59 protein-coding genes and 1 pseudogene (1 of these 60 running past the window's edge) are annotated in these 56,087 nt (G+C 62.8%); 19 read left to right on the forward strand and 41 right to left on the reverse strand.

Going from position 1 to position 56,087, the window contains the following annotated elements; all coding sequences use genetic code 11:
* From H7C86_RS13565 to mftA, 8 genes and pseudogenes are all read right to left on the reverse strand, one after another.
* A pseudogene (locus H7C86_RS13565) lies at positions 1-325 on the reverse strand (DUF222 domain-containing protein); the annotation flags it as partial.
* A gap of 52 nt (positions 326-377) precedes the next feature.
* Positions 378-2,327 (reverse strand): mycofactocin system FadH/OYE family oxidoreductase 2, encoded by a 1,950-nt coding sequence (locus tag H7C86_RS13570; protein ID WP_029254886.1) that lies wholly within the window; start codon positions 2,325-2,327, stop codon positions 378-380.
* Positions 2,327-3,154, reverse strand: coding sequence for a mycofactocin-coupled SDR family oxidoreductase (locus tag H7C86_RS13575; RefSeq protein WP_003941966.1), 828 nt, complete (start codon positions 3,152-3,154; stop codon positions 2,327-2,329). Before H7C86_RS13575 ends, H7C86_RS13570 begins: the two co-directional genes overlap by 1 nt.
* Entirely contained in the window at positions 3,151-5,082 is a 1,932-nt protein-coding gene (locus tag H7C86_RS13580; protein ID WP_182261683.1) for a mycofactocin system FadH/OYE family oxidoreductase 1, read from the reverse strand. Before H7C86_RS13580 ends, H7C86_RS13575 begins: the two co-directional genes overlap by 4 nt.
* Before the next feature lie 26 nt (positions 5,083-5,108).
* The gene (gene mftD, locus H7C86_RS13585) at positions 5,109-6,287 is read right to left on the reverse strand and encodes a pre-mycofactocin synthase MftD (RefSeq protein ID WP_020906858.1); all 1,179 of its coding nucleotides are present in this window, start codon (positions 6,285-6,287) and stop codon (positions 5,109-5,111) included.
* A gap of 55 nt (positions 6,288-6,342) precedes the next feature.
* On the reverse strand, positions 6,343-7,560 hold the full coding sequence (gene mftC / locus H7C86_RS13590) for a mycofactocin radical SAM maturase (RefSeq protein ID WP_003942089.1): 1,218 nt from the start codon (positions 7,558-7,560) through the stop codon (positions 6,343-6,345).
* A 76-nt stretch (positions 7,561-7,636) separates the two neighbouring features.
* Positions 7,637-7,924, reverse strand: a complete 288-nt coding sequence (mftB, locus tag H7C86_RS13595; protein ID WP_007728309.1) for a mycofactocin biosynthesis chaperone MftB — start codon at positions 7,922-7,924, stop codon at positions 7,637-7,639.
* Entirely contained in the window at positions 7,909-8,004 is a 96-nt protein-coding gene (gene mftA / locus H7C86_RS13600; protein ID WP_063836238.1) for a mycofactocin precursor MftA, read from the reverse strand. The genes mftB and mftA overlap by 16 nt, the downstream gene beginning before the upstream one ends.
* Before the next feature lie 150 nt (positions 8,005-8,154).
* On the opposite strand from mftA, the gene mftR reads away from it, so the two are divergent.
* A complete protein-coding gene (gene mftR, locus H7C86_RS13605; protein WP_019744253.1) occupies positions 8,155-8,754 on the forward strand; it encodes a mycofactocin system transcriptional regulator in 600 nt (199 codons plus the stop codon).
* A 28-nt stretch (positions 8,755-8,782) separates the two neighbouring features.
* Positions 8,783-9,616, forward strand: a complete 834-nt coding sequence (mftM, locus tag H7C86_RS13610; RefSeq protein WP_141487538.1) for a mycofactocin oligosaccharide methyltransferase MftM — start codon at positions 8,783-8,785, stop codon at positions 9,614-9,616.
* A 6-nt stretch (positions 9,617-9,622) separates the two neighbouring features.
* Here mftM and H7C86_RS13615 read toward each other — a convergent pair whose 3' ends face one another.
* Entirely contained in the window at positions 9,623-9,826 is a 204-nt protein-coding gene (locus H7C86_RS13615; RefSeq protein ID WP_019744255.1) for a DUF4287 domain-containing protein, read from the reverse strand.
* Between the two features lie 142 nt (positions 9,827-9,968).
* Between H7C86_RS13615 and H7C86_RS13620 the strand changes: the two genes are divergently transcribed.
* Entirely contained in the window at positions 9,969-10,181 is a 213-nt protein-coding gene (locus tag H7C86_RS13620) for a molybdopterin-binding protein (protein ID WP_003942061.1), read from the forward strand.
* Between the two features lie 16 nt (positions 10,182-10,197).
* Here H7C86_RS13620 and H7C86_RS13625 read toward each other — a convergent pair whose 3' ends face one another.
* Positions 10,198-10,623, reverse strand: coding sequence for a DUF6314 family protein (locus H7C86_RS13625; RefSeq protein ID WP_019744256.1), 426 nt, complete (start codon positions 10,621-10,623; stop codon positions 10,198-10,200).
* A 104-nt stretch (positions 10,624-10,727) separates the two neighbouring features.
* Between H7C86_RS13625 and H7C86_RS13630 the strand changes: the two genes are divergently transcribed.
* Together H7C86_RS13630 and H7C86_RS13635 are read left to right on the forward strand one after the other, a co-directional pair.
* Positions 10,728-11,204 carry a MaoC/PaaZ C-terminal domain-containing protein gene (locus H7C86_RS13630; protein WP_182261684.1) on the forward strand — a complete coding sequence of 159 codons (477 nt, stop codon included), beginning with the start codon at positions 10,728-10,730 and terminating at the stop codon, positions 11,202-11,204.
* 233 nt (positions 11,205-11,437) lie between these two features.
* The gene (locus tag H7C86_RS13635) at positions 11,438-12,226 is read left to right on the forward strand and encodes a thioesterase family protein (RefSeq protein WP_019744259.1); all 789 of its coding nucleotides are present in this window, start codon (positions 11,438-11,440) and stop codon (positions 12,224-12,226) included.
* A 23-nt stretch (positions 12,227-12,249) separates the two neighbouring features.
* Here H7C86_RS13635 and H7C86_RS13640 read toward each other — a convergent pair whose 3' ends face one another.
* On the reverse strand, positions 12,250-13,920 hold the full coding sequence (locus H7C86_RS13640) for an ABC transporter permease (protein ID WP_182261685.1): 1,671 nt from the start codon (positions 13,918-13,920) through the stop codon (positions 12,250-12,252).
* Complete coding sequence (locus H7C86_RS13645; protein WP_021343499.1) at positions 13,917-14,852, reverse strand: ABC transporter ATP-binding protein; 936 nt, start codon at positions 14,850-14,852, stop codon at positions 13,917-13,919. Before H7C86_RS13645 ends, H7C86_RS13640 begins: the two co-directional genes overlap by 4 nt.
* Before the next feature lie 67 nt (positions 14,853-14,919).
* On the opposite strand from H7C86_RS13645, the gene H7C86_RS13650 reads away from it, so the two are divergent.
* Positions 14,920-15,414: a GbsR/MarR family transcriptional regulator gene (locus H7C86_RS13650; RefSeq protein WP_021343498.1), complete on the forward strand. Its 495-nt coding sequence runs from the start codon at positions 14,920-14,922 to the stop codon at positions 15,412-15,414.
* 83 nt (positions 15,415-15,497) lie between these two features.
* A complete protein-coding gene (locus H7C86_RS13655) occupies positions 15,498-16,037 on the forward strand; it encodes an RNA polymerase subunit sigma (RefSeq protein WP_031333086.1) in 540 nt (179 codons plus the stop codon).
* Here H7C86_RS13655 and H7C86_RS13660 read toward each other — a convergent pair.
* From H7C86_RS13660 to H7C86_RS13670, 3 genes are read right to left on the reverse strand one after another with little or no spacing between them, the layout of a single operon-like run.
* Complete coding sequence (locus tag H7C86_RS13660; RefSeq protein WP_019744264.1) at positions 16,034-16,717, reverse strand: MadR family response regulator transcription factor; 684 nt, start codon at positions 16,715-16,717, stop codon at positions 16,034-16,036. The two genes, H7C86_RS13655 and H7C86_RS13660, sit on opposite strands and share 4 nt — an antisense overlap.
* Positions 16,714-18,105 carry a MadS family sensor histidine kinase gene (locus H7C86_RS13665; protein WP_037249337.1) on the reverse strand — a complete coding sequence of 464 codons (1,392 nt, stop codon included), beginning with the start codon at positions 18,103-18,105 and terminating at the stop codon, positions 16,714-16,716. Before H7C86_RS13665 ends, H7C86_RS13660 begins: the two co-directional genes overlap by 4 nt.
* Positions 18,106-18,148: 43 nt before the next feature.
* Positions 18,149-19,354, reverse strand: coding sequence for an iron-containing alcohol dehydrogenase (locus H7C86_RS13670; RefSeq protein WP_020968994.1), 1,206 nt, complete (start codon positions 19,352-19,354; stop codon positions 18,149-18,151).
* Between the two features lie 420 nt (positions 19,355-19,774).
* Between H7C86_RS13670 and H7C86_RS13675 the strand changes: the two genes are divergently transcribed.
* Both H7C86_RS13675 and H7C86_RS13680 read left to right on the forward strand, forming a co-directional pair.
* Complete coding sequence (locus H7C86_RS13675; RefSeq protein ID WP_003941922.1) at positions 19,775-20,137, forward strand: RNHCP domain-containing protein; 363 nt, start codon at positions 19,775-19,777, stop codon at positions 20,135-20,137.
* Between the two features lie 15 nt (positions 20,138-20,152).
* Complete coding sequence (locus H7C86_RS13680) at positions 20,153-20,572, forward strand: RNHCP domain-containing protein (protein WP_031333082.1); 420 nt, start codon at positions 20,153-20,155, stop codon at positions 20,570-20,572.
* On the opposite strand, the gene H7C86_RS13685 is transcribed toward H7C86_RS13680, so the two are convergent.
* The 4 genes from H7C86_RS13685 to mdo form a co-directional block, all read right to left on the reverse strand.
* Positions 20,561-20,908 (reverse strand): hypothetical protein, encoded by a 348-nt coding sequence (locus tag H7C86_RS13685; protein ID WP_020968992.1) that lies wholly within the window; start codon positions 20,906-20,908, stop codon positions 20,561-20,563. The genes H7C86_RS13680 and H7C86_RS13685 overlap by 12 nt on opposite strands.
* Positions 20,909-20,964: 56 nt before the next feature.
* Complete coding sequence (locus H7C86_RS13690) at positions 20,965-22,488, reverse strand: MadC family VWA domain-containing protein (RefSeq protein ID WP_182261686.1); 1,524 nt, start codon at positions 22,486-22,488, stop codon at positions 20,965-20,967.
* Positions 22,485-23,567 carry a MadB family AAA-type ATPase gene (locus H7C86_RS13695; protein WP_021343491.1) on the reverse strand — a complete coding sequence of 361 codons (1,083 nt, stop codon included), beginning with the start codon at positions 23,565-23,567 and terminating at the stop codon, positions 22,485-22,487. Before H7C86_RS13695 ends, H7C86_RS13690 begins: the two co-directional genes overlap by 4 nt.
* 86 nt (positions 23,568-23,653) lie before the next feature.
* Positions 23,654-24,928 (reverse strand): NDMA-dependent methanol dehydrogenase, encoded by a 1,275-nt coding sequence (mdo, locus tag H7C86_RS13700; RefSeq protein ID WP_003942095.1) that lies wholly within the window; start codon positions 24,926-24,928, stop codon positions 23,654-23,656.
* A gap of 361 nt (positions 24,929-25,289) precedes the next feature.
* Here mdo and H7C86_RS13705 point away from each other — a divergent pair, with 361 nt between their 5' ends.
* Positions 25,290-26,345 (forward strand): ferredoxin--NADP reductase, encoded by a 1,056-nt coding sequence (locus H7C86_RS13705; RefSeq protein ID WP_020906844.1) that lies wholly within the window; start codon positions 25,290-25,292, stop codon positions 26,343-26,345.
* Here the strand turns inward: H7C86_RS13705 and H7C86_RS13710 are convergent.
* Together H7C86_RS13710 and H7C86_RS13715 are read right to left on the reverse strand one after the other, a co-directional pair.
* The gene (locus H7C86_RS13710) at positions 26,317-27,636 is read right to left on the reverse strand and encodes a glycosyltransferase 87 family protein (protein WP_021343490.1); all 1,320 of its coding nucleotides are present in this window, start codon (positions 27,634-27,636) and stop codon (positions 26,317-26,319) included. The genes H7C86_RS13705 and H7C86_RS13710 overlap by 29 nt on opposite strands.
* A 38-nt stretch (positions 27,637-27,674) precedes the next feature.
* Positions 27,675-28,412, reverse strand: coding sequence for a DNA alkylation repair protein (locus tag H7C86_RS13715; RefSeq protein ID WP_031333080.1), 738 nt, complete (start codon positions 28,410-28,412; stop codon positions 27,675-27,677).
* A gap of 361 nt (positions 28,413-28,773) precedes the next feature.
* Between H7C86_RS13715 and H7C86_RS13720 the strand changes: the two genes are divergently transcribed.
* The gene (locus tag H7C86_RS13720) at positions 28,774-29,142 is read left to right on the forward strand and encodes an SPW repeat protein (protein ID WP_182261687.1); all 369 of its coding nucleotides are present in this window, start codon (positions 28,774-28,776) and stop codon (positions 29,140-29,142) included.
* A gap of 37 nt (positions 29,143-29,179) precedes the next feature.
* Here the strand turns inward: H7C86_RS13720 and H7C86_RS13725 are convergent, their stop codons facing one another.
* Complete coding sequence (locus H7C86_RS13725; RefSeq protein ID WP_029254872.1) at positions 29,180-29,944, reverse strand: glutamate racemase; 765 nt, start codon at positions 29,942-29,944, stop codon at positions 29,180-29,182.
* A gap of 42 nt (positions 29,945-29,986) precedes the next feature.
* Entirely contained in the window at positions 29,987-31,153 is a 1,167-nt protein-coding gene (locus H7C86_RS13730; protein WP_021343486.1) for an NAD(P)/FAD-dependent oxidoreductase, read from the reverse strand.
* 196 nt (positions 31,154-31,349) lie between these two features.
* On the opposite strand from H7C86_RS13730, the gene H7C86_RS13735 reads away from it, so the two are divergent.
* The 5 genes from H7C86_RS13735 to H7C86_RS13755 are packed head-to-tail and all read left to right on the forward strand — an operon-like array spanning position 31,350 to position 33,893.
* A complete protein-coding gene (locus tag H7C86_RS13735; RefSeq protein ID WP_003941912.1) occupies positions 31,350-31,817 on the forward strand; it encodes an Asp23/Gls24 family envelope stress response protein in 468 nt (155 codons plus the stop codon).
* Positions 31,814-32,191, forward strand: a complete 378-nt coding sequence (locus tag H7C86_RS13740; RefSeq protein ID WP_182261688.1) for a hypothetical protein — start codon at positions 31,814-31,816, stop codon at positions 32,189-32,191. Before H7C86_RS13735 ends, H7C86_RS13740 begins: the two co-directional genes overlap by 4 nt.
* Position 32,192: 1 nt before the next feature.
* On the forward strand, positions 32,193-32,372 hold the full coding sequence (locus tag H7C86_RS13745) for a hypothetical protein (protein ID WP_003942043.1): 180 nt from the start codon (positions 32,193-32,195) through the stop codon (positions 32,370-32,372).
* Positions 32,359-33,333 (forward strand): DUF6286 domain-containing Asp23/Gls24 family envelope stress response protein, encoded by a 975-nt coding sequence (locus H7C86_RS13750; RefSeq protein WP_020906839.1) that lies wholly within the window; start codon positions 32,359-32,361, stop codon positions 33,331-33,333. Before H7C86_RS13745 ends, H7C86_RS13750 begins: the two co-directional genes overlap by 14 nt.
* Positions 33,330-33,893 (forward strand): hypothetical protein, encoded by a 564-nt coding sequence (locus H7C86_RS13755; RefSeq protein ID WP_182261689.1) that lies wholly within the window; start codon positions 33,330-33,332, stop codon positions 33,891-33,893. The genes H7C86_RS13750 and H7C86_RS13755 overlap by 4 nt, the downstream gene beginning before the upstream one ends.
* Before the next feature lie 118 nt (positions 33,894-34,011).
* Here H7C86_RS13755 and tuf read toward each other — a convergent pair whose 3' ends face one another.
* From tuf to H7C86_RS13825, 14 genes are all read right to left on the reverse strand, one after another.
* Positions 34,012-35,202, reverse strand: a complete 1,191-nt coding sequence (gene tuf, locus H7C86_RS13760) for an elongation factor Tu (RefSeq protein ID WP_019744283.1) — start codon at positions 35,200-35,202, stop codon at positions 34,012-34,014.
* 125 nt (positions 35,203-35,327) lie between these two features.
* The gene (gene fusA / locus H7C86_RS13765) at positions 35,328-37,430 is read right to left on the reverse strand and encodes an elongation factor G (RefSeq protein WP_003942073.1); all 2,103 of its coding nucleotides are present in this window, start codon (positions 37,428-37,430) and stop codon (positions 35,328-35,330) included.
* Positions 37,431-37,631: 201 nt separating this feature from the next.
* Complete coding sequence (gene rpsG, locus H7C86_RS13770) at positions 37,632-38,102, reverse strand: 30S ribosomal protein S7 (RefSeq protein ID WP_003941856.1); 471 nt, start codon at positions 38,100-38,102, stop codon at positions 37,632-37,634.
* On the reverse strand, positions 38,102-38,476 hold the full coding sequence (rpsL, locus tag H7C86_RS13775; protein WP_003941908.1) for a 30S ribosomal protein S12: 375 nt from the start codon (positions 38,474-38,476) through the stop codon (positions 38,102-38,104). Before rpsL ends, rpsG begins: the two co-directional genes overlap by 1 nt.
* A 409-nt stretch (positions 38,477-38,885) precedes the next feature.
* A complete protein-coding gene (locus H7C86_RS13780) occupies positions 38,886-39,431 on the reverse strand; it encodes a DUF3558 domain-containing protein (protein WP_060939051.1) in 546 nt (181 codons plus the stop codon).
* Entirely contained in the window at positions 39,428-39,976 is a 549-nt protein-coding gene (locus tag H7C86_RS13785) for a DUF3558 domain-containing protein (protein WP_029254868.1), read from the reverse strand. Before H7C86_RS13785 ends, H7C86_RS13780 begins: the two co-directional genes overlap by 4 nt.
* A gap of 83 nt (positions 39,977-40,059) precedes the next feature.
* Entirely contained in the window at positions 40,060-40,671 is a 612-nt protein-coding gene (locus tag H7C86_RS13790; RefSeq protein ID WP_019744287.1) for a TetR/AcrR family transcriptional regulator, read from the reverse strand.
* 42 nt (positions 40,672-40,713) lie between these two features.
* The gene (locus H7C86_RS13795; protein ID WP_084326723.1) at positions 40,714-41,499 is read right to left on the reverse strand and encodes an enoyl-CoA hydratase family protein; all 786 of its coding nucleotides are present in this window, start codon (positions 41,497-41,499) and stop codon (positions 40,714-40,716) included.
* A 24-nt stretch (positions 41,500-41,523) separates the two neighbouring features.
* Positions 41,524-42,684 (reverse strand): acyl-CoA dehydrogenase family protein, encoded by a 1,161-nt coding sequence (locus H7C86_RS13800; RefSeq protein ID WP_029536739.1) that lies wholly within the window; start codon positions 42,682-42,684, stop codon positions 41,524-41,526.
* Positions 42,684-44,669 (reverse strand): biotin carboxylase N-terminal domain-containing protein, encoded by a 1,986-nt coding sequence (locus H7C86_RS13805; RefSeq protein WP_182261690.1) that lies wholly within the window; start codon positions 44,667-44,669, stop codon positions 42,684-42,686. Before H7C86_RS13805 ends, H7C86_RS13800 begins: the two co-directional genes overlap by 1 nt.
* An 8-nt stretch (positions 44,670-44,677) precedes the next feature.
* Complete coding sequence (locus H7C86_RS13810) at positions 44,678-46,276, reverse strand: acyl-CoA carboxylase subunit beta (RefSeq protein WP_019744291.1); 1,599 nt, start codon at positions 46,274-46,276, stop codon at positions 44,678-44,680.
* On the reverse strand, positions 46,273-47,421 hold the full coding sequence (locus tag H7C86_RS13815; protein WP_007728404.1) for an acyl-CoA dehydrogenase family protein: 1,149 nt from the start codon (positions 47,419-47,421) through the stop codon (positions 46,273-46,275). Before H7C86_RS13815 ends, H7C86_RS13810 begins: the two co-directional genes overlap by 4 nt.
* Positions 47,418-49,139, reverse strand: a complete 1,722-nt coding sequence (locus tag H7C86_RS13820) for an acyclic terpene utilization AtuA family protein (protein ID WP_019744292.1) — start codon at positions 49,137-49,139, stop codon at positions 47,418-47,420. Before H7C86_RS13820 ends, H7C86_RS13815 begins: the two co-directional genes overlap by 4 nt.
* The gene (locus H7C86_RS13825) at positions 49,136-49,936 is read right to left on the reverse strand and encodes a TIGR03084 family metal-binding protein (RefSeq protein ID WP_029536742.1); all 801 of its coding nucleotides are present in this window, start codon (positions 49,934-49,936) and stop codon (positions 49,136-49,138) included. Before H7C86_RS13825 ends, H7C86_RS13820 begins: the two co-directional genes overlap by 4 nt.
* Before the next feature lie 109 nt (positions 49,937-50,045).
* On the opposite strand from H7C86_RS13825, the gene H7C86_RS13830 reads away from it, so the two are divergent.
* Genes H7C86_RS13830 through H7C86_RS13840 form a run of 3 tightly spaced genes read left to right on the forward strand, consistent with a single transcriptional unit; the run spans position 50,046 to position 52,275 of the window.
* Positions 50,046-50,846: a crotonase/enoyl-CoA hydratase family protein gene (locus H7C86_RS13830; protein ID WP_019744294.1), complete on the forward strand. Its 801-nt coding sequence runs from the start codon at positions 50,046-50,048 to the stop codon at positions 50,844-50,846.
* Positions 50,843-51,703 carry a DMT family transporter gene (locus H7C86_RS13835; RefSeq protein WP_019744295.1) on the forward strand — a complete coding sequence of 287 codons (861 nt, stop codon included), beginning with the start codon at positions 50,843-50,845 and terminating at the stop codon, positions 51,701-51,703. Before H7C86_RS13830 ends, H7C86_RS13835 begins: the two co-directional genes overlap by 4 nt.
* 44 nt (positions 51,704-51,747) lie before the next feature.
* Positions 51,748-52,275, forward strand: a complete 528-nt coding sequence (locus tag H7C86_RS13840; RefSeq protein WP_003941993.1) for a gamma carbonic anhydrase family protein — start codon at positions 51,748-51,750, stop codon at positions 52,273-52,275.
* A gap of 40 nt (positions 52,276-52,315) precedes the next feature.
* Here H7C86_RS13840 and H7C86_RS13845 read toward each other — a convergent pair whose 3' ends face one another.
* The 4 genes from H7C86_RS13845 to H7C86_RS13860 all read right to left on the reverse strand — a co-directional run.
* A complete protein-coding gene (locus tag H7C86_RS13845) occupies positions 52,316-53,302 on the reverse strand; it encodes a pirin family protein (protein ID WP_182261691.1) in 987 nt (328 codons plus the stop codon).
* A gap of 20 nt (positions 53,303-53,322) precedes the next feature.
* Entirely contained in the window at positions 53,323-53,796 is a 474-nt protein-coding gene (locus tag H7C86_RS13850; RefSeq protein ID WP_020906828.1) for a MarR family winged helix-turn-helix transcriptional regulator, read from the reverse strand.
* A complete protein-coding gene (locus H7C86_RS13855) occupies positions 53,783-54,877 on the reverse strand; it encodes an LLM class flavin-dependent oxidoreductase (protein WP_020906827.1) in 1,095 nt (364 codons plus the stop codon). The genes H7C86_RS13850 and H7C86_RS13855 overlap by 14 nt, the downstream gene beginning before the upstream one ends.
* 147 nt (positions 54,878-55,024) lie before the next feature.
* Positions 55,025-56,087, reverse strand: partial view of a DHA2 family efflux MFS transporter permease subunit gene (locus tag H7C86_RS13860; RefSeq protein WP_182261692.1) — the 3' portion only. Its footprint extends 470 nt past the window's final position; 1,063 of the gene's 1,533 nt are visible here — the last part of the coding sequence; its start codon lies beyond the right edge, outside the window; its stop codon occupies positions 55,025-55,027.

Here is a 56,087-nt window from a genome sequence, read left to right on the forward strand (position 1 = left end):
GTGGATGCTGACAAAACGACGCCACCTGCCGGGCTTTCAACGCATCCACATCACCCCGATGAAACGCATCCGCCACAACAGGTTCGAGCATCAACAACCGCGCCAACCCCACCAGCAGACTGCACTCACCGATCTCCAAATTCGTCGAACCATGCAACCACTGTGCGATCGCCCGGAAACCCTTCCCGCCGAGAACCTCACGGGAAAACATCTCCACGATCAGCAACACCATCCGCGACTGCAACTCGTGCCGGGCGTGCACCAGATCGAGAACCTCACCCTTGAGGTCCTCACCATCCAGCTGCCACGCTTCCCGACTGTTCATACCGAAAGTTTAATCGAACATACTTTCGAGAGCCAGAGACAAAACGGACGACTTAAATCGCCAACGCAGCCCGATGCCCCTCGATGACCGCTGCGTGCGAACGTCTCGGGGACAGGGCGTCACCGATGCGAAATATCTCGAAAGAACTTCCCTGCAAGGTGTTCCACAACTCGTCGACAGGTTCCTGCTGTGTCGCGAAGACCACCCAGTCGACCGCAACTTCCTCGACCACACCCGTCGGAAGGTGAACCAAGCTCACGAGCGGCGAGGCTCCAGCGCTCACCGAAGTCGCCATCAGATCCGTCCGTTGCACGATCGACTTCTCGAACGCCCGGCGGTTCCACCCCTCGAAATCCAGGGTGACGCTCAGATCTTGGGCAACCACCATGCCGTTGGTCGCGATCGTGACAGCGCAACCTCGATCAGCCAGGAATTCCGCCACCGACGTACCTTGATGGAATCCCAACTCGTCGTATACGAGCACCATTCCGCTCGGCAGAACCCTGCCGTCGAGAACGTCTCGAACACTTACGACACGCTCTGATCCACCCGCCCACGTTGGGCGCACGGGCCGCGCGCCGGTTGCGATCACGACCACGTCGGGCGCCCGTTCCTCCACAATCGCAAGGTCAGCTCCAACACCCAGCTCGATCGTCACACCGCTTCGGCGACACTCCGATTCGAGATTTCGCACGAGGTCGGCGAGCTCACGGCGAACCGATACCACCGAGGCGGTAAGAATCTGTCCGCCAAGTCTTCGTTCACGCTCGAACAGCGTCACCGCATGACCTCGCTGGGCCGCGGTGGCCGCAGCTTGCAGGCCGGCCGGGCCGCCGCCAACTACCACCACCGTGCGGCCCCGTCGCCGCGGCATCGGCAGTGGGACCGATTCCCGACCGGCGCGCGGATTTTCGGTGCACCCCAACCAACGCCCCAGACCCATCCGCCCGACGCATTCCTGGTTGCAGGACAGGCAGGTTCGCACCTGTGACGATTGACCGGCACGCGCCTTGTTCACAAAATCCGGATCGGCGATCTGCCCGCGAACTACGCCCACCAGATCGCATACACCGTCCTCGAGTGCAGCTTCGGCTTGCTCCGGCGTCTTGAAACGGCCGACTCCGACGACTGGAAGATCGATGACCTCCCTGATCGCAGACGGGACGAAGTTGGCGTAGCCCGTGGGTACAGCCATCGATGCTTCGACCAGATGCAGTGTTTCCGTGGCCATTCCGACGGTGGTGTTGATGTAGTCGACGTGACCGTCAGCTTCGATCAGTTGGGCGGTGGTTACCGCGTCGGACAGTTCGATGCCACCCCGCGTTCCTTCGTATCCACTCAGGCGCACACCGAGCACACGATCCGGGCCGATGGCCTTACGCAGGACCCCGAGCACTTCGAGAAGGAAACGAGCACGATTCGCCACGCCCCCGCCGTAGCGATCGGTGCGCAGGTTGGTCGAGGGTGCCAGAAACGCGCGCACGATGGACGACTGCGACGCCTGCAATTCCACCCCGTCGAAGCCACCGGCAACGCAGTTGCGCGCAACAAGGGCGAACCCTGCGAGAATCTCGGCAATGTCCGCGTCGTCGACAGCTTTGGGCACCTCGCGGAACAACGGATCCGCAACGGCGCTCGGCGCCAACAGCGGCGATCGCGAATAGGTTCCAGCGCCCTGACCCCCATTGTGGTTGATCTGCGCGAGAATCGACGAACCATGCGCATGAACGGCGTCGGTGATCCGCCGGTATCCCTCGATCGCTTCCGGCCGATAGCCCGCAATCATCTTCTCGTACGGTCGATCCGAAGGATGCGTCGAGTGTTCCTCGGTGATGATCAGACCCGCACCGCCCCGTGCCCGCGCCTCGTAGTAGCTCGCGTGCTGCTCCGTCGGCAACCCGTTCTCCGCGTAATTGGTCAGGTGTGCGGAGAACACGACCCGATTGCGGAGTGTCAGGTTGCCCAGGCGCAGTGGCGCGAAGAGGCGCGGGTATGGCGTCATCAGACCTTGGAGTTTCCCTGATCGAGAGCGATATGACTTGCCGTGACGGTGCGTGAACCGTCACCCGCGAGCCACAGAACGGTATCGGCGATCTCGTCGGGTTCGGCGAACGCGATGTCCGAGAGGATCGGAGTGAAGTTGGGAAGGTACTGCGGAAACTTTGCAAATACCTCGAGCGCGCCCTGGTCGACCCCCATCGGCGTATTTACTCCGTAAGGGTGGATCGAGTTGACCCTGATCTTGTACTCCCCCAGTTCCTTTGCCGCGGCCTGCGTCAGACCGACGAGACCGAACTTGGCGCTCGCGTAGTGCGCCTGTCCGGGCAGCGCCTTGAGTCCGGCCACCGAACTGACCACGATGATCGATCCACCGCGCCCACCTTCGATGATCGCCGGCACCGATGCCTTGAGGGTTTTCCAGACTCCGGTCAGGTTGATGTCGATCAGGGTTTCCCACTGCTCGTCCGACATTTCCCAGAATCGATTCCAGTTACAGACCCCGGCATTGGCGACCACGATGTCAAGGCGTCCGAACTGCTCGACACCGTCCTTGACCACCGCGGTGAGCGCTGCGCCGTCACGGACATCTACCTCGCGGGCGAGGATCTTCCCACCCTCCGCTTCGACCAGACGTATCGTCTCGGCAAAGTCCTCGGAAGTTGCTGCGTCGTAAGAATTGTCCGACGCCACCGACGCGCACACGTCGACTGCGATGATCGCTGCTCCCTCGCGCGCCATCTTGACCGCGTGCGCACGTCCTTGACCGCGCGCTGCGCCGGTGATGAAAGCAACGCGACCTTCGAGCGAACGAACTGAACCCTGTGTCATGAGATAGCCCTCTCTGCAGAATTGAAACTCGTTCTAGTAGTAAACCCTGCAAAGCGCCCTTCGCGGATGGATTCGAGAACAGTTCTCGGGGCAACCGAGTCACCCACCTGGATGTCGGCCGCTTCCTTCAGCGTTTCGTTCGGCAGACGGGGCGAGCAGTCGATCACCACTTCACACTCGAGCTGTGACCACTCGCCGGTATGAACGTGCTCGACGCAGACGGCCCCTGAGGCGATTTCGATGACACGGGACGCGAGCACCCTGGTGACCCCGGCCTGCTGGATGCGCGTGTTGGCGCCGACCAGATCCCCACTCGCACCGAGCCTCGAACCGACGATGCTGTCCAGGGTCACAATCGAGATGGAGACGCCCTCGGCCGCGAGTGCTTCTGCGAGCGCCACCGCGATCGGTCCACCGAGCGGATCGATCAGCGCGACCGGACCCGGCCCCACGGTGGTCAACTTCCCGAAGGCTTCCGACGCATCCAACCACCGAACCGAGTCGTCGACCGGATACGTCGGCGGCCGCGCAGCACTACCGGTGGCAACCACAACCAGCTCGCCCCGACTACGTGCATCACTCAGGTCCTGCGCGTCGACCGCCGCCCCGGTCCGCATCGTCACGCCGCTACGACGGCATTCGTCCTCGAGCCACTGTGCGAGGAGTGTGAACCGGCTGCGGCCGTCACCTCGCGCAAAAGTTCGGATCATGCCGCCGAACTGCGATGAACTCTCGACGAGTGTGACCGAGTGCCCCGCCACCGCCGAGATCCGCGCGGCTTCCATCCCGGCGGGGCCACCCCCCACGACCAGCACGGCTCTCGGTGTCGAAATCTGCTCTCGCTCATCGGGGTCCACCGTCTCGAAACCCGCGCTCGGATTCCCGACGCACGTCACGACCGGGTTGCGAGGATCACGCACGAGGCACGTCTGATTGCAGAGCACACACGGCCGTGGACGATCACCGCGCGCGGCTTTCACGACCACGTCCGGGTCCGCGATCTGGGCCCTGGTCATCTCGACGAACTCGGCCACTCCCAGCGCTGCACGAGCGTCGGCGATGTCCACGACGCTCCCCTGCACGACAACCGGAATCGAGACCGCGGCCTTGATCTCACGGCACAGATCGAGGTTGAAGTTCGGCGGGCAGTGAAAGTCGGGTCGGTACCCCTCTGACGAATAGAGTCCGCCACGAACGACAACAAGGAGATCGAGTAGTGGCGACAGATCGCGTGCAAAACCGGCGGCGAGATCGGGTGTCAGTCCCGCCCATGGTGCTTCCTCGTCGCAGGACAACCGCAGGGAGACAACGTGGTCCGACCCGACTTCCTCGCGCACTGCCGAGATGATCTCGCGAACAAGGGCAACGCGATCAGTGCCGTATCGGTCTTGCCGAGTGTTGGTCAGACCCGAAAGGAACTGCCGCAGAATGCTTCGAGGACCGGCATCGAGTTCCACTCCGTCCATTCCCGAAGCGATGGCCATTGCCGACGCTTCACGAAAGCCGGCCATCAACTGGTCGATTTCCGGCTGCCCCATTGCCATCGGCAACTCACGCGTCACCGGGTCGGCCACTCTTGACGGTCCCCACAGCACCGATTGGGAGTATGCGCTCGATCCCTGCATGCCGGTATGACCGAGCCCGGCAAGAACCAGCGTTCCGTACGGAGCACATGCGGCCGCGATCGACTGCCACCCCGGGCCGCATTCCGACGCCAGCGGTGCACGCTCGTACGGCCAGTCGTTCTCCAATACCGAGGCCACTTCGGTGACGACGATTCCGGCTCCACCCTCGGCGCGGCGCTGGTAGTACGCACGGTGCCGATCGGAAAGTGATCTTCCCACAGCAAGATTGGTCTCATGCGGACCGAAAACAACCCTGGACCGGACGAAGCGTCCGGCCAGGGTTGTGTGTTCGTCGAGTGTCAACTCACAGCTCTATCGGAACCGCAATCTCAGCTGGCGCCCAGTGAGCGTGTGAAGCCTTCCGGGATCACCAGGTCTGCCGGGCTCAGTTCGGTGATGGACGAGTGGCCAAGGCCCATCAGCCCCGAGTCGATGCCCATCCGCATCAGGTCGAGCACGTTCTCGACACCGGCCTGGCCGTTTGCCGAGAGACCCCACAGGTAGGCGCGCCCGAGCATGACGGCCTTGGCTCCGAGTGCTAGCGCCTTGACGACGTCGCCGCCGCGTCGAATGCCGCCGTCGAGAACAACTTCCACCTGATCGCCCACGGCCTCGGCAATGCCCGGGAGCACGCGGATCGGCGCCGGGGTGCCGTCGAGGTTGTTACCACCGTGGTTGGAGACCGAGATAGCGGAGACACCGGCGTCGACAGCTCGCTTGGCGTCGTCGATGCGCATGATGCCCTTGAGCATGAACGGTCCACCCCACTGCTCACGAAGCCAGGCGATGTCTTCCCACGTCGGAAGCGGGGTCTGCATCCACTCGCCGTACGCGCCGAAGAACGTCGGTGCCGGCTGGCCGGGAGCCGCGAGGTTGGGTGTTGTCAGATCGGGGATCTTGCCGGTCTTGGCGAACTCCAGCAACCACTTCGGGCGCATGATGCCCTCGGGGGCGAACTGGAACATCGCCTTGAGGTCCATCTTTTCGGGGATTGACGGGCTGCCCCAGTCGCGACCGTACGAGAAGGACCAGTCGGTGGTGATGATCAGGCCCTTGGCACCGGCAGCGCGAGCGCGCTCCATACGCTGCAGGAGCACGTCGCGGCTGCCGACCCAATACATCTGGAAGAAGACCTGCGGGTTGGCCGCGGCAACTTCTTCGATGGACTTGCTGGCGAAAGAACTCAGTCCGATGGCTGTTCCCCGTGCTGCAGCCGCACGAGCTACCGCTACCTCACCGTCGGGGTGCACTGCCTGCACACCGGTCGGTGAAATCATGACAGGCAACGAAATGTCCTGGCCCATAATGGTGGTGGACATCTCGCGCTTGTCCGACAGTCCCGCAGCGTGAGGAGCGAAACCCAGTTCACTGAATGCCGCGACGTTGTCGTCGACCGTCAGCCCTTTCTCGGATCCCGCCACCAACGCCGCGTACACGGACTTGGGCAACCTCTTCTTCGCACGGCGCTGTGCTTCTGCCACCGTCTCGAAGAAAGCATTCTTAGCCATTGAACTGACCTCTCTGGGGTGCAGCTTTCGCCGCACTGTCGGTATCGCGCAGTAGTTACTGCATTCCCGCAAGCGGGTTTTCGTCACAAATCTTGGCGGGCGGACGCATCATCAGTGTCAGTGGCACCGATGCACGTGGGGTCTTACGTTGACCGGAACGGGAGTGATCGACGCTGGACTTCGGGACCTCTCCCGCCGACGCCAAAGCCATTTCACCGTTGCCGATGACGCACTCGGGGTCAGGTCCGTCCATCGGCAGTCCGGTGAAGAACTTGGCTGCCATGCAGCCACCCCGGCAGGAGTCGTAGTGATTGCACTTGCTGCAGGCGCCACCGGTCTGCGGCGAGCGCAGCTCCTCGAACAGGTCCGAGTGCTGCCAGACTTCCTGGAATCCACCGTCTTTCACGATGTTTCCGGCGAGGAACTGCTCGTGAATCGCGAACGGGCATGCGTACACGTCACCGACCGGGTCGATCAGGCACACGACGCGGCCCGCGCCACAGAGATTGAGACCGGGCAGTGCATCGCCGAACGCGGAGAGGTGGAAGAACGAGTCGCCCGTCAGGACGCCTTCGCCGTTGGCCACCAACCAGTTGTAGAGCTCACGCTGCTGCTCCGGGCGTGGGTGCAGGTCGTCCCACACGTCGGCGCCGCGGCCCGAAGGGCGCAGTCGAGTGATGCGCAGGGTCGCGTCGTACTTGTCCGCGAGAGCCTTGAACTCGTCGAGCTGACTGACGTTGTGCCGCGTGACGACCACCGAAATCTTGGCGTCCTTGAAGCCGGCTTCCTTCAGGTTCGCGAGAGCCCGCTCGGCCATTGCGAACGAACCGGGCCCGCGCACAGCGTCATTGACCTCGGCGGTGGCACCGTCGATGGAAATCTGCACGTCGACGTAGTCACTGGCCGCAAGCCGTGCCGCGACCTTCTTGTCGATCTTCACGCCGTTGGTGGAGAACTTCACGCCAACCTGGTGGTCCGTTGCGTAATCGACGAGCTCCCAGAAGTCGGAGCGTACCGTCGGCTCGCCGCCACCGATGTTGACGTAGAAGACCTGCATACGTTGCAGCTCGTCGATGATGGACTTGCACTGTTCGGTGCTCAGCTCGTTGGGGTCACGGCGACCCGACGACGAAAGGCAGTGCACGCAGGACAGGTTGCAGGCGTAGGTGAGTTCCCACGTCAGGCAGATGGGGGCGTCGAGTCCGAGTTCGAACTGATCGACGAGGCGACCCACCTTGGCGGGCGGAGAGGGCTGTTCAAGAACTGAGGTCATGGCTGCGTCCTCGCGAAGAAATGAAGCGGGCGAACGTGCAGAAGGGCTGTTCCGCACGTGGGGGCGAGCGTCTGGCTCAGACAGGCACGATCATGTGCGAATCGGCGAGAGTGCTCAGCGCGCGGGCATATTGGGGAGCCGCGTCATCTTCGATGCCTTGCGCACGTAGTGCGGACCTGACATCAGGATGGTCTGGCAACGCCTTGACCACCGCAACGATGGTCGTGTTCTTCAGGAACGACAGCTTGCGCGTTCCGAAGTGGTAGAGCAACGCCCCGAAAGGTTCGGGGCGAAGCGCTACCTGCGGGTGGAGTTTCCACCCCGCATCGAGATCCAAAGCAGACACGGTCAGTACACGCCGCACATGCCGTCGATGGAAACTTCCTCAACGAGGGACTCCTCGACGAGGTCGTTCTCGAGCGCCTTGTTGTCACGATCTGACATGGATTCCTCCTGCGGTCGCACTCCGTCTGGAAGTCTGTAGATCAGACTTCCAACCTGGGAGTTGGTGGTCACTAGTGGGACTTCACTGTGACTCGGTTCACCACTGTAATGGCATCGAGTGCAGAATGACACACATGGAGCGAAAAAAGTATGCGTAGCCGCAAGAAACCGTCCGCTCGGATAGGTCGTCGCCCCTCCACAACGAGGGAGGGAATCAGCACGATCGGCATCGAACTGTTCTCCACCGTCGGCTTCAACGAGGTGAGCGTCGACCAGATAGCCGACGCCGCCGGCATCGCGCGTCGGACTTTCTTTCGCTACTTTCCGTCCAAGAACGCCGTCCCCTGGGGCGACTTCGACGGACATCTCGACGAGATGCGCGAGCACCTGGATTCACTGCCCGCTGACATACCGTTGGTCGACGCACTCGAATCCGCATTGTTGACGTTCAACACCTTCCCGCCGGAAGAGACTGCGGTACATCGCAAACGGATGGAATTGATCCTCGAAGTTCCGACGCTTCAGGCATACTCTGTGGTGATGTACGAAGGTTGGCGGCAGGTGGTCGCCGACTACGTCGCACGCCGAATGAATCTCGAGCCGACCGATCACGGCCCACGCACGGTCGGCTATCTTCTGCTCGGGGTCGCCATGTCGGCGTACGAACAGTGGCTCACCGACGATTCACTCGAGCTACCGGAACTCTTGAAAACAGGTACGCAGTCCTTGCGGACCGGCATCACCACCTGAGAAGCATCACCACCTGAGAAAGGCGATCATGTCCACCATCACGAACGAACCGGTCCTGGATTCACTGGCACCGTCGACGCCGGGCTTGTGGTCGTTGGGGCATGTCACCGTCGAACGTGTCGATTCTGGTCCGATCTCGCTCGATCGTCGAGGCGGCCGACTCCACGTCAGGCACTCCCTCACTCCCGCCGATCTGAGCGAGCGACTCGTAGCCGGAGTCACCTCGTCGATCCAGGACGCGGAGTTCGGTCAGGACGAATTCGAGTTGACGATGGTCGGACTGGTTCGGTCCACCGTGGACGGCGCTCTCGAATCCTGGACCACCTACTACCGGAACTCCCTTGCCGAACTACTGGACGGCACTGCAGATTTCGCGCCGATTCACGACAAAGCCGAAGAACTGGTTCGCGGTTCCGTACTCGATCTGGGTTCCTGCTTCGGTTTCCTGCCCCTGCGGCTCGCGCGCGCCGGAATGGACGTGACCGCCACGGACATCCTGCCCGGAACGATGATCCTGCTCGACGCGGTAGCCCCCGAACTCGGCATCACGATCGACACGGTGATCTGCGACGCGGGTGAAGTACCGGCACCGGACAACAGCGCCGACACCGTCACCGCAATTCATCTCCTCGAGCACGTCGACGATTCGGTCGGCGAAGCCGTGATCGCGCAGGCACTCCGAATCGCACGTCAACGGGTCGTCATAGCCGTCCCCTTCGAAGACGAAGCCACCGCGTGCCACGGCCACATCCGTACGTTCGATCTCGAGTCACTGCGTGCGGTCGGCCGGCAGACCGGTGTGCCGTTCGAGGTATTCGAGCATCACGGCGGCTGGTTGGTGCTGGACGCATCGGCCGCCTGAAAAGAACTAGCCTTCTTTCAGCGTATGGGCGACAAGTGCATTCGCGTGCCCATGCCCCATCCCGTGCTCCGACTTCAACCAATTCACCAATTCCATGTGCTTGGTGAGGTCTGAGCTTTTGATCAGCTCTTGCCACTCACCGATCGGCCGACCGTATTTCTTCTCGATCGACGGAAAATACGACGCCGGGCCTTTCACGGGTTCAGTCATGACCGGAATCTACCTCCACCGCCCGACAATATTCGCGCACCTGCGGTGCCCGCATGTCCGCACCTGCGGAATCGCTGGGTAGATACGCGACCATCGGATTATGGTCGAAGTACACCCACCCCAGAGCACAGGAGTTTCAGAGATGCGACTGTCCACACGAAATCAACTCACCGGCACCATCACCGAGGTCAACCTCGGCACCGTCATGGCAACGGTCAAGGTGAAGTTGGACGGCGGCAACCAGATCGTGACTTCGTCGATCACCCGCGATGCCGCACTGGATCTCGACCTCGAACCAGGCCAAGCTGCAACGGTATTCGTGAAGTCCACCGAGGTGACGATCGGCGTCGAATAACTGGTGATCGCTGCGATCAGGGCCGGGTGAGATGCGTGGTCATCGTGTAGTTCTTGCTCGGCCCCGTCACGGTCCAGACGACCGCCCAAGCCGATCCATCTACTGCAGTGACGTCGATTCGCCCGCGGTAGGTGTCCGCACCGCACAGGTGCTCGACTTCCTCCCCCGGCGCCCAGTCGTGGAACTCTCTGCCGTCTTCGAATGTCACGGCCCATTCGAGGCCGCGCTTTGCAATGAACAGAGTGCGGAACACTGGCAATTCCAGATCGCCGTCACGCAGAGTGCCACTCTCGTACCAGCGCATCCGACCGTCACCGGCGTCGGAGATAGTGGTCTCGCCGAAGACATGCTTGGTGGAACCGGAAAGGCGGTCGACGATGTCGCGCTCGAAGTGCCACGTTCCTGCCAGCGCCCTCGGCTCGATCTTCGCGTCGTCAACCATGTGACGATTCTAGTGACCCTGGACAAGGACTTGCGAAGGAGCCGAACGCACTGCGTGGAGTATGTTCCGAGTACACCCGGAACACGCAGGAGATTCACACAGACATGAATGATTCGGCCGCCCTTCACCAACGCACAGTGTTCGCCGAAGATCTCGAGATCGGCCAAGTGATCCCATTGGGCTCGTATTCGGTGACCGAAGAGGAGATCGTCGAGTTCGCAACCCAGTGGGATCCCCAGTGGTTTCACATCGACAAGGAAGCCGCCGGGTCCGGGGTCTTCGGCGGGTTGATCGCCAGCGGGCTGCACACCCTGTCGATCTGCCAGAAGTTGGTGGTCGACAGTCTCTACGACCAGTGGAACGTGATCGCCGGAAAGTCCATGCGCGACGTGAGCTTCCTACGTCCACTTCGCCCCGGTGACACCCTGAGCGGAAAGGTCACCGTCGACAACGTCGTGTTCGACAATCGCGCGCGGGGATTGGTCACCATCACAGCGAAATTGGTCGATACAGACGGCAATCGCGTTCTCGACGTAGTCACTGACGCCTACCTGCACTGTCGCCCGACTCGCGGACAGTGAATTATCGGTAAATTCCGCACCGCATTGTCTGAATTGCCGTACTTTCAGTGACGTTGCGACGCAACAGTACCCATCCCCGCAAACAGGAGTTCCTCACACATGAGCAGCCTCGGCGAGATCAATCCTCTCGGCATTCTTCAGATCCTCATCTACATGCTCTTCGGTGGGTCGTCCAGCACTCCCGAGTAGACCCTAGCTTGCCATAGCCATAGTCAGCATCTAGGGTGCTGACTATGGCAACTAATAGTCAGGCGTCCGCGACGGTAGCGCCGTCGACCGACGCAGCGTGTCATCACACCGAATTCGACTCCAGCTGGCGGAGTTTCGACGGCATTCAGGGCGGACTCGCCGTTGCACGGATGCTGCGAGTGGCTGCCGACGCGTCCGGAGCCGAACCTCTGGCAGTCACGGCGCACCTGGACCGCCCCGTCCCTCCGGGGCCGGCCGAGCTGACTGTCGACGATATGCGGGGCGGGCGGACCGTCAGTTGCCACGTCACGCTGACCGGTTCGGGATCCGCTCTCGTTCGCCTAGCCCGCGACACAGGAGGCACAACGATGTCCGCCCCTGTCGCCGCACCGACTCCGGCCGACCCGTCAACCCTGCCGCCGCTGGAGATCCCGGTGGATTTTGTGCCGTTCTCCCAGCACCTCGACATCCGGCCGATCAATTCCGCGAGGCCGTTCGCCGGTGGCGACTCCCCGGAATTCGACGTCTGGATCCGATTGCTCACAGACCTCGATTTCACGGCCCAAGAGCGCGCCGCGGTCCTTCTCGACGCGCTTCCGCCCGGATTGTTCGCGACACTGACGATGCCCGTGGCTATACCCACTATCGAGTTCACCGCGCATTTCACACCGGAGCACCTCACGGCAGATCCCCAATCACTGTCACCGTGGTATCGCCTACGCCACGGGACCGCCTGGGCGACAGACACTCTCTGTGTTGACGAATCCGAACTATTCGACTCGACCGGACGGCTCGCTGCTCGGGCTCGCCAGCTTCGTCGAATTCTGGGTTGAACTCCCAATTGAGTTCAGCCCTACTACCCCTGGAGGTCGCGACGACGGAACGCAACAAGCGATGCTGTCGAAAGCACTACTGCCACAACGATCATTGCCAGCAGCGGTAGAACTGTCACTGACTCGGCGGGGGCACCCGGCACGTGGGTGAAGGGTGACAGATCCAGCACTAACTGTGGAAGCTTCAGCAACGTTCCGAGTTGCCCGAGCACGATGCATGCCGCCAAGATTCCCCAGGAGAGCGCCGACGCGTAGGTCGGAAACAGTCCGAAAGCCAACGACACCAACCCCACGACTACAAGCACCGCGGGTAGATAGGCCAAGGCGGCGCCAGTCATCCGGAGTGTGTTGCCGCCGATGTCGTCCGTGACGAGCCCGAAGGCAAATCCGGTGAAGGCACCCATCAAGACGTGCGCGAGGATCACCCCACCCACAACCACACCCAGGTGGGAAAGCATCCACCTCCACCGCGACAAAGAGGTTGCCAGCAACGGTTCGAGCCGTCCCGATGTTTCCTCACCCCGCATCCGGAGAAGACTCTGGACCGAATATGCCGCGATGACAATCGAGGTGAGACCGAGAGCAGTGGCCAAGTACGAATCCACCAGATCCGTACCGCCGCCACCAAGTTTCTCGAACATCTCCGCGGTCTGCTGCGACGATCCCACCATCGCGTCGATCTCGTTGCCCACAGCGCCGTAGGCGAACCCGAGAATGACAACGGCAAAGATCCACCAGAACATCGTCATTCGCTGCATGCGCCACGCCAGGCCCCAAGCCGACGGCAACCACGATGCTGCGGTCGGCGGGCCGGGCCGGGGCTGCACGAGCCCCGCTCCCTGATCGCGATGGCCGATGAGAACAAACGCCACCACCACGTGCACAACCGCAAATCCGATCAGCAACAGCAGGATCCACCAGGCGTCGTCGTCGAAAGGTCTGATCTGTTGCGCCCATCCGATCGGCGAAAGCCACGACAACCAACCGCTCACCACGCGAGTTCCGTCGTCGACGACCGTACTGTTCACGTCGCCGATCGCGCGCAGCATGAAGGCAACACCGATCGCGGCACCCGCCAGACCGTTGGCCGTACGAGCACCGTCGGTGATCTGCGCAGTCACCGCCGCCACACCGGCAAACGCGATTCCGGTCCCACCTATCGAAGCACCCAACGCGAGCGAACCAACGACAGGCAAACCGACGGCGATCGATCCCAGGGCAATTCCCAGTGTCAGAACCACGTTCGCACCGACCGTGACAATCAGTGCGGACGTCAGAAGCGCTCGCCGACCCACCACCGCAGCACCGATCATCTCGGCACGGCCGGTCTCCTCGTTCTGTCGTGTATGACGAACCACCGCAAGGGTGCTCATCAATGCCGCCACCAACGCGAACACGAGCACCGACTGACTGGCGACTATCGCGCCCTGCGAATCGCCGGACACGATTCCGTTGGTCGCCAGCGCCACCGGCGATACCGCGGAACTGACTGCGATGTTTCGTAATTCCTCGGGTGTCGAGTACAGCCCGGTCACACTGGCGACGACTAGCAGCATGAACAAGACGATCGAGATGACCCACACCGAAAGCTGAATTCGGTCCCGTCGCAAAGCCAACCGGACCAGTCGGCGTGTGCCGGTGAATTGACTTGCCGAGGCAGGTACCGGTGGAGCGGCCTCGACAACAACGGTCATGGCCGTACACCGGTCTCGGCTCGCAGGTGGACCGAAGTCTCCCTGGCGCGCTCGTCACCGTAATGACGCAAGAAGAGTTCTTCGAGTGTCGGCGGAGTGGAAGTGAGCGCCACGATTCCGAATCCGACCAAGTACGTCATGAGTGGTCCGAGTTGCGCGCTGTCGACTTCGCAGGTGACGTGGTTACCGTCGATCACCGCGTCGTGGACCCCGCCGAGCCCGTCGAGTCCGCCGATCTGGCGCTGTGTCTCCGCCGAGATGGACGTGCGCGTGAGATGCCTGAGTTCGGACAGCGTTCCCTCTTCCACCGTCCGCCCGTCGCGGATGATGCTCACGCGATCGCACAGCGCTTCGACCTCGGCGAGGATGTGGCTCGACAGCAGGACCGTCTTTCCGGCGTGAGCCACCTCTTCGACGCAGTCCTGAAACACCGCTTCCATCAACGGGTCGAGCCCCGATGTCGGTTCGTCGAGTACGTAAAGGTCGACGTCGGACGAAAACGCCGCCACGAGTGCAACCTTCTGCCGATTACCTTTCGAGTACGTCCGCGCCTTCTTGGTCGGGTCAAGTTCGAAGCGATCGAGCAACTCGCTGCGGCGTTTTCGGTCCAAGCCACCGCGCAGACCCGCCAACAGATCGATAGCCTCCCCGCCGGTGAGGTTGGGCCACAGATTCACGTCGCCAGGCACGTAAGCGAGACGTCGATGCAAGGTAACAGCGTCTCGCCACGGATCGCCGCCGAGAACAGTTGCGTCTCCGGAGTCCGAGCGGAGCAGGCCGAGGAGCACCCGAATAGTGGTCGACTTTCCAGAGCCGTTCGGTCCCAGGAATCCGTGCACTTCACCTGCTGAGACTTCGAGGTCGAGGCCGTCCAGCGCGCGGGTGGTACCGAAGGTCTTGACGAGGCTTTTCGCTGAAATTGCCGCACCCATGAATTTGACCGTACGCCGATTTCACAAATGTGTGAAGATAGAAAAGAAGAAAGATCGAAGGGTTCCGATGACCGACATCAGCCGCACCGTTGCACCGGACGAGAGCCGACATTTTGTCGAGCGACTCTCACTCGTTCTGAGCGACATGGGTTTTCCGCCGATGCCTGCACGCGTCTGGGCCGCGTTGATGACCAGCGAGACACCCTCGTCCACGCCAGGAGATCTCGGATCCCGATTGGGAGTGAGCCCCGCCGCCATTTCCGGAGCAGTCAGATACCTCCAGCAAGTCGGATTGATCGAGCGAGTGGCCGTCCCCGGATCGAGGCGTCAGCACTACTGCGTCAGCGTCGACATGTGGGCCGACGCGTTTGTCACGAAACAATCGTCCCTCTACCAGGTCTCGGCAGTTGCGGACGAGGGCATTCGGGTCCTCGGTGAAGGCACTACGGCCGGCGATCGTATGGAAGATCTGCGCGACTTCTTCGACTTCATGGCCGCGGAAATGCCGCGCATGCTCGCGGACTGGCGCTCCCAGCGAAAAGACCGGACACCTGGAAGGTAACTTCAGGTTTACCCGCATTTTCGGTGGGGTACCTCAATTCTCGTTCCAGCATGATGAGGTGCGCTGTACCCGAGGAGTTGTTGATGAAGCTGTCGATCAGGGGCGCGAAGACTTCACCGACGCCACCCTCCGCACGAACCGCTTCACCCGAAACCTGTGAACAATCGATTTCCTTGAACCGCAACGCCGCCGGGGCATTCGCCGGCGATCATCACGCACTGTCGAAACTCCTGGCCCGATTGCACCCTCGCGTAGTTCTCTACTATCGCGCCAGGCTTCTCGGGACGCCTGTCGCAACATTCGCCGACGATCTCGCCCATCAATGCACCCTGGACGTCGTCACACGAATGTCCGAAACGATCTCGGCCGACACACGAATCGAGAACTTCGCCTACGCGTTGGCCTCGCAACGGATTGCGTCAATTCCCCAGTCACGCAACATCGACGGACAATTCAAATGCCCACGTCGCCTCACCGACGACCAACGTGAGGTCCTGGTATTGCGAATCGCAGTGGGTCTGACTGCCGAGATGACCGCGTCGACTCTGCGCACAACTCGATCGAGCGTGCTCCTCGTACAGCATCAGGCGCTGCGCGCCTGGGCGGTCTCCGAGCGGAGCTAGATCAGACCTTGCTTACTCGCGGCGTAGACGGCCTCTGCTCGCCGACTCACCTCGAGTTTGCGCATGATGTTGCTGACGTGGAACTTGACCGTGGTCGGCGAGATGAACAGTCGCTCACCGATCTTGATGTTGGACAAGCCGTTTGCGAGCAGTCTCAGTACTTCGAGTTCACGATCGGTCAATCGTTCTTTGGATGACGACTGCCCGTTGAGCGATCGGACGACAGCCGATGCGCTGCGAGAATCGAACGCACTCTCACCCCGCGAGACCGCCCTGATCGCACGCACCAATTCGGTGGTGTCGACGTCTTTGACGACATAGCCGCGAGCACCCGCGTGTACCGCTCGCACCACCAGTTGATCGTCGAGAAAGGTGGTGAGAACCAACAGTCCGAGCCCGGGATGCGCCGTAGACAACTGGCCACAAAGGGTCAGTCCCTCGTAGTCGGAACTGGCGGAGAGTTTCAGATCCATCAAGACGATGTCCGGACCCACCTTGTCGACCACGGCAAGCGCCTCGGCGAGAGACGAAGCCTCCCCCACGATCTCGAGGTCGCTTTCGCGCTCGAGAACCGAGCGGAGCCCTTGCCGCAAAATTGCATGGTCGTCGACCAGGACGATTCGAACCAATCCCTGAACCGGCGATGCTCCGCGGGTGATGACGGGACGCGCAGTGGTCATGATTCCTCGCTCTCGATTTCAGTGGTGGAGCAAAGATTGTCGACATCCGCCTGGAGCGGAAGTGCCTGTGGCAGTGGTAGTGGCAGTCGCACGAGAATCTGAATTCCACCGATCCGCGCGCGCCGAACTTCGAGCGCACCACCCAACTCGAGAGTTCGTGTCTGCATGTTCGCCAGTCCGCGATGACGGCCGTCGACGTCGTTGGTGGCTGCGAGTTTGAGGATCAGACGCATCCGCGCAGGGTCGCCGTCACCGTCGTCGGAAACCGACAGCAGCACCGTATCCGCTCGATAGGTCAACCGCAGGACCGCTCGACTCGCATGGGCATGCACCGCAGCATTGAACAGCGCCTCCCCCGCGATCCGCAGAAGAGCGTGTTCGGCATCGCCTGGAAGCTCGGTCGGGGTGCCGCCGACGCGAACGCTGACCGCCAACTCGTCCGGCATGTGAACCACGCCGAGCTGCTCGAGCATCTCGGGCAGCGACGTCCGGTCCGCGTCCGAGGAATGATTGAGCGCGTAGATCGCCGAGCGAAGCTGCTCGACCGCCCGCCTGGTCAAATCCTTTGCCAAGTCCAGTCTTTCACTGCGTTCCGCCTCCGGGATGTCGCTCCGGCAGACCTCGATCTGCATGCCGGCCGACAACACAGCCTGTGTCACGCTGTCGTGAAGTTCGCGGGCGATCCGGTGCCGTTCGTCGTCGACCACCTGGTGCCGGTGAGCCACTCCGAGTTGACGCTGCGTGGACTCCAATTCGCTGTTGCGCACCGCGAGGTCGGCTGCAGTGCGATTGGCCTCCGCATATGCGTCTTCGGCTCGTTCGAGCAGTAGTTGTCCGCGCTGGTAGAGCGCCGAGTTCTGCAGGGCCACAGCAGTCTGGCTGGCCAGAATGCTGAGCACGGCTCCGTCCGTCGTATCGAGTGTCCGGTTAGCCGGCGTCCAGGCAGCAAAGGCGCCGACCACACCGCCGCCGAGTACGATCGGCACAAACGCATAGTGAGCGTCGATCACCGAGTTGGATTCGATTCTTCCGCACCGGATGTCGTCGAGGCATTCGACGACGTCCTCCGGAAGCGGTGGCCCCTCCACGTTGTCGACCAGAAAAGGGGTGGCGTCCGGGCCGAGAACCAATCGCCGTGGTCCGGCGTCGGGCAATGTTCCGTCGGCCAAGGCGAAGACTATCCAGTTGGCACTCAGATGAGCACGGGCAGCTTCCGCCACCGCACAGACGAGGGTTTCCGGCCCCTCGACGGTTCGCACCAAAGCCCGCGAGATCAATTCCAACGCATGTACGACGCGTTCGAGACGCTCGGCAGCGCCGCGGTACTGCGGATAAAACGAACTCTTACCCGAACGTAATCCGGTGAGCCGCGACAGGTCCGCGGTCATCGTCTGCACCGCTTCACCCTGCACCGCATCACACTGTCCCTCTTCACAAGGCACCTCGGAACAACGCCACCATCTGCTCCTGCGTCGCTTCCCTGGGATTGGTGGACATGCAGGCGTCGAGCAACGCGAAGCTGGCAAGTCGACTGAGGTCCCCCTCGCGAACACCCAACTCCCCCAGCCCCTTCGGGACCCCAACCTCCCGGGCGAGACGTTCGACCCGGTCGGCCACCGCCAGCGCTGCTTCCTCCGGGGTGCCGTGCTGTTCAGGAAGGCTCAGTGCCGCAGCGATGGCGACAAAGGGGGCAGCGTCCGTCGTGGAATTGAATCGGATGACGTGGGGCAACAGAATTCCGTTGATGACGCCATGTGGCAGATCAAGCATGCCGCCCACCTGATGGCTCATGGCGTGCGCGGCTCCGAGTATCGCGTTGGTGAACGCCAACCCGGCCTCGAGACTCGCCTGCGCCATCACCGATCGAGCTTCCATCTCCATCGGGTCCTGGATCGTGTTCACCAGATTCTCCGTCACGAGGCCGACCGCGCGGAGCGCGTGATGATCGGTCAACGGATTGTGCGCCAGTGAGACGAAGGCTTCGATTCCGTGCGTCAGTGCGTCCAATCCCGTTGCGGCATTGAGCCACTCGGGCATCGTCGTGAGCAACCGCGGATCGATGACCGTCACATCTGGCACGAGGGCACGGCCGATGATGGTGATCTTGGTGCCGCGGGTCGTGTCCGTGACGATGCAGAACTGCGACACGTCAGCGCCCGTTCCGGACGTGGTGGGAACCATCACCAACGGCGGGATCGGTTTTGTCGCCTGATCGACACCCTCGTAGTCGAGTATGTTGCCGCCGTTGGCAGCGAGGACGGCTACACCTTTAGCCGCGTCGATGACGGAACCGCCACCGAGCGCGATGATGACGTCGCACTCGCCTTCCTGGTACACCTCGAAACCGGCCGCGATCTCGAAGTCCTTGGGGTTGGGCGTCAGCCCTGACCACACTGTCGCGGTCAAGCCCTGCTCCGTGAGATGGTCCTCGAGTTCGCTGACCCACCCCGCGTCGATCAAACCGGGATCGGTGACCAGAAACGGGCGGAACCCGCCGAACCGCAGAGTCGCGTGTGCTGCCTCGACCAGGGAACCGATACCGAAGACGATCTCGGGGGCGTGAAATTTGACCAGTCGAGCAGCAGTGCCGCGGCGATGAACACCGTGGTTCACAGCATCCGGATATGCCACGGACACGACCCCACTCTCCTCTCGCGCGGCACCGAGATCACCGCTTCGCGAATTCCCAGCTCGCTCGCCCGAGCACCAACTGGTGTGATCCACCTTACAAGTGCTGGCCCCGAGCCTACGCGGACAGCAGTCGGGGCACACCCACCGAAGGAGAGGCACTTACCTACCCGTTCGGGCAGGTAGTCGTCGCCGGAAAATAGATGGCGCGGCAATCAGGTCCCGTTGTACTTTCGGTTCTGGCCAGAGCGGCCCGTAGTACCGATCCAGAAGGTGTTTATGACCCAGCCCGCGCCGAGCGCGCCTCTCGCCCCTGCACTGCCGGCAACCTCGAGGGTCACTTGCTGATCCCCGAAACGACGGACTGACAGCCGCGAGGCCACTCGGCCTGCTCCTACCTGCTTTGTTCACTCAGCTAGGAGTTCTCCAGTGCCTCAATCACACAATTCCATCTCGAAAACCGACACCTTCTCGTGCATTCAGTGCGGACTCACCGTCATGACGTACGGCCCCGATGGTGATCGCCGAAACCACTGCCCCAGTTGCCTGCATTCCCGACACCTTTTCGACCAGGTGGAAGGTGGACCGTCGGACTGCGGAATGCGGATGGCCCCCATTTCGATCGCGGTGCTGCGAAGCGGCGATTGGATGATCATCCACCGCTGCGCACAGTGCCTCGAACTCACCTCCAACCCCGTCAGCCGTGACGACAACCAGTTGTTGTTGATGAGGATGGCGGTGCGGCCGCTCGCACAACCACCCTTCCCGCTCGAAGCCTTCGGCGACTTGTGAGGGGTGAGAAAGCAGATGCCACGTAGGAATCCCAGCACCCGCGCGCGGCGGGCACCGCAACGGACCAAGCACGTATTGCACGGAATCGGCGGCGAACAAGGATCAAGCTTCCGTTGTCTCACATGCCGTTTGGACATTTCCACTACGGCCCCGGGTACCGCACATCGGAACCATTGCCCGAACTGTCTGGCCAGCCGCCACGTCGATGGTCGTGTTCCGGGTGACCGGGCACAACAGTGCAGAGGTGCCATGGCGGCGCTGTGCCTGTCGGTCCGGCAGGACGGTGAGTGGATGCTCGTTCACCAGTGCGTCGAGTGCAATACGTTGAAAGTCAACAGGATCGCCGGCGACGACAACGCGTTGGTCTTGCTGCGGTTGGCGCTACGCCCGTTGGCGGATCCTCGACTGAGCTCGCGCGCGTTGCTAGCGCTCTGATCGATCGTCCGGCGTAATCGCGCGGTCCTGCGCGCGATTACGCCGGACGAACACCACGAACACGATCCCGGCAAGCAAGCCGACCGCCGTCGGTCCGAGGACCAGTCCCGAATACAGCCACGGGGCAGGTTCTGCCGGAAAGAGGTCCATGAATATGGGTCCGGTGTATGTCGGCTCGGCAAACGGCTCCCGATAGGATCCGCCGGTGAGAATGTGAGGTGATGCCAACGAGTTCCACCACCACTGAAACACGCCGAGCGCCACCAGCCCACACACGGCGCCGAGCACTGTCAGCGCCGCGATCGGTCGCCAGATCGATCCCCTGATTTCGGACATGAGATCAAACTAGTTCACGACGGATCGCGCAGTGACATCGGTGAAGTGCAGTGACATCAGCGAAGTGCGTGCCCCAGTTCAGCGGCCTTTGCCATCAGTTGCGCGGCATCTCGGGCAACAACAACCTCGTCGCAGATCTCCGAATACTCCGGCATCGCGCACGATGCCTGGTTCCAGTAACGCTGAGGTTCAGGCGTGATCCAGGCCAGACGGTGAACCTTTCGGCGGAGTTCCTCGAGCTTGTCCACCTGTGGGGGCAACCCGTTGCACCGACCGTCGCCCACGATGATGACGGACGTCCGTGAGTTCAAGCTGTTTCCGTGCTCGTCCAACAATTCTGTGAGCACTCGACCGTAATCGCTGCTGGCTTCCAGATCCAGACCCGGGTGCGCAAGTACCGCAGCCAGTGCGCCGTCACCGCTACTGGCGAGAAGGGTGTCGGTCACGTCGACCGGACGATCGACGAATGCGAGGACTTCACAACGATCTGCCCGGCGATGCATTGCCTGAGCCAACCGCAGAGTGAACGCGGTGATCGGGCGCACGGACAGCGACACGTCTGCGATGAGAAGTAGTCGAACACGATCGGGGCGAGGAGCTTTCACGACCAGGTGGAAGGGAATTCCGTCGGTGCGCAGACTCGAACGCACCGTGCGTCGCATGTCGAGATGCCCACGAGAGCGCTCCCGGGGCCGTGGTCTGGACGGTCCTCTCATCCGCCGAAGCACCTCGTGGCACGCGAGTTCGATGTCGTTGTGCGTTGCGCCCGCAGCAGATTCGCTGTCGGGCGCATCGGGAGCGCTTTCGGCGAGTGCAGCGGCCGAGAGTGCTTGCACGAACGCTTCGACCGCCTCGACGAGCCGGTTCAGTTGCGCCTGCGTCAGCGGCCCGTCGTCGGAGACGTCCGCATACGCTTTGCTCGGGTCGTATGCATCCAGCCAGGCGAGGATCGACGTCGGATCGTCCCAGGACAACGAACCGACGACTGCTGCAGCAACACTGGTGCTCAGGTCACCGACCACTGCCGACGCGGCACGATCCACGTCGACGGTGTAGCTGACTCCCCGTCGACCTGTCTCCGAACCGGTATCCACCGACAGTTCCGCATCGCTGGACGTCATCGACACATCGTCGTCGTCCTTGTGCGGGTTGAACCCCTTCTCCGCTTCCGGAGTCTCGAAGTAGTCGCCGACCTCGGCTGCACGCTCGTTGTACTCGGCATACCGGCCTACTTCTTGATCCTCGTCGATCCCCAGCGCGGTGGGCAGACCGTCCGCCACCTCGGCGCGCGAAGCCACCCGCTCGGCGTGCGCTTTGCCTGCGGCCGGCCGGAACAGCGCGTCGAATGCCCGATCGAAACCGGCCTGTTCGTGAGAATACTTGGCGCACACAGCCCGAAGACATGCTCGCAACGTCTCACGATCCGAAGCGCCGACCATCGCGAGTACACGCCGAACCTCGATGACCTCGGCCGGTGACGCGGAAACTCCGGCCGCCCTCAGCAATCGGCCGAAACTCGCGGACACCACGTCGAGAACAAACGACGGTTGCCACACGGCGAGGCCACTGAGCGTCGTCATCGCGTCGAACGGATTCCGCTGCCGCCGCGGATTCCCTGTTGATGGGGGTCACGTCCACCGGTCCCCCGGAACACGGCCGTCGTCGTGTTGGCGGGTTTGCTTGCCACCGTGGATCGCTCGATCGGCTCACCACCGTCACGCGACGGCGATTCGAGAAGCTTTCCGTCGAATCGTTCCTTGGCCAGCGTCACATCTGACGAGTACTTGAGCAACGCCGTGAGCAGGATGTCGCGCACCTTGGCGTCGGAAGCGGTGTCGAATCCGCTGGCGGCGAGCACTGTTGCCGCTCTGGCCGCGTCGATGACCTCCGAGATGGACGGGCTCTTGCGCAGCGGGAGATCACGCAAGATGCGAGCCAATTCGACAACCTCGGTGGCCGTAGCCGCATCCACCTCCGGCGCTCGGGCCGTGACGATCTCGCGTTCACGCTCCGACGTCGGATAGCCGAGATGGTAATGCAGACAACGACGCTTGAGCGCGGGTGAGAGCTCGCGGGTGTCGTTGGACGTCAGGATGACCCAGGGCTGCGAGCGGGCAACGAACGTACCGACCTCGGGAATGGTGATCTGCTGTTCGGCGAGAATCTCGAGGAGCAGTGCTTCCATCGATTCCTCGGTGCGGTCCACCTCGTCGACCAGAAGCACTACCGGATCGGGTGAGAGGATCGCTTCGAGCAGCGGCCGCACGAACAGGAAGTTCTCGGAGTACAACCCGAAATCCTGATCGGCCAGAAACTTGGATGCTTCGGCGACGCTGTCGAATTCGGAAACCTGATCACTGATCCGGTCGCGAAGCATCTGCACGTGCAGGAGTTGCTTCGCGTAGTCCCATTCGTACAGGGCTCGATTGTCGTCCAGCCCTTCGTAACACTGCAATCGCACCAGTTTGCGGCCCCCGATCGCAGCCAGAGACTTCGCCAGTTCCGTCTTACCGACACCGGCCGGCCCTTCGAGCAGGAGCGGACGCCCCAGCGCCGTCGCCAGATGAACGACTACCGCGAACTCGTCATCGGCAATGTAGTCCTGCTCTCGCAGAGCATCTTTCACTTCGATTCCGCTGGAGAAACTGCGACCGGACATGGAATACCTTTCGATAGGGGCACAGCCCCTGTGCGCGCTCGAGGAGTCTCTGGACTCCTTAAGCGCGCACGGGGCCGGAGGCCCTGCTAGAAGTACGACTTGTTGATCGCGTGATCGACAACCGGGATCATCGACTCCACAGTGACCTCACGGGGGTTACCCGGGGTGCACCAGTCGTCCTGAATGTGCTCGGAGATGGCGCGCACAGTCTTCTCGTCACCCTTGATGACATCACCACGACCCTCGTACTTCTTGGTGTTCATCTGGTTCTTCGCGTACGAGTCTGTGCGAACCTGCCCGAAGTTGTCGGGGATACCGACGTCCTTGGCCAGACGAATGGCAGCCTCGACGGCAGCATCCGCGGCCTGAACCGTGGTGAGGTTGCGAGTGTCGACACCGAGTGCGCCGGCCAACTGGGCGTAGCGCTCGTAACGCGAAGGCAGGTTGTACTCCCACACACGCGGCAACGCGATGGCGTTGTTCAAACCGTGGTGGCTGTCGAAGAATGCACTGACCGCGTGCGAGATCGAGTGAACGATGCCGAGGCCACCGGAGTTGAAGGCCTGTCCGGCAATGTACTGCGCGTTCATCATTCCCTCGCGCGCCTTGAGGTTACGCGGCTCGAAGACGGCCTCGCGCAGGTTCTTCGCGACCAACTCGACCGAGTAGATCGCGTTACCGAGCGAAGGCGCGAAATCGAGACGAGAAACGAAAGGCTCACTGCCGTGCGCGAGTACGTCGAAGCCGCAGTACGCGGTGAAATGCTGAGGGCAGGTGTAGTAGAGCAGCGGATCGTCGATCGCCAACGTGACGATGGTCGCCTCGTCGAAGCCCACCCACTTGTGCGGGTTGTTCATGTCCGAGGTGTCAGTGATGACGTATGCCCACGACGTCTCGGAACCCGTTCCAGCCGTAGTGGATACGGCGATATGCGGCGGGTTCTCCTTGTTGGTGGACTTGGCGAAGCCCTCGAACTCGTTGATGTTGCGACCGTCGTGTGCGATCACGACGCGAGCACCCTTGGCGGCGTCGTGGCTCGAACCACCGCCGATCGAGATGATCGAGTCGCACTTCTCCTTCTGATAGAGAGCCGCGGCCTCCATGACGTTGTAGTCCTTGGGATTCGACTCGACCTTGTCGTAGAGCACGACCTCGACACCCTGGTACTCGATCTTGCCGACGAGTTCCTCGATGATGCCCGAACCGCGCAGACCGGTCGTCATCAGAAGGGTGCGCTTGAAGCCGAGATTCTTGGCCTCCACACCGATGATGTCGTGAGCGCCCACACCCATCAGGGCGCGCGGGAAGGGGTGGAACTCCTTGATCGGAAAGTCCCAGATCTGGTTGAGCTCGATAGCCATCGGTATCTCCTCATGGATGTGCACGAATATGACTGCGGGAGGGATTCGAGCCGATTCTTTGTGACCGGCGTCTCACCTGGTTCCCACTGTGTACCGACAAACACCCCGTGCACAGACTTCGGCAGCTCAACCGCCCGGACGCCGCCGGCGAACCGCCCGTTCGGGCAGGTCGTCGCCACCCCGGACCGCCAGGAAGGCCGGATCAGACTGCCGTGGTTCCCGCTGATCGGGAACGTGTTGCTCGGCGACTACGATCCCCAGTAGCTTTTCATCACTGCTAACATTGAACTAGAACACGTTCTAGATGTTGCACTTCACTGACCTGCGCTTTACCCAGCTTCACGAGAGGACTAGCTTCGCGATGACGACAGTCGAGGTACCGCACAGCTCGCGATCGGCGGTACTCACCGTGTCCGGAGTCATCGAAGAGACTTCCGACGCCCGGTCGCTGGTGTTCGAGATTCCCGCAGAACTGAAGGACAAGTTCGACTACAAGCCAGGTCAATTCCTGACCCTGCGCATCCCGAGTGATCAGACCGGCTCGGTCGCACGCTGCTACTCCCTGGCCAGTTCACCCTTCACCGACGACGCCCCCAAGGTGACCGTCAAGCGAACCGTCGACGGCTACGGCTCCAACTGGCTGTGCGACAAGCTCCAGGTCGGCGACACCATCGAAGTGCTGCCGCCGTCAGGTGTCTTCACGCCCAAGTCGCTCGATCACGACTTCCTGCTCTTCGGTGCAGGCAGCGGAATCACTCCGGTGATCTCGATTCTCAAGTCCGCCCTCACGCAGGGCAGCGGCAACGTCGTGCTGATCTACGCGAATCGCGACGAGAAGTCCGTCATCTTCGGCGCCGAACTGCGCGAGCTGGCAGCGCAACACCCCGGCCGCCTCACCGTGGTCCACTGGATCGAAACCGTGCAGGGACTCCCCGCTGTCTCGCAACTGGCGACGCTCGCCAAGCCATTTGTCGCGTACGAGGCCTTCATGTGCGGTCCAGGCCCCTTCATGGACGCCGTCCACAAGGCACTGGCAGAAGCGGGCATGCCCCGCACGCAGGTTCACGCCGAGGTCTTCAATTCACTCGCCGGCGACCCGTTCCGTGACGTCGAGGTAGCCGAGGTCTCCGACGAGGAAGCTGCCGACGCCGCAACCGTCGAGGTCGAACTGGACGGTGAAACCCACACCCTCGTCTGGCCGCGCAAGCAGACGCTCGTCGACATCATGCTCGCCAAGGGTCTCGACGTTCCGTACTCCTGCCAGGAAGGTGAGTGCGGGTCGTGTGCCTGCACCGTCACCGAAGGCGAAGTCCAGATGGACAACTCCGAGATCCTCGACGCCGAGGACGTGGCGAACGGCTACATCCTCGGTTGCCAGGCGAAGCCGATCACCGATCGCCTGAAGATCGAGTTCTGAACCCTGCTTCGATGCATGACGGCCCCTGATTCCCTGCGGAATCGGGGGCTTTGTCATCTTCTGCGCCATCATCCGCGCCATCTTCCGAGTCCCGCCCCGTAATCCACTCCGGCGCCGTTGTGGGCAACCGCCACAGCGCAAGGATCAGCACCAGGGTCACGATCAGGAAGCCCTCACGAAGGACCAACCCCAGCGGCAGCAGGAGCGGCGACGTCTCGATGAACTGCTGCCCCATGCTCGGCCCGCAATAGACGACGGCCAACCCCACAGCGGCCGCACCGAACTGCAGCGGCGATCGAAGCCGAAAGAGAACCGTGACGGCAGCAGGCACGAGATACACCCAGTGATGAATCCAGCTGATCGGCGAAAGGATCGGCGCACTCAAACCGATCACCAACGCCGCATCGACCCCACGACCGACGCGATATACATCTCGGGCGACCCAGAGCGCTACCGCCGCGCACAGCACGGTCAACGGCATCGCCAGAGACGCCGTCCATGTGCCCAGTGCCGCAAGTCCGCCCTGCAGTGAACTGTTACCGGCACTCGCGATCGCCTGCCCGCTCAAGTCCACCCGGTCACTGAGGTTCCAGACGACGTCCGACCAGAAGGTCCAGTTGACGGCCGGGTCCACCATTGCTGCGACGGCGGTCGCCGCGGCAAATCCGATCGAACTCCAGATCGCAAGTCGCCACTGCTTCGTGACGACGAAGTAGACGATGAACAGCGCCGGCGTCAGCTTGATCGCGGCTGCGACGCCGATCAAAAGTCCTCGTGGAAACCACCGGCCGAATTTCGAATCGCCTCTGCGGGTCACGTCGAGCAGTACGAGCACCATCAGCACCAGGTTCACCTGGCCGAAGGAGATGTGCGCGCTGACGATGGGTGTCACCGACACGGCCAGGACCAATGCCGCCATGACGAGCGGCCGCTTGGGGACGCGAGCGGGAGTGAACTTGGCGACTGTCCACACCACCGCCGCGATGCACAACGCCGACCACAGCAGATAGGCCGTCCACCAGTCGAAGAGAACAGTCGGCCAGAGGAAGATCACGGCGAACGGGGTATAGGTGAACGGCATGCCCTCGTCGACGATCAACGGGCCGACAAGGTTGCTCTCGTAGATGTTCGAGCCTGCGGCAAATGCCTGGGCAGCGTAGCGGTAGACGAGAAAATCAACGGGTTCGACGGCCCGAACGGAGTACACGAGATAACACAGAGCTGCGACGCCGGCAGCGATCAGTGAACCGATCGTCACAATTCGAGACGCCTCGACACGGGTGGCGGGCATACCGAGAATCGTCCCACAACCTACCGAGCGGTACTTCGCTAGCGGGCCGCCCGGAAGTGCGCTCGCTCGTCTGCGGTCAGGTGTTCGCACGCGTAGCTCAGCGCCGTGCGTCCCATGTCTGCTGCATTCTCAGTAAGGAAGCCGGTCAACAAATCCCGATCCACCCGCTTGCCCACCTCGCGGAGCATCCAGCCCATCGCTTTCTGGGTCAGGTCTCGTCGATCACCCAGCACCTGCGCGGCAAGCTCGAGCGTGGTCGACGCGTCGCCGCGAGTGATGAATCCGTACGTCGTCAGCAGCGCCACCCGTCGTCGCCACAGGTCAGCCGAATCGGAAAGCTCGAAGATCAGCCGGCGATCTCGGTCGTACAGCCAGCCGCCGAGGATCTGTCCGGCGGACGAATCCACTAGATCCCAATTGTTGACCCGCCCGTCCTCGACAGCGGTCAGATAGAAGCCTGCGATGCGAGCGCGGCCCTCGTCGTCGAAAAATTTTGGGCGACTGACTTTTTCGAATTGAGCGACCAGGATCAGCAGCCCGGCCAATCGGTGCTCGTGAACGTCACTGTCGAGAAGGAGACGTATCTGAGGCAACGCGAGTCCGACGTGCTTCTTCACCACCGATCGCGTCTTCGGTACTCGCACGCCGATGAATACGTCACCCTCGCCGTACTCCCCCGGCGCTGTCTTGAAGAACCGCTGCAAGTGGACGGCATCCGCGGGATCCGCGAGGTCGGCCAACTGCTCGATCACGTCCGGGGCACTCGATTGCGTCACCCCAGAACCTTCTCACGGGTCGTCTGTGCGGACTCTTCGATTCTCTCAGCGTCCTCACACCGTGTGCCCTGCTCGGCCACAGGTCGGCAGACGACACTCAAGGACAGTCAGTGAAAGGACCACCCATGATCACCGCCGCTATCGCATTCACCACTCTCACCCTCATGGCACTCTCGGGACATATCGCGGCAAGCGCGCCGCGCGGGCTCGTGGCCATCCGGACGAATGGTCACAAATCTTGATATTCGAGCCTCCGCATCGCCTCTAACTGCAACGCGAATGCAATTGGCGGAGAGTTGATCTCGATCTTCCGCGGGCGTGTACTACAGGTGGACACACTCTCGTCTTTGGAGGTCTCGTCATGAAGTCGTGGAATCGAATGCAAGATGCCGTCGCGGTGGTTCTCGGCGTCTTTGCGGCTCTCTCGCCGATGTGGCTCGACACCACCGATCGGGCAATGTGGTCACTCGTCGTCCTGGGTGTCCTGGTTGCACTGTCGGGTCTGGCGCACATGGCACGTCCGGACATGGCCATGGCGGATTACGCGATGGGTGTTTTCGGCGTCTTGATGTTCATTTCACCCTGGGTGATGAACTTCGACGCTCTGCGCGGTGCGTCGTGGACGGCCTGGGTTGTCGGGGTTCTAACCGTTGTGGTCGCGGTGAGTGCGATGCCGGTGATGAGAGCGCGGATGCATCACGGGGGTCACGGCGGCGTAGCCGCCCATTGACGGAGCGGCGTAGCCGCCCATTGACAGAACGGCTGGATCAGGCTTTGATCGCGCCCAACAACCGCCCGGCGTCGAAGGCTTCGGCGCTGGGCGGTAGTGCGCCCGGACGACCGCTCACGAACACCTCGACGGTTCCCGATCCTTCGCCCACGGCACCGAGCCCGTCGATCCGCCGCAGAGTCTGTCGTGCAACGGCTTCGGCGCTGTCGAAGAGTGTGACGCCGGCGGGTAACCGTGCTGCGATCTCGTCGGCGAGCAGTGGGTAGTGGGTGCACCCGAGGACAACGCCGCTGACGTCGTCCGGCGTCCGGGCAACCGCGGAATCGATGGCAGCAAGTGCGGCTGCGCGATCACCGAGATCTATCGAATCGGCCAGGCCGTGGCACGGCACTCCGACGACCTTGGCGCCGTTGCCGAACTGCTCGATCAGATCGGCTTGGTACCGGCTGGCCGTCGTCGCGGCTGTAGCCCAGATCGCCACTGAATCGCACGCGGCAGCGGCGGGTTTGATCGCGGGCACCGTTCCGATGACCGGTACTTCCGGCCCGACCAGTTCTCGCACGTGTGGCAGCGCGGTGACGCTGGCGGTATTGCATGGAAGAACGATGACCTGAGCCCCACGATCGAGGCTCCGCCGCACCGCACCGAGTACCCGGTCGACGACCCACGGCTCAGGCTTGGGGCCCCAGGGGGCGCCGTCCGGATCCAGGGAGAGCACCAGATCGAGATCCGGGCGCAGGCGTCTGAGCCACGCAGAGGTAGGGAGCAGGCCCAGTCCCGAGTCGATGAGTGCAACGATCACCGCACAAATCTATCGCCTCGGAACCGGTCCTGCCTCATCCGTTCAGGCCGGTGTGGACTCCAACACGTCAGAGATGGGCGTGCCGGCCGCGATCTTGGCGCGCATCTTCATCACCGCTCCCGCGCTACCTCCGCCGACGACAGCTGCCAGCACACCGTCGCGCTCGTAGTAGGCGACGAACTTTCGGCCGTCGTCCTTGACGATGTGAACGGTGTCCGTGGGTGCGACGGTCCCCAACGCCTGGATCTTGACGTCGTACTGATCGCTCCAGAAGTAGGGAACCTGCGCCGGAGCATCGGGATCACCCGTTCCGGTGAGCGCTCCCGCCAGGATCTTGGCCTGGTCGCCCGCATTGGTCCAGTGTTCGACGCGCTTACGTCGATCACCGATCTGCCAGGACGCGACGTCGCCGACGGCCCAGACGTGTTCGGTACTGGTGCGGCCGACGCCGTCGCAGAGCACTCCGTTGTCGAGTTCGATTCCCGAACCGTCGAGCCATCCCGTGACCGGCACCGAACCGACTCCGATCGCCACCACGTCGACCGGGATCTCCGAACCGTCGCTCAAGGTCGCAGTGGCAACCGCTCCGTCGCCGGACAACGAGGTCAAGCCGGTGCCGACGCGGACATCGACGCCCTCGTTCCGATGCAGACGTTCGACGAGGGCGCCAACGGTGGGGCCGAGCACCGACGCCAGCGGTGTCGGCTGAGGCTCGAGCAACACGACGTCGACGCCGTGAGACTTCATGCTGGCGGCCAGTTCGCAGCCGATGAAGCCGGCCCCGACGATCAGCGCACGCTTGCCGGGAGCCAGCTCGGCGCGAAGGGCCAGCGCCTCCTCGATGGAGCGCAGAACGTGCACTCCGGACAGCTCCGGAAGGCCGGCAATGCGACGCGGAGTCAGTCCGGTCGCGATGACCAACTCGTCGTAGTCGAGGGTGGATCCGTCCGCGAACGCCACCGACTTTGCGGCAGTGTCCACCGAGGTCGCGGGCGAACCGAGCTTGAGATCGACCTTGTTCTCGACGTAGAACTCTGCCGGACGCAGCGTCGTCTCGTCCTTGTCGCCGCGGATCACTTCCTTCGACAGCGGCGGCCGGTCGTAGGGCAGATGTGTTTCCCCACCGGCGAGCGTCAATTCACCCTCGAAGCCTGCTCGTCGCAGTTCCTCCACGGTCCGCAGCCCCGACAACCCCGCACCCACGATCACTATCCGTGCCACCACGTACCACCCTGTCCGACCCACGTCACTAGCAGCGCTCACTATGAACGCCGTCACTATTTGCCCCCGACTCTGCCATACCAAATGCCGGAGTAGGTGTGGTGCATCCCGCATGGCCACCTACCAGTCACTACAGTTGGAGGTACTTCAGACGCACGCACTGACACATGAGCAGGGAGCCCCCATGACCAGCGATTCCAGTGAAAAGAACAGCGTCCGATTCGGCGCCGACGGTGGCGCGGAACTAGTCAGCACCCAGGGCAAGACGATCATCGCCGACGCCGTGGTCGCCAAGATCGCCGGTATCGCGACCCGCGAGATCAACGGCGTGTACGACGTCGGTGGGGGCACCGCGCGCGCGGTGGGGGCACTTCGCGACCGCATTCCGGGCGCCCGCGTCAACCATGCCCAGGGCGTGGCGGTGGAAGTGGGCGAGAAACAAGCCGCCATCGACATCGGCATCGTCGCCGAATACGGCGTCGCACTCCACGAATTGGCGGTGGGTATCCGCCGAAACGTCATTGCCGCAGTCGAAAGCATGACGGGTCTCGAGGTCACCGAGGTCAACATCACCGTCTTCGACGTCATGCTCTTCGAGGATGCAGAGAGCGGCGGCAGTACCGATCCGGAAGCCAAGCCGAGGGTTCAGTGAGTACCGCCGACGCCGGCCGCGAGATCGACGCGGCCGAGGTCGTCGCCGACGCAGTTCTTGCGATCCCGGAAGTGGCAGATCTGCACGGCGGGCAATTCGGTGAGGTGGGAACCTACCTCCCCGGACGCCGAGTCACCGGCGTCGCCGTCGACGAAAACTCTTGTGCGGTACACATTTCCGTTCACTATCCGGCCGACGTTCGCGGCGTCGCCGAACGCGTCCGAGCGGTGGTGGCACGGTTGGTCGACGTACCGGTGAACGTGACCGTCGGAGACTTGTCGACAGCGGGATATCCACCCGAAAATTCTGAAGATGCAGTCACCGAGCTCTCCACTGTCACCGAGATCGCACCGAACATTCGAGAAGGGAACTGACATGAACAGCACTACCGTCGGACTGCTGGTCGGTCTGCTCCTCGCGCTCGCCGGAATCATGGGCGGATTCAGCGGATTCGTCTTCGCCGTCCTGCTCGGCGCCGCCGGTATGGCGATCGGAGCACACCGCGACGGACATCTCGATCTCGGCGCGATCCTCCGAAGCCGTGGCCGTGGCTGAGCCGACCACTCCGAACGCGGCAGACGATCCCGGCCTACGAGGTTCACTGGTCATCAAGGACCGGGCGATGGCCAAGATAGCCACTGCCGCAGCGGTGAACGTCCCGGGGGTGGTCCGCCAGTCCGGTGGCTTGACCCGCCTGACCGGGCGCGACCTTCCGCGAGCCGACATCTCGATGGGCAGCGACGCCGTGGCCATCAATCTGTTCCTCGCTGTGTCCTGGCCATGTTCGGTCACCGAACTGACCGGTCGCGTGCGGGCAGAAGTCGGACGCAGCGTCGAGTCGCTGACCGGCCTGCCCCTCCACGACATGAACGTCATGATCGCGGCAACCGAGGGTTCTGACGACTCCTGTGTTTCCGGCGTCGAAATCGCGGAAGGCCCCGCACAGGAGGCACTCTCGGATCCGATTCCACCTCGAGTTCCCTCCGCGAACCCCGCCGCCGCGGTGTCAGCCGTCGTCATCGCGTGCGGTCTACTCGCACTCGCTTTCGTGGTCTCGCGCGAATGGTTCATTAACCGCGGAACCTTCGATTCGGCGCCCTGGATCCGAAACTCCGTGGAGTGGACGTCGCGTCTGCACTGGCAACCGTGGCTGCTTCCGGTGGCCATCGCTGCCGTCGTCGCGGGCGTTGTCCTGATCATGTCCGCCCTCAAACGCCGGGCGAAAACCCATGTGCCGTTGGGTAACCCGAGCGCATCGACGGTATGGATGCGGCCGACGGACATTGCACGTCTGTGCAGTAGCCACGCAGCGGTCGTTCCCGGCGTCGACTCGGCCCACACCAGCGTCGACCGCAAACACATCAAGGTCCACATCGAATCCACCGGCGGCGATCGAACCGAACTTGCCGCGGCCGTCGACGCGGCAGTTCGGCCTCATCTCGCGATACTCCAGCAGCCACTGCAGCTTTCGGTAGTCGTGAGAGAAACGCCAGTACGACGAAAGGACGCCTCGTGAACCGCTGGATCTCCGCGGTCGATCGGACCATCGTCCTCATCGTCGGAATCGCACTCCTCGCGGCGGGCGCATACGCCATCGCGTGGGACGCGGGTGCCTCACTGATCAGGACCTGGGTGTCACGACTCGATCGTGAGGTCCTCTTCGGTCTTCCGGAGGAGCCTTGGTGGCACTGGGTGCTGTCGGGCACCTTCATCCTCTGCGTCTTCGCCGGTTTCGGGCTGTTGTACCTGAACCTTCGTCGACGCCGAACGAGCGCAGTCACATTGCGGCACAACGAGTCCGGTACCGACGTCAGTGTGGATCTGGGACCGGTCGCCGACGGCGTAGCGGCAGAACTCGCCCAACTGAGCGGCGTGCGCAGCACCAGAAGCAAAGCGACGATCGATCGCGGACTGCCAACGCTGTCGATTGTCGTCACCGCAGACCCGGCGATCGATGTCGCCGGCTTCACCACTTCGGCCGAACACATCGCCCGTGCAACCAGGCGAAGCCTCGACGGCTCACCTGTCGCGGTACAGGTTCTGTTGCATCTCGACCGGGTAGAAGCCTCCAAGTAGAAGCACCCCGAACAACCGATCGCAGACCACCTGACCACAGACACAGAAAAGGCGCTCACTCCCCGAAGGGAATGAGCGCCTTTCCTAGTGCTGTGAATCAGCTAGCGAGACAAGAGTCTCACTTGATGATCTTGGCAACCTTGCCGGCGCCGACCGTACGGCCGCCTTCGCGAATTGCGAAGCGCAGGCCCTCGTCCATGGCGACAGGCTGGATGAGCTTGACGGACATCTCGGTGTTGTCACCGGGCATGACCATCTCGGTGCCCTCAGGCAGCGTCACGACGCCCGTAACGTCCGTGGTACGGAAGTAGAACTGCGGGCGGTAGTTGTTGAAGAACGGGGTGTGGCGGCCGCCCTCGTCCTTCGACAGGATGTATGCCTGGCCCTCGAACTCCGTGTGGGGAGTCGTGGTGCCCGGCTTGACGACAACCTGTCCACGCTCGACATCTTCGCGCTTGATGCCACGAACGAGCAGTCCGACGTTGTCGCCGGCCTGGCCCGAGTCGAGCAGCTTGCGGAACATCTCGATACCCGTGACGGTGGTCTTGGTGGAGGTCTCCTTGATGCCGACGATCTCCACCTCCTCGTTCACGTTGACCGAGCCACGCTCGATACGACCGGTGACAACCGTGCCACGGCCGGTGATCGTGAAGACATCCTCGACGGGCATGAGGAAGGGCTTGTCCGTCTCGCGGACCGGGTCCGGGATGGACTCGTCGACTGCAGCCATCAGGTCGAGGATGGACTGCGTCCACTTCGGGTCACCCTCGAGTGCCTTGAGTGCCGAGATCGGAATGACGGGGGCTTCCTCGTCGAATTCCTGAGCGGCCAGCAGTTCGCGGACCTCCATCTCGACGAGCTCGAGGATCTCGTCATCGTCAACCATGTCGGCCTTGTTCAGGGCGACGAGGATGTAAGGAACGCCAACCTGGCGAGCGAGCAGGACATGCTCGCGCGTCTGGGGCATCGGGCCGTCGGTAGCTGCGACGACGAGGATAGCGCCGTCCATCTGAGCTGCGCCGGTGATCATGTTCTTGATGTAGTCGGCGTGACCCGGTGCATCGACGTGCGCGTAGTGGCGCTTTTCCGTCTGGTACTCAACATGCGAGATGTTGATCGTGATGCCACGAGCCTTTTCCTCGGGAGCCTTGTCGATCTGATCGAAGGCCGAAGCCTCGTTCAGGTCGGGGAATGCATCCGCGAGAACCTTGGTGATGGCCGCCGTCGTCGTGGTCTTGCCGTGGTCGACGTGACCAATGGTGCCGATGTTCACGTGCGGCTTCGTCCGCTCGAACTTCGCCTTCGCCACTTTGTGTCCTCCTGGACTGTTGTTGCTTGCCGTATGCAGCAGTGCGGTTGGTTGTTACTTGGTCGTGCTTCGTGCCGGAAGCAACCGAGGTCACTTGCCGGCGCGGGCTGGGGAGCTCGCTGTGCTTACTCGCCCGTCGCCTTGGCGATGATTTCCTTCGAGACGTTCGCGGGAACCTCTGCGTAGGAATCGAACACCATGGAGAAGTTCGCACGGCCCTGGGTCTTCGACCGCAGGTCACCGATGTAACCGAACATCTCCGAGAGCGGAACCAGCGCCTTCACGACACGGGCACCACTGCGTTCCTCCATGGCCTGGATCTGGCCACGGCGGGAGTTGAGGTCGCCGATCACGTCGCCCATGTACTCCTCGGGCGTTGTGACCTCGACAGCCATGAGCGGCTCGAGAATGACGGGGCCGGCCTTGCGGGCGGCTTCCTTCAGTGCCTGCGAACCGGCAACCTTGAACGCCATTTCCGAGGAGTCGACGTCGTGGTAAGCACCATCGAGCAGCGACAGCTTCAGGTTCACGAGCGGGTAGCCGGCGAGAACACCGTACTGCATCGCGTCCTGCGCGCCGGCATCCACGGAGGGGATGTACTCGCGCGGGATACGTCCGCCGGAGACCTTGTTCTCGAACTCGTAGGTAGCACCGTCTTCGCCCACGAAAGGCTCCAGAGCGATGATGACCTTTGCGAACTGGCCCGAGCCACCCGTCTGCTTCTTGTGGGTGTAGTCGTGCTTCTCGACCTTCTTGGTGATGGTCTCGCGGTACGCAACCTGCGGCTTACCGACGTTCGCCTCGACCTTGAACTCGCGACGCATGCGGTCGACGAGGATGTCGAGGTGGAGCTCGCCCATACCGCCGATGACGGTCTGACCGGTCTCTTCGTCGAGTTCGACCGAGAAGGTCGGATCCTCTTCGGCCAGCTTCTGGATCGCGACGCCCAGCTTTTCCTGGTCGGACTTGGTCTTGGGCTCGATGGAGACCTGGATGACCGGCGCGGGGAACGACATCGACTCGAGGACGATGGGGCTCGCCTGATCGCACAAGGTGTCACCGGTGGTGGTGTCCTTGAGGCCGATCATTGCGTAGATGTGGCCGGCTACGGCCTCGTCTACCGGGTTCTCCTTGTTGGCGTGCATCTGGAAGAGCTTTCCGATGCGCTCCTTCTTGCCCTTGGTTGCGTTGAGCACCTGAGCGCCCGGATCGATACGACCCGAGTACACGCGGACGAAGGTCAGCTTGCCGAAGAACGGGTGAGCAGCGATCTTGAAGGCGAGAGCCGAGAACGGCTCTTCCTTGCTCGGCTTGCGAGTGATCTCTACTTCTTCGTCACCGAGCTTGTGGCCGACGACCTCGCCGATGTCCAGCGGGTTCGGCAGGTAATCGATGACTGCGTCGAGCATGGGCTGAACGCCCTTGTTCTTGAACGCGGAGCCACAGATGACCGGGTACAGCTCGGAAGCGACCGTCATCTTGCGGATGGCGCCCTTGATTTCCTCGACCGTGAGCTCTTCGCCGCCGAAGTACTTCTCCATGAGAGCTTCGTCGGACTCGGCAACGGTTTCGAGCAGCTTCTCGCGGTACTCTGCAGCCTTCTCGACGAGGTCCGCGGGGATCTCTTCGATGGTCGGCAGTGCACCGGTCGGAACTACGCCGCGCCAGGTGATGGCACGCATCTCGACCAGGTCGACGACGCCGTCGAAGTCGTCCTCAGCGCCGATGGGCAGCTGGAGAACGAGCGGCTTCGCGCCGAGACGGTCGATGATGGTCTGGACTGTGAAGTAGAAGTCCGCGCCCATCTTGTCCATCTTGTTGACGAAGCAGATGCGCGGAACGTCGTACTTGGCAGCCTGACGCCAAACCTGCTCGGACTGCGGCTCGACACCTTCCTTACCGTCGAAGACAGCAACTGCGCCGTCGAGCACGCGCAGCGACCGCTCCACCTCGACTGTGAAGTCGACGTGGCCGGGGGTGTCGATGATGTTGATCTGGTTGTTGTTCCAGAAGCAAGTCACGGCGGCAGACGTGATCGTGATGCCGCGTTCCTTCTCCTGCTCCATCCAGTCCGTCGTCGACGCACCGTCGTGCGTCTCACCGATCTTGTAATTGACACCGGTGTAGAACAGGATGCGCTCGGTGGTGGTGGTCTTGCCGGCATCGATGTGCGCCATGATGCCGATGTTGCGGACCTTGTTCAGGTCAGTCAGCACTTCCTGTGCCACAGGTTTCTTCCCCGCTCGTTGCTTGGTTTTCGGGTGTCGGCCGTATCCGGTGTGTTCCACCGTCAAGGCCATGGTCTTTCAATTATGTCTCTGCCGAGGCGAACCTGGCCACCTGCGTCCGGAAACCGGCGAGATGATCAGGTCGCCAACGGCGACAAGCGTCGGAGCCCCACCCGATGGCAGTTGCTCCGACGCTTTACATCACCAGCGGTAGTGGGCGAATGCCTTGTTGGCTTCGGCCATCTTGTGAGTGTCTTCGCGACGCTTCACAGCTGCACCGAGGCCATTGCTGGCATCGAGGAGCTCGTTGGCGAGACGCTCGACCATGGTCTTCTCACGACGTGCACGCGAGAAGGTGACCAGCCAGCGCAGTGCCAGCGTGGTGGAACGACCGGGACGAACCTCGACCGGCACCTGGTAGGTAGCGCCACCGACGCGGCGGCTACGAACCTCGAGTGCAGGCTTGACGTTGTCCAGGGCGCGCTTGAGAGTGACGACCGGATCGGTGCCGGTCTTCTCGCGTGCCTGCTCGAGAGCCTGGTACACGATTCGCTCTGCGGTGGACTTCTTACCGTCCAGCAGGATCTTGTTGACGAGCTGCGTCACCAACGGGGAACCGTAAACCGGGTCGTTGATGAGCGGGCGCTTCGGAGCGGGGCCCTTACGTGGCATTAGCTCTTCTCCTTCTTGGCGCCGTAGCGGCTGCGTGCCTGCTTGCGACCCTTGACACCCTGGGTGTCCAGGGAGCCGCGGATGATCTTGTAACGGACACCCGGGAGGTCCTTCACACGACCGCCACGGACGAGCACCATGGAGTGCTCCTGAAGGTTGTGACCTTCACCGGGGATGTACGCGGTGACCTCGACCGAAGTCGTGAGGCGAACACGTGCGACCTTACGGAGCGCGGAGTTCGGCTTCTTGGGGGTGGTGGTGTACACGCGAGTGCACACGCCACGACGCTGCGGGCTGCCCTTGAGGGCTGCCGTCTTGACCTTGGCGGTCTTGTCGCGGCGACCCTTGCGGACCAGCTGGTTGATGGTTGGCATTTACCGGCTTTCTTGTGACGAACAGACTGCTCGAGCGAACTCGGGCCGTTCGAAAACGTGGCTGTTCTGAAATTAGGGATCTAGCAGTTGGAGCAAGAGAGCTGCTGCTCCTCACCCACCTCAGAGTCTGTACTCAGCACTTTCATGCCTCGCACTGCCCCCGAGGTCGGGCGTGTCGCATACCCCCACACAGGCAGCCGGATGCTCGTTCATCAGCAGTTTCTGCTCGAACGCGCGCACGGCAATACCTAGCTAGGCACACAGATCGGCCCGGGCATGCCGGACACGACCCATAACGATACCTGTCGGCGCGCCACGAGGTCAAAGCGAGGCCACGGTGATAGTGACCTCACGCTCTGACCAGACACTCTGGCTGCAAACTCAGACCACGCAGCCGGACCGGTCACGATCAGATGCTGCGGTTCAACGTCAACGCGCCGAGCTTTGCCGCAGCCTCGCACGGATCCGCGCCGCCCTGCGGCTCGGTGACCCACCAACCGAACACTCCCCCGGCCGGTGCGCTCGCGCTCACGCCGCAACTCTGCGGATCGGCCGGCTGGCGAACCTCGTAACCGCCACTGCCGTTGATGTCGATTTTCGCCACCACGTATCCCAGATGTTCGAATGCAGCGCGCTCGTGATCGAGGGTGCCCGTCTCGAACCAGTTGAAGGTGATCTTGATCGGACCCGCGGCCCCGATGCCGTCCCAACGGCAGATAGCGCCGAAGAACCCACGCCCGACGGCGTCGGCACCCACGGCACCCGCGATCTGCTCGTCGGTGACGGCCTCGCATTCTTGGAGGACGTTGGCGAATTCCTGGCTGTCACTACCGCCGTAGCTGCCCTCCGCACGGGGAGTCCCGATGACCACCGAGCCGCAGCCTGTCAGCAGAACCAGCGATCCAGCCAGGGCGAGCCCGATCCGTACGCGCTTCACGGCGCCCTCGAACTTCACTGTGCCCTCGAAACTGTTTTTTCCATCAGATCCCGCGCCACCGTGCATGGATCCGCGGTCGGTGGCAGCAAACCGTAGGTGATCGACCAGTGCACGAAGTCTCCGCCGAACGCGATACCCAACTCGCACAGCGAACCTGCCGTGGACGCGATGAAGCCTTGATGACCGCCGATCGTGATGTCGGCGGCGGGACGTCCGAGCAGGTCGGACCCGGCCCGTTCGCGGCCGATCGGGCTACCGCGGTACCAGGAGAAACTGACGCTCGGACCGCTCGAACCAGCGACCTCCCACTGGCAACCGACGCCGTTGCGCGTCGTCGTCGCAAAAGCGCCGAGGTTGAAGGCATTGACAACTTCTTCGTCGGTCACCGAGCCGCATTCGGCGAACATCGGACCGGGATCGGTGGGTGCGAGCGCCGGCGAACTGGCGTCGTCCCCCGGCCGATCGGCGGACCCGTCGTCGGAGCTGCAGCCGACCACCGCCGAAAGCACGGCAGCCGAGACCAATACCGAAGTCCCGATCGAAGTGAGGGTGCGTGCGGCCATGGAGCCGACTGTACTTCTCGGTGGCCCCCGACACACGCCACGTGCGCACCTCGCTCTTCGGTCACCGCCACGCCGCTACCGATTCAGGGAGTTGGGACCGGTACCCGAACCAGCGTGGAATCCAATTGCGCCGCCCATTGTTTGACCACCTCGGTGCGTCGACGCGAGTCGTCGGTCAAGACGTCTGCCAGCCCCAGCCCGCGGGCCAGGTCCAGGGTTGCCTGTACCAAACGGTGCGTCACCGGATCGGAGTCGTCGACACCCAGACTCTCGACGGCCATGCGGTGCGCGATGCGCCCGAACCGTTCCTCGAGGGGCAACACGCGGGCCCGCAGGTCGGGGTCGGAGGCAGCGGCCGTCCACACCTGCAGTGCTGCTTTGAACAGAGTCCCGGTGTAGTACTCGACCAACCGCGAAATGACCGCCTCGGTTCGTCCGGCACCCACCGGAAGGTCGGTCGATTCCTTTCGTGCCTGATCCATCCTGGCGTCGAACATCACCTCGAGCGCCGCGGTGATGAGGTCCTCGCGGGTCGGGAAGTGATGCTGCATCGCACCGCGGGACACCCCGGCACGCTGGGCGACGACGCTCATCGTCGTTGCGCTCCATCCGAGTTCGGCGAGACACTCCACAGTCACTTCGAGCAGGTGGGAGCGCGTGACTCGACTTCGGTCCTGCTTGGGTTCTCGAGTCATCGCGCCGCCATCCTTTCTACCGCTGTGTTCCAGTGCGCAGTTCTACTGCGCCCAGGCTGCTGGACGCTTCTGCAAGAAAGACATCATGCCCTCACGAGCCTCGTCAGAGGAAAACAGCCGGGCAGACTGCGCGATCATCTCCTCGCCGTCACGGTCGAATCCGGCCAGGACCGAACGCGTCGTGATCCACTTCGATTCGGCAAGTCCCTGCGGTGAACATTGGCGCAAGGTGCCGAGCAGTTCGTTGATCGACTCCCCCGTGTCCTGCGACGCGGCGGTGACGAGTCCGATGGATTCGGCCTCGTGCTGGCCGAACTTCTCTCCGGTGAGCAGGTATCGGCTCGCAGATCGCTGGTCGAGCCTCGGTAGGACCGTGAGCGAAATGATGGACGCTGCCAAACCCAACCGTGATTCCGTCACCGCGAAGGTGCTCGCCGGTCCGGCGACGACGATGTCGCACGCCCCGACAAGACCCATACCCCCGGCTCGGACGTGACCGTCGATGCGCCCGATCACCGGCTTGGGAAGCTCGAGAATGCTGCGCAAGAGCGTCAGCATTCCCCGCCCTCGTTCTTTGACGGCCTCTTCCGGTGACGCGGACGATCCGGAAGCCTCGCTGAGATCGGCTCCCGCACAGAATGTTCCACCGGTGTGGGTGAGCACCACCGCTCGAACTGCCGGATCGGCGGCCGCCGACGTCAACCCCGCCTGTAATTCCGTGACCAACCGCGTCGAAATCGCGTTGCGGTTGTGGGGTGAGTCGAGAGTGATCGTGGCAGCACCGCCCGACACTTCGTACCGTACGTATGGCTTGTCCTGATCCGTCATGAGTCTCCTCTTCAGTAGGACCGTTTAGTACGACCGCGGCAGACCGAGAGAGTGCTGCGAGACGAAGTTGAGGATCATCTCGCGGCTCACCGGCGCGACGCGGGCGATACGGGCCGCGCCGAGCATGGCGGCCAACCCGTATTCCTTCGTCAGGCCTGCGCCGCCGTGCGTCTGGATCGCCTGATCGAGCGCCTTGATGCTGGCTTCGGCGGCGGCGTACTTTGCCATGTTCGCGGCTTCGGCAGCACCGAAATCGTCGCCGCTGTCGTAGAGCACCGCGGCCTTCTGCATCATCAGCTTGGCGAGCTCGAGTTCGATCTTTACCTGCGCGAGGGGATGCGAAATACCTTGGTGCGCACCGATCGGCGTCTTCCACACCGTGCGCTCGTTGGCGAACTTCACCGCAGCGTTCAGGGCGTAACGGCCCATGCCGATGGCCATCGACGCACCCAGGATGCGCTCGGGGTTGAGGCCGGCGAACAACTGCATCAGGGCGGCATCGGCTTCACCGACCAGAGCGTCGGCCGGCAAACGGACGTCGTCGAGGAACAAGATGAACTGGTGGTCCGGCTCGATGATGTCCATCTCCATCTGCGTCTTCACGAATCCGGGAGAATCCGTGGGGACGATGAACAGAGCGGGCTTGAGCTTGCCGGTCTTGGAGTCCTCGGTGCGCGCGACGATGAGGACCGCGTCAGCCTGATCGACACCCGAGATGTAGATCTTGTTGCCGCTCAGGATCCAGTCGTCGCCATCCCTGCGTGCCGTCGTGGTGATCTGATGAGAGTTGGAACCGGCGTCGGCCTCGGTGATTCCGAACGCCATGATCTTGGAGCCGTCGGCGAGGCTGGGTAGCCACTGCTGCTTCTGCTCCGCCGTGCCGTACTTGCCGATGATGGTGCCGCAGATGGCCGGGGATACGACAACCAGGAGCAGACCGGCGCCCTGTGCCGCCAATTCCTCCTGCACCAGCGCGAGTTCGTAGATACCGGCACCGCCGCCGCCGTATTCCTCCGGCAGGTTGACGCCCAGGAATCCGAGTTTGCCCGCCTCGTTCCACAATTCGGTGAGCGGCTCACCCTTGCGCGCCTTGGGCAGCACGTAGTCGACGTAGTTGAAGCGCTCACCCAGTTTGGAAACGGATGCCCGCAGTTCCTTCTGCTCTTCGGTTTCGATGAAACTCATCATGCTTCCTCTTCTGTAGCGGGTTCTTCCACACGTGCGAGTACCGATCCGACCTCGACCTGCTGGCCGACGGCGACCGGAAGTTCTACCAGGACACCGGCAGTCGGCGCGGTGACGGTGTGTTCCATCTTCATGGCCTCTAGCCACAGAATCGGCTGGCCGGCAGTGACGGCGTCACCGAGTGCGGCGCCGAGGCGGATAACCGATCCCGGCATCGGAGCGAGCAACGAACCGGCGGCGACTTCCGCCGACGGATCCACGAAGCGCGGTGCTGCCGTCAACGCGACGGGCCCCAGCGAGGAGTCGACAAAAATCTCACTCCCGTATGCCGCCACGTCGAACGAACGCCGTACTCCGCTCTGCTCGAGCACGACCCGTGCAGCAGTTGCCGATACCAGGCTCACGTCGTCGAAGCCTTCTGCGTTCAACACGCCGCTTCGGCTCAGGGAGTAGCGGACGTCGTAGTCGCCCGACGCAGTGGAATAGCTCTTGCTCTGCGGCTGCGACGGGAGGTTGCGCCACCCGCTGGGCAAGCGGCCGATGACGCGCGCCGACGCCCGGTTGTGCGCGGCATCGGCAAGTGCCGCCGCCAGCGCCGAAAGCCTTTCGGCGTCGGTGTCGGCCAGAGGCGTTGACAACTTCTCCAGATCATGGGTTTCGAAGAACGCCGTATCGGTGTCCCCGGCCATGAAGGCAGGGTGAGCCAGGACATTGACGAGCAGGTCGCGGTTGGTCCGCAGACCGTGAATCCTGGTGCGCGCCAGCGTCGACGCGAGCAGCCGCGCAGCTGCGGTCCGCGTCGGCGCGTACGAGATGACCTTGGCCAACATCGGGTCGTAGTGGACGCCGACAACACTGCCGTCGACGACGCCGGAGTCGAGGCGAACGCCCTGCTCACGCAGAACACTGAATTCTTGCGGGTCACCGGGCAACTCGATGTGGTGAACGGTTCCACTCTGAGGCTGCCAGTTCTTGGCGGGGTCCTCGGCGTACAGTCGCACCTCGATCGAATGCCCCCGGATCTCCGGCTGTTCGTCCGGAAGTGCTTCACCTGAAGCGACCTGCAATTGCAGTTCCACCAGATCGAGTCCGGTGGTGCACTCGGTGACCGGATGCTCTACCTGCAAACGGGTGTTCATTTCCAGGAAGAAGAAGTCTCCTTTTTCGTCAGCCAGGAATTCAACAGTTCCTGCGCCTTCGTAACCGATGGCGTTGGCTGCGAGCCGCGAGGCGTCGAACAGCTTCTCGCGCATGGCAGGGATGCGTTGCACGAGCGGCGACGGCGCCTCTTCGACCACCTTCTGATGCCGACGCTGGATCGAGCACTCGCGCTCCCCCACCGCCCACACCCCACCGTGGCCGTCGGCCATCACCTGGACCTCGATGTGACGACCGGTCTCGAGGTAGCGCTCACAGAAGACAGTCGGGTCACCGAAGGCGGACTGCGCCTCACGCCGCGCCGCTTCCAGTTCGCCGTCCAGCGCTGACAATTCACGAACGACACGCATTCCGCGTCCGCCGCCGCCCGCCGACGCCTTGATCAGCACTGGCAAATGAGCGTCGGTCACCGCAGCGGGATCGAGTTCGGACAGCACCGGAACTCCGGCCGCGTCCATGATCTTCTTGGACTCGACCTTCGATCCCATGAGCTCGATGGATTCGACGGGCGGACCGATCCACGTCAGTCCGGCATCGATGACGCTGCGCGCGAACTCCGCGTTCTCGGAGAGGAATCCGTAGCCGGGGTGAATCGCGTCGGCGCCCGAAGCCTTGGCGGCGGCGATGATGAGCTCGCCCCGCAGGTATGTCTCGGCAGGCGTGTTACCCGGCAGGCGAACCGAGGCGTCGGCTTCGGCGACGTGAGGACTGTCGGCATCCGCGTCGGAAAAGACCGCGACCGTCCCGATTCCGTTCTTGCGGCAGGTTGCAAAGACACGGCGGGCGATTTCGCCACGATTGGCGACCAGTACTGAAGTGATTGTCACGGCGTGCCTCACATACGGAAGACGCCGAAGTTCTCGGTGCCTTCGATCGGGGCGGTGGCAATGGCCGACAGGCACATTCCCACCACGGTGCGGGTGTCTCGGGGATCGATGACGCCGTCGTCGTACAGACGCCCGGACAGGAACATCGGAAGTGACTCGGCCTCGATCTGGTTCTCGATCATCGCGCGCATGCCGGCATCAGCCTGCTCGTCGAAAACCTGGCCGCGGGCCTCGGCAGCAGCGCGTCCCACGATGGAGATGACGCCGGCAAGCTGCGCACCGCCCATGACGGCGGACTTGGAACTGGGCCAGGCAAAGAGGAATCTCGGATCGAACGCCCGTCCGCACATGCCGTAGTGACCGGCGCCGTACGACGCTCCGAGCAAGATCGAGATGTGCGGAACCTTGGAGTTGGCAACCGCATTGATCATCATCGATCCGTGCTTGATCATGCCGCCCTCCTCGTACTCCTTACCCACCATGTAGCCGGTGGTGTTGTGCAGGAACAGCAACGGCGTGTTGGAGCGGTTGGCAAGCTGGATGAACTGCGTTGCCTTCTGGGACTCCTCACTGAAGAGCACTCCACGTGCGTTGGCCAGGATGCCGATCGGGTAACCGTTGAGTTCGGCCCAGCCGGTCACGAGGGAGGAACCGTAGAGCGGCTTGAACTCGTCGAAGTCGGAACCGTCGACGATACGGGCGATGACCTCACGCGGATCGAACGGAATCTTCAGATCGGCCGGAACGATGCCGAGCAACTCTTCCGGATCCTCGAGCGGTTCGATGATCTCCGCGCGAGGCGCCGGCCCCTTCTTGGTCCAGTTGAGTCGCTTGACGATCGAGCGACCGATGCGGATCGCGTCCTGCTCGTCGGCTGCGAAGTAGTCAGCCAACCCGGACTTGCGAGCGTGCATTTCGGCGCCGCCGAGTGCCTCGTCATCTGATTCCTCACCGGTGGCCATCTTGACCAGCGGCGGACCTGCGAGGAACACCTTGGAGCGTTCCTTGATCATCACGACGTGGTCGGACATGCCCGGGATGTACGCGCCGCCGGCAGTCGAGTTACCGAAGACCAGTGCAATGGTGGGGATACCGGCTGCGGAAAGCTGTGTGAGGTCACGGAACATACGCCCGCCCGGGATGAACACCTCCTTCTGCGTCGGCAGGTCTGCACCGCCGGACTCGACCAGCGAGATCACCGGGAGGCGATTTTGCATGGCGATGTCGTTGGCCCGGAATCCCTTACGCAGCGTCCACGGATTGCTGGTGCCGCCGCGCACGGTGGGATCGTTGGCGACGATCAGGCATTCGACACCTTCGACCACACCGATACCGACCACGGTGCTGGCGCCGACCGGGAAGTCACTCCCCCACGCAGCGAGGGGACACAGCTCGAGGAACGGCGAATCCTGATCGAGCAGGAGTTCGATCCGCTCGCGCGCCAGAAGCTTTCCCCGCTTGTGGTGCCGCTCGGTGTACTTCTCGCCGCCACCGGCAAGCGCCTTGGCGTGCTCGACCTCGATCTCGGCGAGCTTGGTGTTCATGGTCGATGTTGCGGTCTGATACACCTCGGAATTGGTGTCCAGCGTTGACCGGATGACACTCATGACTGATACCCCAATCGCTTGGCCGCGAGGCCGGTGAGGATTTCGGTGGTTCCGCCACCGATTCCCAGAATTCGCATGTCCCGGTACTGCCTCTCCACTTCACTTTCCTGCATGTATCCGAGGCCGCCGAACAGCTGAACGGCTTGGTTCGCAACCCATTCGCCCGTCTCGACTGCCGTGTTCTTCGCGAAGCACACCTCGGCGATCAGGTCGCCGTCACCGGCCATGTACCGCTCGATCACCGAGTGGGTGTACACCTTGGCGACGTCGATCTTGCGGGCCATCTCGGTGACGGTGTTCTGCACGGCCTGCCGACTGATGAGGGGCCGACCGAAAGTTTCGCGGGCGCGGCACCATTCGAGGGTCAGCTCCAGGCAACGTTCTGCACTGGCATACGCCTGCGCGGCGAGCGCGACACGTTCGGAAACAAATGCCTGGGCGATCTGCGCGAAGCCGCTGTTCTCTGCGCCGACCAGATTCTCCACCGGAACCCGGGCATCGACAAAGGACAGTTCCGCGGTATCGGATGCACGCCAGCCCATCTTCTCGAGTTTGCGTGAGACGGTGAATCCCGGTGTGCCCTTCTCGATCACGAGCAGTGAGACACCACCCGCGCCGGGGCCACCGGTGCGCACTGCGGTAACGACGAAGTCGGCTCGAACGCCGGAGGTGATGAACGTCTTGGCGCCGTTCACGACGTAATGATCGCCGTCGCGCTTGGCTGTAGTTGTCAGATGCCCGACGTCGCTGCCTCCGCCAGGCTCGGTGATGGCGAGCGAGCCGATCTTGTCGCCGCGCAGGGTCGGCTTGACCCACTTCTCGATCTGCGCCTCGTCGCCCGCTGCAATCAGGTGCGGCACCGCGATGCCGCAGGTGAAGAGCGAAGCGAACAGCCCGCCCGACGCACCTGCCTGATGCATCTCCTCACAGATCACGATGGAGTCGACGGCGTCGCCGCCCTCACCGCCGGCCGATTCGGGTGCACTGGCCCCGAGGAGCCCGAGAGCGCCTGCCTTGCGGTGCAATTCGCGCGGAATCTCGCCGTCGCGCTCCCACTGCGTCAGATGCGGCAGAATCTCCTGGTTCACGAATCCGCGTACGGTCTCGCGAAGCGCAAGCCTTTCCGGTGTGGTCCACACGGTCACCGTGAATCCTCTTTCTCGTCAGTTACGGGGAGTAGCGAAATCGGGATGTCGATGTGGCGCGAGCGCAGCCATTCACCAATTCCCTTGGCCTGCGGATCGAACCGTGCCTGTGAGGCGACACCCTGACCGAGGATTCCCTCGATCACGAAGTTGACGGCACGAAGGTGCGGAAGCTGGTAGCGAGTGACGTTCAGGTCTGCTGCTTCCGGTAGCAGTTCCTTGAGCATCTCGACGGTCAGTGTGTGCGCCAACCACTTCCACTGATCGTCCGTGCGAACCCAGACGCCGACGTTGGCATTTCCACCCTTGTCGCCACTACGGGCACCGGCGATCGTGCCGAGTGGTACCGACAGCGAAGACTGTGGCGGCAACGGCTCCGGACGCTCCGGTTCGTCGACGGGTTCGAGGTCCTGAGTCAACGTGGACGGAGCGATGTCCACGCGCGTGCCGTCCGGCAGTACGGCCACGTGCGGCACCGATCCGGCGTCGACGTAGCCGGGGGTGAACACTCCATACGGTTGTCCGTTGCTCGGCGGCGCGGTCAGCGAGAAGCCTGGGTAACTGGCAAGCGCCATTTCCACCGCAACCGCAGAGAAGGGACGACCGATCACCTTGGGATCGGAATCGCGAACCACGCAGCGCAGCAACGCACTCGCGGTTTCCTCGGTGTCGGAATCCGGGTGATCCGTGCGAGCGAGAGTCCAGACCAGTTCGGCGGGCTTCTTCGTCAGCCAGGATTCGAGTTGAGTCTTCGCCAGATCCGCTTTGGCCTCGATGTCGAGACCGGTGAGAATGAAAGTGGCCTCGTTGCGGAACCCGGCCAGCGTGTTCAGCGAGACCTTGTACTGCGGCGGCGGGGCCTCTCCCGTGACGCCGCTGATCAGCACCCGATCCGGGCCTGCCTGGGTGAGCACCGCATTGTCGATGCGGGTGGTCACGTCCGGGCCTGCGTAGCGTCCACCCGTGATCTCGTACAGCAGCTGCGCCGTCACGGTGCCGACGCTCACCTCGCCGTCCGTACCGGCATGCTTGGTGATGACCGAAGATCCGTCCGCGTTGATCTCGGCGATCGGGAAGCCAGGACGGCCCAGATTCGGAATCTCGGTGAAGAACGCGTAGTTGCCGCCGGTGGCCTGGGTTCCGCACTCGATGACGTGGCCCGCCGCGACAGCACCGGCCAGCTGATCGAAATCATCTCGCTTCCAACCGAAATGGTGAGCGGCGGGACCGACGATCACCGAAGCGTCGGTGACACGTCCGGTGACCACAACATCGGCGTCGGCTGACAATGCTTCGACGATGCCCCAGGCGCCGAGGTACGCGTTGGCCGTCAGCGGGGAGCCGAGTCCGAGTTCGTCTGCCCGAGAGACCAGATCGTCGCCCTCGACGTGGGCGATCTTCGCGTTCAACCCCAGCCTGGTGTTGACCTCGCGCAGCGCGTGCGCCAGTCCGGCCGGGTTGAGACCGCCGGCATTCGCGACGATCTTCACGCCCTTGTCGAGCGCAAGTCCGAGGGTGTCCTCCACCTGTCGCAGGAACGTCTTCGCGTAGCCGAGCGACGGGTCCTTCATCCGGTCCCGTCCGAGGATCAACATCGTCAGTTCGGCAAGGTAGTCGCCGGTCAGGTAGTCGAGTTCGCCGCCCTCGAGCATCTCGCGCATCGCCGAGATGCGGTCGCCATAGAACCCGGAGCAGTTACCGATCCGTACCGAACTCATTTGCCCACCTTCGCTTCTCGTGCGGCTCGTCCCTCGCCGCTGGGTCCGGCAAATGCCTGCGCGAACCCGAGCCACTCGTCCGCGTCGGCGCCAACGGCGACCAGATCGAGATCGGCGCGATTGGCACGCTGAGTGACCAGCAAACAGAAGTCCAATGCGGGCCCGGTCACCGTCTGCGGCGCATCTTCCGGCCCCCAGGTCCAGAGCGAACCGTCCGGCGCCGTCAACTCCACCCGGAAATCGTCGGCGGGCGGCGTCTTCTCGTTGACCGAGTACGCAAAGTTCCGCGTGCGGACACCCAGATGAGCGATGTTCTTGATGCGCGCGGTCGGAGCGCGTTCGACGCCGAGTGCGTCGGCGACGTCCTGCCCGTGCGCCCACGTCTCCATCAATCGCGCAGTTGCCATGGACACTCCGCCCATGGGCGGGCCGTACCAAGGAAACTTGGTACCGGACGGGGCGGCGGTGAGAGCCTCGACGAGAGCGGTGCGCCCCGCTCGCCAATCGGCGAGCAACTCCGCCGGCGGGCGGGCCGCCTGCTCGGCAGCACCGTCGTCGACAAATCCCGCCGGATTCACGAACGCCGCCTTCAACTGCTCCGCAAACCCGTCCGGGTCGGTGATCGCCAGGATCGCAGCACTGTCCGTCCAGTGCAGGTGCCCGATCTGATGCGCGACGCTCCACCCTTCCGCCGGCGTCATTGTCGCCCACTTCTCCTCGGGCAGATCCGCAACCAGGGCGTCGAGGCTCTCGCCTTCGGCCCGCAAGTCATCGATGAACGTCTGAAGTTCGGCCATGCGACCAGCATCACACCCGGGTCCATAAAAATCAAGCACGAATGATTGTTATTGAGAAATCTTGTGGTGAGAGACTGAGCTCAACTGCCATCGACTACCAGGAGCACCCATGAGCGACGCCGTACTGATCTCGCGAACCGGCGATGTGGTCACGTGGACCCTCAATCGCCCGGACACCCGCAACGCGATCTCCGAGATCGACATGATCGAGGCCCTCGAAGACGCGGTCACCGCAGTCAACCGAGATCAGAGTGTGCGAGCGGTCATCCTCACGGGGGCCGGGTCGGCTTTCTCCTCCGGCGGCAACGTCAAACACATGCGAGACAAGGAAGGCATGTTCGGTGGTGCTCCCGGCGAGATCCGCCAGGGCTACCGGCACGGCATCCAGCGCATTCCGCTCGCGCTGTACACGTGTGAGGTGCCGACCATCGCCGCGGTCAACGGCCCGGCCATCGGAGCGGGCTGCGACCTCTCCCTCATGTGCGACCTCCGCATCGCCTCGACCGCCGCAGTCTTCGCCGAGAGCTTCGTCAAGGTGGGACTCATCCCCGGCGACGGCGGAGCCTGGCTGCTCCCCCGCGCGATCGGCAACGCCCGCGCCGCCGAGATGGCGTTCACCGGCGAACCCATCGATGCTGCGAAGGCACTCGACTGGGGTCTGGTCTCGCAGATCACCGAACCCGAGGAATTGCTTTCCTCAGCGCACGCTTTGGCAGCTCGAGTAGCCGCCAATCCCCCGCAGGTACTCCGCATGACCAAGAAACTCCTCCGCGAAGGCCAGCACCAGAGCCTCGAGAGCCTGCTCGAACTCTCGGCCGCCATGCAGTCGATCGCCCACCACACCCGAGATCACCACGAAGCCGTCGCCGCGATGCTCGAGCGTCGAAGTCCTGAGTTCACCGGAGAATGAAGGCCGGCAGTCAGCTACTGCCGGTCGGCGCAGTCCTCACCTCGATACTGTCGCTCCAGTTCGGAGCGGCATTCGCGACGACCCTGTTCTCGCAGATCGGGCCGGCCGGTGCCACGACGCTTCGGCTGACGATCGCCGCGATCATCCTCGGAGTCATCGTCCGCCCGCGATGGAGCAGGTGGTCGAACCGACAGCGCAAAGGCATCTTCGCGCTGGGCATCGCCCTCGCCGTGATGAACGGCGCCTTCTACCTCGCCCTCGACACGGTGCCCATCGGCACCGCCGTCACCATCGAGTTCCTCGGACCGTTGACGCTGGCCGCAGTTCTGTCTCGTCGGTGGGCCGACGGAGCGTGGGTACTGCTCGCCTTCGGCGGAGTGTTGCTGCTCGGGTTGGGGGATCACGGCGAATCCGGTTTGGACCCGATCGGGGTGATGTTCGCGTTGATCGCCGCGACTGCGTGGGCCGGCTACATCGTGGCCGGTTCCCACCTGGCCGCGACGCTCCCGAGCGCCGACGGGTTGGCAGGCGCAAGCATCGTCGCAGCCGTATTGACGCTCCCCTTCGGCGTTATCTCGGGCGGGAGTGAACTGCTGGATCCGAAGATGCTCGCCGCAGGCGCCGCCGTCGCCATCCTCTCGTCCGTCATCCCGTACAGCTTGGAAATGTGGGCGCTGCGCTCCTTGGCCAAGAAGGTCTTCGCGGTCCTCATCGCCCTCGAACCGGCAGCGGCCGCACTGGCCGGAGTCCTCGTGATCGGGCAAACGCTCGACGCTTTCACACTCGTCGCCATCGGACTGGTGGTGACCGCGGGTGTCGGGACGGTAGTCATGAATCGAAAGTCCACACCGAAATAGTCCAGGTACCGTCAGAGCACGTCATTCCAACGCACAGGAGAACCATGACCAACCCGATCATCGCCACCGTTCTCGGTAACACCCCGCAGATCGACGAAAGTGCGTTCATCGCACCCAACGCCACCGTTGTCGGCGCTGTGACCATCGCTGCGGGAGCCAGCATCTGGTACGGCGCGGTTATCCGCGGCGACGCCGAATCGATCTCCATCGGCGCTGACACCAACATTCAGGACAACTGCACCGTGCACGCCGACCCGACGTTCCCCGCAGTGCTGGGCGAGCGAATCTCGGTCGGCCACAACGCAGTGCTGCACGGGTGCACCGTCGAAGACGACGTTCTCGTCGGCATGGGTGCCGTGGTGCTCAACGGCGCACACATCGGTTCGGGATCACTGATTGCAGCCGGTGCGGTCGTGTCTCAGGGGATGCAAATCCCGCCTGGATCACTGGTCGCCGGCGTGCCCGCCAAGGTCAAACGTGAACTCTCCGAAGGTGAAAAGGCCGGTATCACCGCCAACGGCGCCGGCTACATCATGCTCGCGAAGGCTCACCAGGACATCGAACAGGCCTGATCAAGACGATGCTCGCGGACGGTAGCCGCAAGAGCAACGACTAGTCTCGGGGCCGCAACGTACTGTTCGGCAACTCGGGTGCCGGGAGCGCCGGGCCGTCGTATCCCGGCACCACGCCGAAACGCTGGTCCGGGACGCTGCCGTCGAATCCGGAGGCCAGCTCGGCCTGCCACTTGCGTCGATACTCGACGATCTCTTCGCGTGTACGGCCCATGAAGTTCCACCACATGATGACCTGCTCGCCCAACGGTTTCCCGCCGAGAAGTAGCAGTCGAGCCGGTTCGGATCCCGGATTGCGCAAAGTCAGTTTTCCGAAACCCGGTGCTTGATAACCCAACTCGGCCCAGCCGACGGTGGTACCACGCAGAACAACCGATCCTTGATCGACGATCACGCCGTGCTCATGTGAACGATCGACATCGAGGGCGATCTCGGCCCCAGGATCGAGAATCACCTCGGCACCGAGTAATTCGGTGAAGGTAGACACCGGAGACGTGTCACCGGCGAGCGAACCGAGGAACACACTGAGCGTGGCACCATCGGTGGTCACCGGCTCCGGTCGATAGTGAACGAACGCGGGTGCGGTATCGCGCGCCGCATCCGGCAGCGCCACCCACAACTGCATCCCGTGCAGAACCTTCGTATTCGGCGTCGACACCTCGGAGTGCGCGATCCCACTCCCGGCCGTCATCAAATTCAGTTCACCCGGCCGCACCATCGCATGGGAACCGATGCTGTCACGGTGCTCGATCTCTCCGGTGAACAGCCAACTCACCGTTTGCAATCCGGTATGCGGATGCGGCGGCACATGCATGCCCGGTCCTGAGCCGACGTCATCCGGACCGTAATGATCGGCAAAACACCATGCCCCGATCAGCGAACGCTCGCGTTGCGGAAGGGTGCGACGCACTCGCATCGCCCGCGGGCCACCGAGCGGTACGTCGCGCGGGGTGAGAATCTGAATCTCGCTCTCCGCCGGATGGCCTTCGCATTCCTGCTCGACGGGCTGCGCTTCGAGGTTGCTCATATCGTCCATCCTGCCTCTAGTCATGACTGCGCGAGACGCAGACGCGTGCACAATTCGGCCAACATTCGAAGTTCATCCGCGTCCAGGGCCGGTCCGACGTGGCGTCGAATGCTCGCCGCATGACGGCGACCCACTGATTTCTGCAGCGCTGCACCCGCTTCGGTGAGTTGCACGATCGTCCCGCGGCGATCCTGTGGATCAACACTTCTCGATACCAGACCTTCGCCCTCCAACCGTTCTACCAGGCGGCTGAGTGACGGCTGGCTCAACAGGATCTCGCGATTCAGGTCATGCAGGCGAAGTGAACTACTCGGTGTGAGGCTCAATGTGAACAGCACGTCGTACTCGCGCATCGACACCTGATCCCAGACGTCATCGGCAGAGAGCCGCCGCAGCACCGACACCTGGGCGCGAAACAAGGCTTCCCAGGCGTCGGTGGCGAGTTCGGTGGTACTGACCGGAACCTCAGGCGGTTGCTCGTCAGGCAGTGACACTGCTTGCCTCACGAGCCGCCTTCATCGACGCGTGAGTGGGCGGGTTGTCCGGCACATGTGCGGGCCGCCTGGCCGCGAACTCACGGCGCAGAACCGGAACAACTTCCTCACCGAGCAGATCGAGCTGCTCGAGCACCGTCTTGAGCGGCAGCCCGGCGTGATCCATCAGGAACAGCTGGCGCTGGTAGTCGCCGAAGAAATCGGCAAACGCCAACGTCTTCTCGATGACCTGCTCAGGGGAACCGACGGTCAGCGGCGTCTGCTCGGTGAACTCTTCGAGTGAGGGCCCGTGGCCGTACACCGGAGCATTGTCGAAATACGGACGGAATTCCTTGACCGCGTCCTGACTGTTCTTGCGCATGAAGACCTGACCACCGAGACCGACAATCGCCTGATCCGCGGAGCCGTGGCCGTAATGCTCGTAACGCTGGCGGTAGAGATTGATCAGCTCGATGTAGTGCTCTTTCGGCCAGAAGATGTTGTTCGCGAAGAATCCGTCGCCGTGATATGCCGCGATCTCCGCAATCTCGGGGCTGCGGATCGAACCGTGCCACACGAACGGCGCGACGCCGTCCAGCGGGCGCGGGGTGGACGTGAATCCCTGCAGCGGTGTGCGGTACTCCCCTTGCCAGTTCACGACCTCCTCGTCCCAGAGCCGGCGAAGAAGTTGATAGTTCTCGAGTGCCAACGGGATACCGGCGCGAATGTCCTTGCCGAACCACGGGTACACCGGCGCGGTATTTCCGCGTCCCATCATCAGATCGACACGCCCCTCAGCGAGGTGTTGAAGCATCGCGTAATCCTCGGCGATCTTCACCGGGTCGTTGGTGGTAATCAGCGTCGTGGACGTGGAGAGCGTGATCTTCTCGGTCTGGGCCGCGATGTATCCGAGCATCGTGGTCGGAGATGACGGCACGAACGGCTTGTTGTGGTGCTCGCCGGTCGCGAAGACGTCGAGACCGACTTCCTCGGCGTGCTTGGCGATGGTCGTCATGGCCTTGATGCGCTCGTGCTCTGTCGGGGTCTTACCCGTCGTGGGATCAGTGGTGACGTCACCGACCGTGAAGATTCCGAACTGCATGGTTGCTCCTCCGCGAACTAGATCCATGCGTTTGCATGTAACTGATCAAACATTCAACCATCCAGCTGTATTCCACGGCAAAAAAATGAGGGCGGCACACAAGATGTGTGCCGCCCTCACCTGGACGAACGATCTACCGAAAAGCGGTCAGTGCATAACGATCGGCGTTGCCGTCTCGCCCTCGGCCACCGGCCTGGTGGTCTTGCTCCGCGGCAGGAAGAACGCCGGGATGAGGGTCAGGACGATCAGCACAGTGGCAACGAGGAAGGTGTTGCCGAAGGCATCCGAGGCCGCACTGAGAATCGAATTGGCAGCAGACTCCTGCGGACTTCCCGGCTCGGTCGGAATGTGCGACGCCGCACCGACCATCGTCGTATCGAGGCCACGATCGAGAAGCTGGTTGGTCAAGACCACCGACATCACGGCGGTACCGATCGAACCTGCGGTCTGCTGAACGATGTTCATCAGAGTGGAGCCGCGAGCGATCTGCTCGTTGGAGAGCGTCACGATAGCTGCGGTCATCAGCGGCATCATGGTGCAACCCATACCGAGGCCCATGACGAACAAGGCGCCCATCAGCAGCCACGTCGGGGAATCCGAGGCAACCTGTGTGAACACACCCAAACCGATGAGAATCAGCGGCAAACCGGTCAGGACGATCTTGCCCGGGCCGATCTTGTCGACCAGTCGACCAGCGATCGGCATGGTGACCATAGCGCCCAGACCCTGTGGAGCCATCAACAATCCGGCCGCGAGCGTGGTGTGCCCGCCGACCTGAATGAAGTAGCTCGGGAACAGCAACCCGGCGCCCATGAACGCGACGATGAACAGCGACGTCGTGATGACGGCGGTGGTCAACTGACGGTTCTTGAACAGGTGCAGGTCGATCAGCGGGTGATCCTTGTTGAGCGCGTGGAACACGAAGGCGATGATCAGTGCCAGACCGATACCGGCCGACACCAGAACCCGAGCGGACGCGACGGTTCCCACCTCAGGGATGGACGACACACCGAACAGGAACAGCGCCAGGCCGGGCGACAGCAGGATCATGCCGAGGAAGTCGAAGGACTCCGAAGGCTTCGCCTTGTCGGACGGCAGAATGATGAACGCAGCAGCCAGAGCGATGATGCCGATCGGCAAGTTGATCAGGAAGATCCAGTGCCAGCTCGCGGCCTCGATCAGCCAACCACCGAGAATCGGGCCGCCGATA

The sequence above is a fragment of the Rhodococcus sp. UFZ-B548 genome, from assembly GCF_903819475.1.
Taxonomy (GTDB): domain Bacteria; phylum Actinomycetota; class Actinomycetes; order Mycobacteriales; family Mycobacteriaceae; genus Rhodococcus_F; species Rhodococcus_F erythropolis.

Coding starts and splice junctions, on each gene's coding strand:
- H7C86_RS13710 (WP_021343490.1), bottom strand. CDS start 27,636: ATGCCCGCCACCCGTGTCGAGGCGTCTCGAATTGTGACGATCGGTTCA.
- H7C86_RS13845 (WP_182261691.1), bottom strand. CDS start 53,302: ATGAGCAACCTCGAAGCGCAGCCCGTCGAGCAGGAATGCGAAGGCCAT.
- H7C86_RS13720 (WP_182261687.1), top strand. CDS start 28,774: ATGAAGTCGTGGAATCGAATGCAAGATGCCGTCGCGGTGGTTCTCGGC.
- H7C86_RS13825 (WP_029536742.1), bottom strand. CDS start 49,936: ATGGCCGAACTTCAGACGTTCATCGATGACTTGCGGGCCGAAGGCGAG.
- H7C86_RS13820 (WP_019744292.1), bottom strand. CDS start 49,139: ATGAGTTCGGTACGGATCGGTAACTGCTCCGGGTTCTATGGCGACCGC.
- rpsL (WP_003941908.1), bottom strand. CDS start 38,476: ATGCCAACCATCAACCAGCTGGTCCGCAAGGGTCGCCGCGACAAGACC.
- H7C86_RS13830 (WP_019744294.1), top strand. CDS start 50,046: ATGAGCGACGCCGTACTGATCTCGCGAACCGGCGATGTGGTCACGTGG.
- H7C86_RS13665 (WP_037249337.1), bottom strand. CDS start 18,105: ATGACCGCGGACCTGTCGCGGCTCACCGGATTACGTTCGGGTAAGAGT.
- rpsG (WP_003941856.1), bottom strand. CDS start 38,102: ATGCCACGTAAGGGCCCCGCTCCGAAGCGCCCGCTCATCAACGACCCG.
- H7C86_RS13680 (WP_031333082.1), top strand. CDS start 20,153: ATGCCACGTAGGAATCCCAGCACCCGCGCGCGGCGGGCACCGCAACGG.
- H7C86_RS13840 (WP_003941993.1), top strand. CDS start 51,748: ATGACCAACCCGATCATCGCCACCGTTCTCGGTAACACCCCGCAGATC.
- H7C86_RS13785 (WP_029254868.1), bottom strand. CDS start 39,976: ATGGCCGCACGCACCCTCACTTCGATCGGGACTTCGGTATTGGTCTCG.
- H7C86_RS13790 (WP_019744287.1), bottom strand. CDS start 40,671: ATGACTCGAGAACCCAAGCAGGACCGAAGTCGAGTCACGCGCTCCCAC.
- H7C86_RS13660 (WP_019744264.1), bottom strand. CDS start 16,717: ATGACCACTGCGCGTCCCGTCATCACCCGCGGAGCATCGCCGGTTCAG.
- H7C86_RS13620 (WP_003942061.1), top strand. CDS start 9,969: ATGCGACTGTCCACACGAAATCAACTCACCGGCACCATCACCGAGGTC.
- mftC (WP_003942089.1), bottom strand. CDS start 7,560: ATGACCTCAGTTCTTGAACAGCCCTCTCCGCCCGCCAAGGTGGGTCGC.
- H7C86_RS13630 (WP_182261684.1), top strand. CDS start 10,728: ATGAATGATTCGGCCGCCCTTCACCAACGCACAGTGTTCGCCGAAGAT.
- H7C86_RS13650 (WP_021343498.1), top strand. CDS start 14,920: ATGACCGACATCAGCCGCACCGTTGCACCGGACGAGAGCCGACATTTT.
- H7C86_RS13855 (WP_020906827.1), bottom strand. CDS start 54,877: ATGCAGTTCGGAATCTTCACGGTCGGTGACGTCACCACTGATCCCACG.
- mftM (WP_141487538.1), top strand. CDS start 8,783: ATGTCCACCATCACGAACGAACCGGTCCTGGATTCACTGGCACCGTCG.
- H7C86_RS13735 (WP_003941912.1), top strand. CDS start 31,350: ATGACCAGCGATTCCAGTGAAAAGAACAGCGTCCGATTCGGCGCCGAC.
- H7C86_RS13685 (WP_020968992.1), bottom strand. CDS start 20,908: ATGTCCGAAATCAGGGGATCGATCTGGCGACCGATCGCGGCGCTGACA.
- mftR (WP_019744253.1), top strand. CDS start 8,155: ATGCGTAGCCGCAAGAAACCGTCCGCTCGGATAGGTCGTCGCCCCTCC.
- H7C86_RS13810 (WP_019744291.1), bottom strand. CDS start 46,276: ATGAGTGTCATCCGGTCAACGCTGGACACCAATTCCGAGGTGTATCAG.
- mftA (WP_063836238.1), bottom strand. CDS start 8,004: ATGTCAGATCGTGACAACAAGGCGCTCGAGAACGACCTCGTCGAGGAG.
- H7C86_RS13570 (WP_029254886.1), bottom strand. CDS start 2,327: ATGACGCCATACCCGCGCCTCTTCGCGCCACTGCGCCTGGGCAACCTG.
- H7C86_RS13655 (WP_031333086.1), top strand. CDS start 15,498: ATGAAGCTGTCGATCAGGGGCGCGAAGACTTCACCGACGCCACCCTCC.
- H7C86_RS13835 (WP_019744295.1), top strand. CDS start 50,843: ATGAAGGCCGGCAGTCAGCTACTGCCGGTCGGCGCAGTCCTCACCTCG.
- H7C86_RS13745 (WP_003942043.1), top strand. CDS start 32,193: ATGAACAGCACTACCGTCGGACTGCTGGTCGGTCTGCTCCTCGCGCTC.
- H7C86_RS13795 (WP_084326723.1), bottom strand. CDS start 41,499: ATGACGGATCAGGACAAGCCATACGTACGGTACGAAGTGTCGGGCGGT.
- H7C86_RS13705 (WP_020906844.1), top strand. CDS start 25,290: ATGACGACAGTCGAGGTACCGCACAGCTCGCGATCGGCGGTACTCACC.
- H7C86_RS13640 (WP_182261685.1), bottom strand. CDS start 13,920: ATGACCGTTGTTGTCGAGGCCGCTCCACCGGTACCTGCCTCGGCAAGT.
- H7C86_RS13645 (WP_021343499.1), bottom strand. CDS start 14,852: ATGGGTGCGGCAATTTCAGCGAAAAGCCTCGTCAAGACCTTCGGTACC.
- H7C86_RS13635 (WP_019744259.1), top strand. CDS start 11,438: ATGGCAACTAATAGTCAGGCGTCCGCGACGGTAGCGCCGTCGACCGAC.
- mdo (WP_003942095.1), bottom strand. CDS start 24,928: ATGGCTATCGAGCTCAACCAGATCTGGGACTTTCCGATCAAGGAGTTC.
- H7C86_RS13695 (WP_021343491.1), bottom strand. CDS start 23,567: ATGTCCGGTCGCAGTTTCTCCAGCGGAATCGAAGTGAAAGATGCTCTG.
- mftD (WP_020906858.1), bottom strand. CDS start 6,287: ATGGCTAAGAATGCTTTCTTCGAGACGGTGGCAGAAGCACAGCGCCGT.
- H7C86_RS13625 (WP_019744256.1), bottom strand. CDS start 10,623: ATGGTTGACGACGCGAAGATCGAGCCGAGGGCGCTGGCAGGAACGTGG.
- H7C86_RS13690 (WP_182261686.1), bottom strand. CDS start 22,488: ATGACGACGCTCAGTGGCCTCGCCGTGTGGCAACCGTCGTTTGTTCTC.
- H7C86_RS13575 (WP_003941966.1), bottom strand. CDS start 3,154: ATGACACAGGGTTCAGTTCGTTCGCTCGAAGGTCGCGTTGCTTTCATC.
- H7C86_RS13800 (WP_029536739.1), bottom strand. CDS start 42,684: ATGAGTTTCATCGAAACCGAAGAGCAGAAGGAACTGCGGGCATCCGTT.
- H7C86_RS13615 (WP_019744255.1), bottom strand. CDS start 9,826: ATGACTGAACCCGTGAAAGGCCCGGCGTCGTATTTTCCGTCGATCGAG.